This window comes from Microbulbifer rhizosphaerae (assembly GCF_014191725.1).
GTDB lineage: Bacteria > Pseudomonadota > Gammaproteobacteria > Pseudomonadales > Cellvibrionaceae > Microbulbifer > Microbulbifer rhizosphaerae.
The window spans coordinates 115,343-173,013 of the sequence record NZ_JACHWZ010000009.1 but is presented as its reverse complement, the minus strand read 5'-3'; the positions used below and the strand labels follow the sequence as shown (position 1 = coordinate 173,013).

Here is a 57,671-nt window from a genome sequence, read left to right as displayed (position 1 = left end):
CGTGACCTTTATCGTCGGCGGTATCTGGGAAGTGCTCTTCGCCGCTGTGCGCGGCCACGAGGTGAACGAGGGCTTCTTCGTTACCTCCATCCTGTTCGCGCTGGCCTGTCCCCCGGACCTGCCGCTATGGATGGTGGCCATGGGCATCAGCTTCGGCGTGGTGATCGGCAAGGAAGTGTTTGGCGGTACCGGCAAGAACTTCCTCAACCCCGCGCTGACCGGCCGAGCCTTCCTCTTCTTTGCCTACCCGGCGTCCATGTCCGGCGATGCGGTGTGGACCGCGGTTGACGGCTACACCGGCGCTACCGCGCTGTCTTCGATGGCCAGTGAGGGCATTCAAGGTGGCCTGGTGGGTACCGGCGGTTTGGCCGGGGGCCAGTTGACCTGGCTGGACGCCTTCTTCGGCAGTATGCAGGGCTCCATCGGCGAGACCTCGACCCTGGCGATCCTGATCGCCGGCGCCGTCCTGTTGTTCATGAAGATCGCCAGCTGGCGCATCATCGCCGGCACCATGCTGGGTATGATGGCCACCGCGACCCTGTTCAACTTTATCGGCTCCGACACCAACCCGATGTTCAACGTACCCTGGTACTGGCACCTGGTGGTGGGCGGTTTCGCCTTCGGCCTGGTCTTTATGACCACCGACCCGGTATCCGCCGCCATGACGGACGCCGGCCGCTGGTGGTACGGCATCCTGATCGGGGTGATGTGCGTACTGATCCGCGTAGTGAATCCGGCCTTCCCGGAGGGCATGATGCTGGCGATCCTGTTCGCCAACCTGTTCGCGCCGCTGTTTGACCACTTTGTGGTGCAGTCCCATATCAAACGGAGGTTGGCACGTGGCTAATAAAGATTCTGTTAAAGGCACCCTGACGGTTGCCCTGGTGATGTGCCTGGTGTGTTCGGTGGTGGTTTCCACCGCTGCGGTACTGTTGAAGCCGGCCCAGCAGGCCAATGCGGCGCTGGATATGAAGCGCAACGTGCTGATGGCCGGTGGCCTGCTCCAGGACCCCCACGCCAGCGCGGCGGAAGTCGAAAAAACTTTCGAAAACGTGACTATCAAGTACGTGGACCTGAGAACCGGCAAGTTCACCGATGACGCGCCCGAGGGCGGTAGCGGCCGCGCCGCGTCCAAGATTCCGGCGGCCAGCGAAAAACTGCCGCCCGAGGAGGACAGGGCCAAGATCATCCGCCGGGAAAACATCAAGGAGGTGTACCTGGTGGAGCGGGACGGCGAACTGCAGAGGATCATTCTGCCGGTGCGCGGCTACGGTCTCTGGGGAACTCTCTTCGGCTTTCTCGCCCTGGAGAGCGACCTCAAGACGGTCGCCGGCCTGGGTTTCTATGAACACAAGGAAACCCCCGGGTTGGGCGGCGAGGTGGACAATCCCAACTGGAAAGCCCAGTGGGCCGGCAAGGTCGTCTACGACGACGAGGGCAGGGTGGATCTCGACGTGATCAAAGGCAGCGTCAATCCCAACAGCCCCCAAGCTGAGCACCAGGTGGACGGCCTGTCCGGCGCCACCCTGACAAGCAACGGTGTGGAGAACCTGGTCAACTTCTGGTTGGGCAGCGAGGGCTTCGGTCCCTTCCTGAAAAATCTCAAGGCGGGGGAGGCATAAGCAATGAAAAAGACAGAAATACTGTTCGAGCCGATTTTCAACAACAACCCCATTGCGCTGCAGATCCTCGGCATCTGCTCCGCGCTGGCGGTGACCAGCTCGCTGCAGGTCACCCTGGTCATGTGTATCGCACTCACCAGCGTAGTGGCCTTTTCCAACATGGCGGTGTCCATGATCCGCAGCCAGATCCCGAACAGCATCCGCATCATTGTGCAGATGACCGTGATCGCATCGCTGGTAATCCTGGTGGACCAGGTGATCAAGGCGGTGGCCTACGACATCTCCAAGCAGTTGTCGGTATTCGTCGGCCTGATCATCACCAACTGTATCGTGATGGGCCGCGCGGAAGCCTTCGCGATGAAGAACCCCCCGCTGCCCAGCTTCCTCGACGGCATCGGCAACGGCCTGGGCTACAGCGTCATCCTGATCGGCCTCGCCATCGTCCGCGAGTTGTTCGGGTCGGGCAAGCTGCTCGGCGTGAGTATCATGCAGTCGGTGAACGAGGGTGGCTGGTATGTGCCCAACGGCCTGCTGCTGCTGCCGCCCAGCGCCTTCTTCCTGATCGGCCTGTTTATCTGGGCGCTGCGCACCTGGAAACCCAAGCAGGTGGAAGAGGATGAGTTCAAGATCGCGCCCAACTCTCAACCCGCACAGCCGCAACCTCTACAGCCGCAAGCACAGGAGGCCTGATTCGTGGAACATTTTATTTCGCTGATTATTCGCGCCGTTTTCGTTGAAAACATGGCGCTGGCCTTCTTCCTCGGTATGTGTACTTTCCTGGCGGTGTCCAAGAAAATCGAGGCGGCCGTGGGCCTGGGCGTGGCGGTGATTGTGGTGCTGACCCTGACGGTGCCGGTCAACAACCTGATCTATACCTATCTGCTCAAGGACGGTGCGCTGGCCTGGGCCGGTTTCCCGGATGTGGACCTGAGTTTCCTCGGCCTGCTGTCCTATATTGGCGTGATCGCCGCGCTGGTGCAGATCCTGGAAATGTTCCTGGATAAATACGTTCCCGCGCTCTACAACGCCCTCGGGGTGTTCCTGCCGCTGATCACTGTGAACTGCGCCATCATGGGGGCATCCCTGTTCATGGTGGAGCGGGAATACAACTTCGGCGAGAGTGTGGCCTACGGCTTCGGCGCCGGCCTCGGCTGGGCGCTGGCGATTGCTGCACTGGCCGGTATCCGCGAGCGGATGAAATACAGTGACGTGCCCGACGGCCTCAAGGGCCTGGGCATCACCTTCGTCACTGTGGGGCTGATGTCGCTGGGCTTTATGTCTTTCGGCGGCATTGATATCTAAGCGGGGGAGCGCAATAGAATGAATATTGAAATTATCCTCGGCGTAACCATGTTTACCGTCATCGTGCTGGCACTGGTGGCGGTGATCCTCGCCGCCCGCTCGCGCCTGGTGAACACCGGCAACGTCAACATCCTGGTCAACGGTGAGAAAACCCTCACCGTGCCCGCCGGCGGTAAGCTGCTGCAGACGCTGGCGGCCAACAACCTGTTCCTGGCCTCCGCCTGCGGCGGTGGCGGCAGCTGCGCCCAGTGCGTGTGTAAAGTAACTTCCGGCGGCGGCGATATGCTGCCTACGGAAGCCGCGCATTTCACCCCGCGGGACGCGAAGGAGGGCAAGCGCCTCTCCTGCCAGGTGGCGGTCAAACAGGACATGGAAATCGAGGTGCCCGAAGAGGTGTTCGGTGTGAAGCAGTGGGAATGCACTGTGGAATCCAACCCAAATGTGGCCACCTTCATCAAAGAGTTGACCCTGAAGCTGCCGGAAGGCGAGAACGTCGATTTCCGCGCGGGTGGTTACGTGCAGCTGGAAGCGCCACCCCATCACGTGAAATTCTCCGATTTTGATATCGAGAAAGAGTACCGTGGCGACTGGGAGCACTTCGGTTTCTTCAACCTGGAATCCAAGGTCACCGAGCCGGTGGTGCGGGCCTACTCCATGGCCAACTACCCGGAAGAAAAGGGTGTGGTGAAGTTCAACATCCGCATCGCGACCCCGCCGCCGCGTACCGAAGGTGTGCCGCCGGGACAGATGTCCTCCTACGTGTTCGGCCTCAAGCCCGGTGACAAAATCCGTGTATACGGCCCCTTCGGCGAGTTCTTCGCCAAGGAAACCGACGCGGAAATGGTATTTATCGGAGGCGGCGCCGGCATGGCACCGATGCGCTCGCATATTTTCGACCAGCTCAAGCGCCTCAACAGCAAGCGCAAAATCAGCTTCTGGTACGGTGCCCGCTCCCTGCGCGAGATGTTCTACGAGGACGACTACAACGGCCTGCAGGCGGAATTCGACAACTTCCAGTGGCATGTGGCCCTGTCCGACCCGCAGCCGGAAGACAACTGGAGCGGCTTTACCGGCTTTATCCACAACGTGGTCTACGAGAACTATCTCAGGGATCACCCGGCGCCGGAGGACTGCGAGTACTACATGTGCGGGCCGCCCATGATGAACGCCGCAGTGATCAATATGCTCAAGGAACTGGGCGTCGAGGACGACAATATCCTGCTCGATGACTTCGGAGGATAATTAAATTGCTGGCGCAATTTAATTGTAACAATGCAAAAACAGGGTCTCTTTTAACGGCCCTGTTTTTGCTTTGTATATCCGCTTTTTTTTCCGGCTGCAGTCCGGCGCAGAAGAGCTGGCAGCTCTCTGGCCGCACCATGGGCACCAGCTACCACGTCACAGTGGTGGACGTACCTCCACGCGTGAACAGGGCACAATTGCAAGCACTTATTGACGGCGCGCTAAGCGCCGTCAACCAGGAGATGTCCACCTATATCGAGGATTCGGAACTGATGCGCTTCAACCGCGGGCCGGTGGGCGAGGCGGTGCCGGTCAGCGAACACCTGGCACAGGTGGTGGAGCTGTCCCTGGATATCCACCGCCGCAGCGGGGGCGCCTTCGAGGTAACCGTCGGGCCGCTGGTGAACCTCTGGGGCTTCGGGCCGCAGCCGGAACCCGAGCAGGTGCCGGGCAGGGCGGCGATCGAAGAACTGCTGCAGCGCGTGGGTTCCGACGCGCTGAAAGTCGAGCACGCGCCGAATCGCATCACTCGCAGCCGCGAAGTGGAAATCGACCTATCGGCAATCGCCAAGGGCCACGGCGTGGACAGGGTGGCGCAACTGCTGGAAGAGCAGGGTATTCGCAATTACCTGGTGGAGATTGGTGGCGAGCTGCGCACCTTGGGCAAAAATCCCAAAGGCGCGGACTGGCGCATCGGTATCGAAAGACCGGACCCCGCCGGCCGCTCGGTGCAACAGCCGATAGCGGTCAGCGGCAAATCCGTGGCCACCAGTGGAGACTACCGCAACTACTACGAGCGCGATGGCAAACGCTACGCGCACAGCATAGATCCGCGCACCGGTTATCCGCTGGAGCACCGGCTGGCGTCGGTCACTGTGGTCGCCGATACCTGCGCCGAGGCCGACGGTCTGGCCACCGCGCTGAACGTGCTTGGCACCGAAGCCGCGCTGGAGATGGCGGAGCGGGAGAAGCTCGCGGTCTTCCTGCTGGTTAAAACCGATAGCGGTTTCGAAGAGCGCTACAGCAGTACTTTCACCCCGTATTTGGATTAAAGAGCCTGAAGAGGTCTGAGCAGTGACAGTTTTCATTTTTGCATTTATTGCCATGGCACTGATCGTCACCGGTATGGCCCTGGGTGCCATCGTTCAGAACAAGCCCCTGAAAGGTTCCTGCGGCGGGCTCAACGCCCTGGGCCTGAAAGAGGGCTGCGAGATCTGCGGCGGCGACGACGAGGCCTGCAAAAAGGAACAGGAGCGCCAGCAGCGCCTGCTCGAGGCCCCGGACCTGGCCTACGACGCCACAAAGCACTAGAGATTTAGTTTCCCAAATTTCTTTGTAGGAGCGGCCGTTGGCCGCGATCTGATTTCAATACGGGCATTGTATTCCGATCGCGGCCAACGGCCGCTCCTACAGGGGACATCAATTGAATAACAACAGAATTTGCAGATGGCACAGCAGAAATTTGACCTGGTAGTAATCGGCTCCGGCCCCGCCGGCGAAGCGGCGGCCATGAGTGCGGCGAAGAAGGGCATGCGCGTTGCGGTTGTCGAGAAGCGCCCGCTGGTGGGTGGCAACTGCACCCACAAGGGAACTATTCCTTCAAAGGCCCTGCGCCACTCGGTCAAACAGCTGATGCGCTATAACACCCAGAGTGTGTTTCGCGCCCTGGGCGAGCCGCGCCGATTGACTTTTCCCGAGGTGATGAAGAGCGTCAACAAAGTCATTTCCATGCAGGTGGAAATGCATACCAGTTTCTACGCTCGCAACAAGGTCGATCTGGTCATCGGCGATGCGAAGTTTATCGACCCGCACAAGCTGCGCGTACAACTGCCGGATGGCGCCGTGGAAATTCTCACCTCGGACAAATTCGTGATCTCCACCGGCTCACGCCCCTACCGCCCGGAGGATGTGGATTTCGATCACCCGAGGGTCTACGACAGCGACACCATCCTGGATATGCAGCACACCCCCCAGGCCATCATTATTTACGGCGCCGGGGTGATCGGCTGTGAATACGCTTCGATTTTTGCCGGCCTGGGTATCAAGGTGGACCTGATCAACACCCGCAGCCACCTGCTGGAATTCCTCGACGACGAAATTTCCGATGCGCTCAGCTACCACCTGCGCTATATGGGCGTCACCGTGCGTCACCGGGAGGAGTACGCAAAAGTGGTCCCCAGTGACAGCGGTGTGATTATGGAAATGCAGTCCGGCAAACGTATTCACGCCGACGCATTGCTCTGGTGCAACGGCCGCTCCGGCAATACGGAAACCCTGGGCCTGGACAGTATCGGCCTCAAGGCCAATCACCGCGGCCAATTGAGTGTGGACGACCACTATTGCACCGAGGTGGAAAACATCTACGCAGTGGGCGATGTGATCGGCTGGCCCAGCCTGGCCAGTGCCTCCTACGACCAGGGCCGCGCCGTCGCCGCCGCCATCGCCGGCCGCGGCCACCGGGTGGTCGAGGATGCGCCCACCGGCATCTACACCCTGCCGGAAATTTCCTCCGTGGGTAAAACCGAATCCGAACTCACCGCCGCAAAGGTGCCCTACGAAGTAGGCCGCGCCCTGTTCAAGCACACCGCGCGGGCGCAGATCTCCGGAGAGCGGGTGGGGATGCTGAAGATCCTCTTCCATATCGACACTCATGAAATTCTCGGCATCCACTGCTTCGGCGCCGAGGCCGCGGAGATTATCCATATCGGCCAGGCAATCATGAAACAGCCCGCGCCGAACAACACCATCGACTTCTTCGTCAACACCACCTTCAATTACCCGACCATGGCCGAGGCCTACCGCAGTGCCGCGCTGGACGGGCTCAACCGGGTAATGCGCCTGTGAGCGAACCGTCTCCCAGTGAATTTCGCGAACTGGTGCGGGGCTTTTTCGAGCAGATCCCCTTCAACCGCCAGATCGGCCTGGAAATGCACGAGTTGGACCTGGAGCAGCTCACCATTTCCGCATGCTTCGAGCTGCGCCCGGAACTGATCGGCAACATCTGGAAAAATATCCTGCACGGCGGCGTGATCGCCACCGCGCTGGATACCGTGGGCGGCCTCACTGCCCTGGTGGCCGCCTACCGGCACCTGGGGGATATCGACTGGCAGGAAAAGATCCAGCGCCTCTCCAAGATCGGCACCGTGGATATGCGGGTGGATTACCTGAAGCCGGGCAGAGGGGAAAGCTTTACCTGCCACGGCTCCATACTGCGCACCGGGAACAAGTTGGTGGTGTCGAGGATGGAGCTGCACAACGATGGCGGGGAGTTGATCGCGACTGGTACTGCGACTTATCTCTACTGACTGATCTGAGCGCGTAGCTTGGGTTCACCCTAATCAATGCTGGTCCGGGTAAGCCGCTAATCGGCTAAACAGCATCTCTTGTATTTTTCGCCACTACCGCAGGGGCAGGGCTCGTTACGGCCGGTTTTCCGGTTTCGTACCGGGGTGACGGGCGTATTGGAAAAGAGATCAGATTGCAGCGGGATATCATCGTCCTCCCAGCGCTCATCCTCCCAGCCTTCCTCTTCCCAGCCTTCCTTTGCCCAAACCTCTGCCTCCAGTTCCTCCTGGCGTTCCTCTCGTGCTGTCAGCTCTTCTGCCACAAGGCCCAGGGTCTGTCCGGCCACGGCGGGCAGAATCGGCAGCCGCACAACCGCTTCCCCTGCGTCTGTCACCCGCGCCAGCAGGGCGAAATCCTGCCAATGGGGGCCGCGCTTGTTGAGGTTGCTTTGGGCCCAGATGGCCATTAGAACGAAGCGGTCGCGCCATTTGGGCCTGTGGGGTTGGAGTATTTCTTCCAGTATCTGGTGCTCGGGCTGCGGGTCTTCTGCAAGGAGAAATTCTTCCGCGCGCTCGATTGTGGCGGTGTCGTTTTCGAACCAGAGCAGCAGATGGGCGTGCTTTTCAAACCAGGTGGCGCAGCGCTTGAACGCCTTGTCGGGATTCCAGCCCTGCAACTGTGGTTCGGTTTTGAGCAGCCAGCCTTCGATATCCAGCGGTTGCGGCTGCCACAGGTCACCGCCCAAGGCTTCCAGCCAATCCAGCAGTTCCGGCTCCGGCATTTCGCCGCTCTGTACATTGAGTGCCAGGAAGTGCGGCAGCAACTGTTGCAGGAATTCGCGGCCCACCGGCAGGCAGGGCGGCAATTGGCTCTGGATCTCCCTGACGCCGGCGTCCGCCTCGCGTTTTTTCAGCCGCGGCGACTGCCAGCAGTCAAGAACACCGGTTTGTTCCTTGAGGATGGCGCCGGACAACTGGTGGCGACCGGCTTTCTCCCGGCACATGATCACCGCGGTGGCTCCGGCGCCGTCGGGCACGCTGGCCCAAATGCGGACGCTGCCGTGGGAAGCAGTTGCCGCCGGCAGATTGTGTTTGCGCTGCTGGCGCACCACCGCATCCAGTCGTTTCGCCTGCTCCGGCGGCAGCCAGTTGCGCAGCATCACCAGGCGGTTGAGCTGCCGCGCCTCGATGGGTTCCTGCAGTTGCCGCAGCTGCTCCAGCAGCCGATCGCGCACCAGCGCCCTGGGGTGCAACAGGCAGAGCAGCAGGCCCTCGCGCAGATCACCGTTGTCCATGTGGAGCAGGCCCGCGCAAAGGGTATCCAACTTGTCCGCCGGCAGGTACTGGAGCTGCGTCTTGAGAATGCGGAAGATGTCTGCCAGCTGCATGTCCGGTTGGTCGAAAGCTTTCCGCAGCGCCTGTTCCGGTGCCGTGTCGGGCCCGGGAATATTCTCTGGTTCACCGGCATAGACCTTCTCGTGCCAGGCCGCGGCTTTTTCGATCAGTGCCTCGGGCACGGGAAAGCTCTGGGTGGCGAGGCCGTCCAGCAGCGCGTGGCAGACCACGGGCTGGTCACCCGCTTCCAGGGCCTCGCCGAGTAGCTCCTGCAGAAGCTGCCAGAATTCAGCCGCTTCTTCGTCGCCCCTGCGGAGTTCAATACGCAACTGGTGCAGGGCCCGATCGACCAGGTTGGCGAAGGCATCTAGCTGTGGGGAATCCTCGGCATCCGGGGATCCGGCCCAATCCATCAGCAGCGTGAGCAATATGGGGTAGGGCGGCAGCATCTCTTCCAGTTCCTGGACGATGTCCAGGTCAAATTCCTGCTGGAGGATTTCCTCCGCGGCGTCGAGAAAATACTGGGCAGGATGGGAGGCTTTGGGCACGACTACTCCTGGCGCTGATTGATTGACGGTGAAAGCGGGTAATTCTTGTACAGCTGGCGGGCAGATACAAGCCGGCGAGGGGCCGGCGTTGCGTTCTCTGGCGGGGAGAGAGGCTGACTCAGTGAAACACCAGAATTTCCCCCTTGGTGTTGGCGGCGATCAGCCGCTCGCGATGCCAGATGGGGGACGAGAGGAACGCGCCCAGGCGCTTGATGTGCTAGAGGGAGGACGCGGGAGCCTTTCATAGGGCCGGGGCCGGGGCCGGGGCCGGGGCCGGGGCCGGGGGTTTTAGCCGCGGTGTTTCTTCACCGTATGCAGCACAATGTCCCACTCGAAATACACATAGAAATCTGCGTATTCCCAGCGGGAGATCGCCGGGTCGCCCACCGGGCCCTGGATGCCGAGGGGTTCACCCAGGCGAGTGGTGACAGCGTCTTTCTTGAGGCCGCGCAGTTCGGCGATTTCTCCCAACTGGTCCTGTTGGCCAACGGGTACTTCCACGGTTTCCGCCCGGGCGCCCATCGTTGCGGCCAGCAGGGCAACGATGGCTAGGTGGTGGAGGGCGGAGCGGGTGCGGAGTTTGCTGAACATCTGTCCTTCTCCGGTTGTGCGTTATTTTGAAGATTCGCCAATTAAAGCAGATATTCTGCCTAAACACTTGGATTTCTTCACGTTTTTCCGCTTAAATCAATTCCATGATCAAGCCTGTCCCCCTCTATATCGGCCTGCGCTACGTGGCCGCCCGTCGCCGGCAGCAGTTTATCTCCTTTATCAACGGCTTCTCCCTGCTGGGCATGGCGCTGGGGGTTATGGCGCTGATTGTGGTGACTTCGGTGATGAACGGTTTCGACCGGGAGCTGAAGACCCGAATCCTCAGCGTGGTGCCCCACGGCTTTGTAGAGAAGGCCGATGGCCTGGAGAACTGGCGCGACGTCGCGCAGCAGCTCGAACAGAAACCCCATGTAGTGGCGGTGAGCCCCTTTGTGCGCGGCTTCGCGCTGCTGGGCGCCGGCGGGGGCAGCCACGGCGTGGAGTTCCAGGGGGTGGACCCGCAGGCGCTGCGCAGTGTTTCCGCCGTGGGCGAGCATATGATCATGGGCAGCCTGGACGCTTTGCAGCCGCGCAGCTACAACATCGTCGTCGGACGCATCCTCGCCCGCCAGTTGAACGTGATCCCCGGCGACAGCCTGGTGCTCACCCTGCCGGAGGTGGTGGTTACCCCCGCCGGCCTCTTTCCCCGCACCAAACGCTTTACCGTGGCCGGCGTCTTTTCCGTGGGCGCCCAGGTGGACCAGAGCATGGCGCTGATGCATATCGACGACGCCGCACGGCTGCTGCGAATGCGCGGAAAGGTCCAGGGGCTGCAACTGCGCTTCGACGATATGGACAACGCCCTGGGTCGGGTGTCCACCTATGCGCAAAGCCTCGGCGAGGGCTACAGTGGCGAGGACTGGAGCCACTCCCAGGGCAGCCTGTTCCAGGCGGTGAAGATGGAAAAGACGGTGGTAACCCTGATGCTGATGATTATCGTCGCCGTGGCCGCCTTCAATATCGTCTCCGCGCTGGTGCTGATGGTGGCCGACAAGCGCTCGGACATCGCGGTGCTGCGCACCCTGGGCCTGACCTCGCGGCAGATCATGTCGGTATTCGTGGTGCAGGGCAGTGCCATCGGCATTATCGGCGCCTTTATCGGCGCTTTGCTGGGCATACTGATCGCTTTCAACCTGACGGACATGGTCAGCTGGATGGAGAACCTGCTGGGAGCGAAGATCTTCGACCCGCGGGTGTTTTTCGTCAGCTTCCTGCCCTCCGAATTCCGCACCGCCGACGCAGTCGTGGTGTTGACAGCCGCGGTGCTGATGAGCCTGCTGGCCACGCTGTTCCCCGCCTGGCGCGCGGCGCAGATAGAGCCGGCGGAGGCGTTGCGGTATGAGTAGGGTGCGCCGTGTGCACCACCGGGATGCCGCTAAATATCGTGGCCAATGGTGCGCGCGGCGCACCCTACGCGGGTATGACGAACAAAACAGTTCCGTAGGATGGGCAAAGCGAAGCGTGCCCATCACGATCGAGCTGATGGGCACGTCGCTTCGCTCCTTTGCCCATCCTACGCAGAAAAGAATTAATTGATGAACAGCCAAGTGGAAATAACTGAAGAGCAGGTCGCGTCACCGAATTCCGGTACCGACGTGGTGCTCGCCTGCCGCACCCTGCGCAAGAGCTACCGCCAAGGCAATAAAGAACTGCAAGTCCTGCGCGGCGTGGAACTGGAGGTGAAAGCCGGCGAGAAACTGGCCATAGTGGGCGCCTCCGGCTCCGGCAAATCCACATTGCTCAACCTGCTCGGCGGCCTGGATACACCCAGCGCCGGCGAGGTCTGGGTGGCGGGGCAGAACCTGGCCAGCCTGGACGCCAACCAGCGCGGCTGGTTGCGCAACCGCAGTCTGGGCTTCGTGTACCAGTTCCATCATCTGCTGGGCGAGTTTTCCGCGCTGGAGAATGTGGCCATGCCGCTGCTGATCGGCAAGCAGTCGGTGGCCAGCGCCCGCGAGGCGGCGACCGCCATGCTGCAGGCAGTGGGCCTGGGTGAGCGGTTGACCCACAAGCCCTCGCAGCTGTCCGGCGGCGAGCGCCAGCGGGTGGCCATTGCCCGGGCACTGGTGACGCATCCCGCCTGCGTGCTGATGGACGAGCCCACCGGCAACCTGGACAGGGCCACCGCCAAAGAGATTCACAAGCTGATGGACAGGCTCAACAACGAGATGGGGATCAGCTTCGTGATCGTTACTCACGACCCGGACCTGGCCGCGGCGCTGGATCGCACACTGCACCTGATTGACGGCGCACTGGAGAGCGACTGGCACCGGGGCGATCATGTTTAGACCTCTGCCCGCGTTTATCGGCCTGCGCTACGCCGGCGCCCAGCGCCGCGGCGAGGATTCCGCCGGGCTGGTATCGTTTATCTCCGGGCTGTCCATGGTGGGGCTGATTCTCGGTGTGGCGCTGATGATCGTGGTGATGTCAGTGATGAACGGTTTCGACCGCGAGCTGCGCGAGCGCATCCTGGGCATCATGCCCCACGCGACCATCTACAACGCCGACCCCGATATCGACTGGCCGGCCCTGCGCGACCAACTGGCGGCGGACCCGGAAGTGTTGGCGGCGGCGGAGGTCTGGCAGGTCAACGCCCTGGCGCGCAGCGGGCCCGAAGTAACGCCGCTGCTGGTGCAGGGCATCAATCCCGAGACCATTGTCGAAGTTTCCAATATCGGCGGCTTTCTCGATCCCGAGGCTTTTGCCGAACTTACTGACGCCGCCGAACCCGGAGTGATCCTGGGGCAGGGCATCGCCGACAAACTGGGCGTGCAAAAGGGGGAACATATCTCCCTGATCGTCCCCGACAGCGGCGCGGATGGCGGCCGCCGCGCGGCGCGCCTGGCGGGCTTCCGGGTGGCCGACATCTTCCACTCCGGCACCGCGCTGGACCAGTCCCTGGCACTGCTGGACTGGACACAGGCCCAATCGCTGGCGGGGGGAACCGGCGGCGCCGGGATACAGCTGCGCTTCGGGAAGATGCTTGAGGCCAACTGGATCATGCGGCGGCTGCTGGGTGAACTGCCGGCGCAGAATTTCTACGGCAGCGACTGGAGCAGCACCCACGGCAATCTCTACCAGGCGATACAGATGTCGCGCAACCTGGTGGGGCTGCTGGTGCTGCTGATCATCGCCATCGCCGCTTTCAACGTGGTTTCCACCCTGGTGATGGTGGTGATCGACAAGCACAGCGATATCGCCATATTGCGCACCATGGGCGCCAGCACCCGCGAGATACTGCTGACGTTCGTCAGCCAGGGAGCGCTGGTGGGACTCGTCGGTGCGCTGGTGGGGGGAGCTCTCGGAGTTGTGGGTTCGCTGGTGGTGACCGACCTGGTGAAAGGGCTGGAATCCCTGTTTGGCATCCAGTTCCTGAAATCCGATGTCTACCCGGTGGACTACCTGCCTTCGCAATTGCAGTGGCCGGATGTGGCACTGGTAGTGGGGGCGGGCTTCCTGCTCAGCCTGCTGGCGACTCTCTACCCCGCATTGCAGGCCAGCCGTGTGCAGCCGGCGGCGGCGTTGCGCAATGAGCAGTGACTAGTTATCAGTTAGGGTTCCGCGCGGGTGCAATTGGTCACTGATCATTGATCACTGATCACTGACCGCTTCGCTAGCCGTATTTTCCACCGCTTTATCACATGCCACCGCCACAGTGCCTGCATCGTAAAGTAGGACACGGCGGCGAAGAAAATGCCGCTGAGCAGCGAGCCGAAAAACAGCGGCAGCCAGATTTTTCCCACCTCACTGGTCAGCCATTCCCAGGAAAGTTCTATCCTGAAATCCAGCGGCGGGGTGCCGAGTATCCAGGCGCCCAGTTTGTAGGTGCTGTAGAACATGGCCGGCATGGTGATCGGATTGCTGATCCACACCAGGATCACCGACAGCGGCAGGTTGCAGCGAAACCACAGCGCCAGCAGCGCGGCGATAATCATCTGCCCGGGCACCGGCAGGAAGCTGGTAAAGACACCGACGGCAAACGCCACTGAAACCGAGTGGCGGTTGAGATGGAAGAGGTTGGGGTCGTGGAGCAGAGCACCCAGAAATCTCAGGCCGCTCTTGGCGCGAACCTGTTCGGGAGTTGGCAGCCAACGCCTGATAATACTCTTCGGCATAACTCAGTCTACTCGGGTATCGGCAGCCGGCCCAGCGGTTCAATTGTTGCCAATGATCGGGGTGGGTTTGCGTCCCGGCCAGCCGATCCATTTGCACTATCCCAGACAAGAATAGGGTGCAGAGCGGGCACAGGCGTACCGGCGCGGGCGCTATTATGCCCGCATAGTCGCGTCAAGACTACTGTTGGGGGATAGGTCAGCTCCATCATAAAATTGTCAACAATAGCCTTGCGATTAACCGGTTGACGACCACTTTTTCCTGAATTATGGTGCGATCACTTTAGGGATTGTCGACAATCCTGTTTCGAAGCTGAAGGAGTGACCCAAGGGTGCAAGGGGAGACGTTACAGCCGCTGGAGCCGAGCCTGAGCCTGCCGGAACGCCTGTTTGTGACTCTGAGAGGCGAGATCGTCGAGGGCAGAATTCCCGCCGGCAGTAAAATCAGCGAGCCGGAGCTGGCGCGGCGCTTCAATGCCAGCCGGGGCAGCCTGCGCGAAGCACTGATGCGCCTGGAGTCCCTGGGACTGCTGGAGCGCCGGGTGAATGTGGGGGCGCGGGTGGTGGATCTCACCGAGCGCGGCCTGCTGGATCTCTACGAAGTGCGCGAGGCCCTTGAGGGCATGGCCTGCCGCCTGGCCGCGCAACACCGCAGCGACGAAGACATCACCGAACTTTGGCAGATGCTCGGGCGCCACGAGCAGCAGGAGGAACTGCAGGCGGGCAGGGCCTACTTCCAGCCGGAGGGGGATTTCGATTTCCACTTCCGCATCGTGCAGGCCTCCAATAACGACCTGCTGATCGACACCCTGTGCAACCGTCTCTACTACCGCGTGCGCATGTACCGCTACCAGTTGGGCATGCCCAGCCCCCGGGCGCAGCGGGCCTTCCGCGAGCACAGCCATATTATCGAGGCCATCGAGATGGGTGACGGCGAACTGGCCGAGTTATTGATGCGCCGGCATATCCGCGCCTCCCGCCAGAACATCGAGAAAAAACTGAGGTGAGTCCATGAGCCAGAACCCTTCCGCCGGCGCGCGCTTTCGCCGCGCCCTCGTCGAAAACAATCCCTTGCAGGTTGTGGGCACCGTCAATGCCTATAGCGCAGTCATGGCCGAACGCATCGGCCACAAGGCCATCTACCTCTCCGGCGCCGGCGTGGCCAACGCCTCTTACGGGCTGCCGGACCTGGGAATTACCAGCCTGGACAATGTGCTGGAAGACGTGCGCCGCATCACCGGCGCCAGCGAACTGCCGTTGCTGGTGGACGTCGACACCGGCTGGGGCGGCGCCTTCAATATTGCCCGCACCGTAAAGGAAATGATCCGCGCCGGCGCCGCCGCCGTGCATATCGAGGACCAGGTGGCGCAGAAACGCTGCGGCCACCGCCCCAACAAAGAGATAGTTTCCAAAGGGGAAATGGTCGACCGCATCAAGGCCGCGGTGGACGCGCGCACCGACGATGATTTCTTCATCATGGCGCGCACCGACGCCTTCGCCCAGGAGGGACTCGAAGCCGCCATCGACCGCGCCCGCGCCTGTATCGAAGCCGGTGCCGACGGCATCTTCGCCGAGGCGGTAACCGAACTGGAGCACTACCGCGCCTTCAAGGACGCATTGAACGTACCCATCCTGGCCAATATCACCGAGTTCGGCAAAACCAAGCTATATAACGCCACAGAGCTGGGCGAGGCGGGTGCCGATATCGTTCTGTATCCACTGTCCGCTTTCCGCGCCATGAACCGCGCCGCGGAAAACGTCTATACCAGCATCCTGCAAAACGGGGACCAGTTGGCGGTAGTGGACAGCATGCAGACCCGCGAAGAGTTGTACGACTACCTGAACTACCATCAGTTCGAGCAGAAGCTGGACGAGCTTTTCCACAAATAATTGGTAATGACCTTGTAGGAGCGGCCGTTGGCCGCGATCGGACTCGACAGCCGGAAAGATCGTTCGCGGCCAAGGGCCGCTCCTACAAAGCACCGAACAAACTCAAGAGAAAAAGGGGAAACTGAGATGGCAGAGAAAAAAACCGGAGGCGCCGGCCTGCGAGGCCAGGTAGCCGGCAAAACTGCGCTGTCCACCGTTGGCAAGTCCGGCTCCGGCCTGACCTACCGAGGCTACGACGTCAAGGATCTGGCGGAACACTGTGAGTTTGAAGAAGTCGCCTACCTGATCCTCTATGGCGAGCTGCCCACCGGCGCACAGCTGGCGGATTACAAAGGTTTGCTCAAATCCCAGCGCGGCCTGCCCCAGGCGTTGAAGGATGTGCTGGAACGCATCCCCGCCGACGCCCACCCGATGGACGTGATGCGCACCGGCTGCTCCATGCTGGGCAACCTGGAAGGCGAGGAGAATTTCGACCAGCAGCTGGAAAAAGCCAACCGCCTGCTGGCCGCTTTCCCCTCGATCATCTGCTACTGGTACCGCTTCACCCACGACGACGTGCGCATCGAAACCGAAACCGACGACGACTCCATCGGCGCCCATTTCCTGCATATGCTGCGCGGCGAAAAACCCAACGCGTTGCACGAGCGGGTAATGAACGTATCGCTGATCCTGTATGCAGAGCACGAGTTCAACGCCTCCACCTTTACCGCGCGCGTCTGCGCCTCCACCCTGTCCGACCTGTTCAGCTGCATCACCGGCGCCATCGGCTCCCTGCGCGGCCCGCTGCACGGCGGCGCCAACGAAGCGGCCATGGAACTGATCGAAAAGTTCTCGTCACCTGATGAGGCGGAAAAAGAACTGCTGGGTATGCTGGAGCGCAAGGAAAAAATCATGGGCTTCGGCCACGCGGTCTACACCGAATCCGATCCGCGCAACGCCATTATCAAAGCCTGGTCGGAAAAACTGGCCGAAGATGTAGGCGATACGGTGCTGTACCCCGTCTCCGTGCGCTGCGAGGAAGTGATGTGGCGCGAGAAGAAACTGTTCTGCAACGCCGACTTCTTCCACGCCTCCGCCTATCACTTCATGGGCATCCCCACCAAGCTGTTCACGCCGATTTTTGTAATGAGCCGCGTAACCGGTTGGTGCGCCCACGTATTCGAGCAACGCGCCGACAACCGCATTATCCGCCCCAGCGCCGAATACACCGGCCCGGAACTGCGCAAGGTAACCCCCATCGCCGACCGCGGCTAAACCGCCGGGACCGCGGAGCTCCAGCTCCGCTTGCGGGCCGCAGGCTCGCTGTAGATCGGAGCTCCGTAGCCTTTCGCCTGCAAGCAAGCTCCTACAAAAGCAAAAGCTCGTGCCGGAACCCGACCGCAGAACCGATCAGACAGATTTACCAAATGATAAACACCAAATACCGCAAGCCCCTACCCGGCACGAAACTCGATTACTTCGACACCCGCGCCGCCATAGACGCCATCCAACCCGGCGCCTACACCAAGCTGCCCTACACCTCCCGCATCCTTGCGGAAAACCTGGTACGCCGCTGCGACCCGGCAACCCTGACCGATTCCCTAAAACAAATCATCGAACGCAAACGCGACCTGGACTTCCCCTGGTTCCCGGCCAGAGTCGTCTGCCACGATATCCTCGGCCAGACCGCCCTGGTGGATCTCGCCGGCCTGCGCGACGCCATTGCGGAAAAGGGCGGCGATCCGTCACAAGTGAATCCGGTAGTACCAACCCAACTGATCGTCGACCACTCCCTGGCGGTCGAACACGGCGGCTTTGAAAAAGACGCCTTCGAGAAAAACCGCGCGATCGAAGAGCGCCGCAACGAAGACCGCTTCCACTTTATCAACTGGACCAAAACCGCGTTCAAGAACGTCGACGTGATCCCACCGGGCAATGGCATCATGCACCAGATCAACCTGGAGAAAATGTCCCCGGTTGTCCAAGTTCGTGAAGGCGTCGCCTTCCCGGACACCTGCGTCGGCACCGACAGCCACACCCCGATGGTGGACGCGTTGGGTGTCATTTCAGTAGGCGTCGGCGGCCTCGAAGCCGAGAGCGTAATGCTCGGCCGTGCCTCTTACATGCGCCTGCCCGATATCGTCGGCGTCGAACTGACCGGCAAACTGAACCCGGGCATCACCGGCACCGACCTGGTACTGGCCCTGACCGAATTCCTGCGCCGCGAACGCGTGGTCGGGGCCTACCTGGAATTCTTCGGCGAAGGCGCATCTAACCTGACCCTCGGCGACCGCGCCAGCATCTCCAATATGACCCCGGAGTACGGCGCCACCGCGGCCATGTTCGCGATCGATGAGCAGACCATCGACTACCTGAAGCTGACCGGCCGCGACGACGAGCAGGTGGCCCTGGTGGAGAAATTTGCAAAGGAAACCGGCCTCTGGGCGGACACACTCAAAGAAGCCGAATACGAGCGGGTACTGAAGTTCGACCTGTCCTCCGTAAGCCGCAACCTGGCCGGCCCCTCCAACCCCCACGCGCTGCTGCCGGCCTCCGAACTGGCCAGCCGCGGCATCGCCCGGGAGTGGAAAAAGGAATGGAAGGAAGAAGAGGGCCTGATGCCCGACGGTGCCGTAATCATCGCCGCGATCACCAGCTGCACCAACACCAGCAACCCGCGCAATATGATCGCCGCCGGCCTGATCGCCCGCAATGCCAACAAACTGGGCCTGACCCGCAAACCCTGGGTGAAATCCTCTTTGGCACCGGGCTCCAAGACCGTAAAAATGTACCTGGAAGAGGCCGAGCTGCTGCCGGAACTGGAGCAGCTGGGTTTCGGCGTGGTGGCCTTTGCCTGCACCACCTGCAACGGCATGAGCGGCGCGCTCGACCCGAAAATCCAGCAGGAAGTGATCGAGCGCGATCTCTATGCAACCGCGGTGCTGTCCGGCAACCGCAACTTCGACGGCCGCATCCACCCCTACGCCAAGCAGGCCTTCCTGGCCTCGCCGCCCTTGGTGGTCGCCTACGCGATCGCCGGCACCATCCGCTTCGATATCGAAAAGGACGTGTTGGGCCATGATAAAAACGGCAACCCGATTACGCTGAAAGATATCTGGCCGAGCGACGAAGAGATCGATGCGATCGTGAAGCAGAGCGTCAAACCGCAACAGTTCCGCGACGTCTATATCCCGATGTTCGACCTGGAGAAAGGTGAGAGCGAGAAGGTCAGTCCCCTCTACGACTGGCGCCCGATAAGCACCTATATCCGCCGCCCCCCCTATTGGTATGAAGAGGGGGAAGGTGCTTTAGCGGGAGAGCGCGCGCTGAAAGGCATGCGCCCGCTGGCAGTGCTCGGTGACAACATCACCACCGACCACCTGTCGCCGTCCAATGCGATCCTGGCCAGCAGCGCCGCCGGCGAATACCTGGCGAAAATGGGCCTGCCGGAAGAGGACTTCAACTCCTACGCGACTCACAGAGGCGACCACCTGACCGCCCAGCGCGCCACCTTCGCCAACCCGAAACTGCTGAACGAAATGGTGCGCGAGGAAAACGGTGAGGTGAAGCAGGGCTCACTGGCACGCATCGAGCCGGAAGGGCAGGTGACCCGCATGTGGGAAGCCATCGAAACCTATATGGACCGCAAACAGCCGCTGATCATCGTCGCCGGCGCCGACTACGGCCAGGGCTCCTCCCGCGACTGGGCCGCCAAGGGCGTGCGCCTGGCCGGTGTGGAAGCCATCGTCGCCGAAGGCTTCGAGCGCATCCACCGCACCAACCTGATCGGCATGGGCGTATTGCCGCTGGAATTCCAGCCCGGCACCACCCGCAAGACTTTGGGCATCGACGGCACCGAGACCTTCGACGTGATCGGCGAGCGCACTCCGCGCGCAACCTTGACGTTGATCATCCATCGTAAGAACGGCGAGAGCATCGATGTGCCGGTCACCTGCCGCCTGGACACCCGGGAGGAAGTCTCCATCTACGAAGCCGGCGGCGTCCTGCAACGCTTCGCCAAGGACTTCCTCGAAGCGGAGGCCATACCGTAGGATGGGCACAAATCGGCAGGATTGCCGATTTGGACGCCGAAGGCGCCCGCGAAGCGGGCGAGCGCCATGGATGGTGCGAGTCAACGGAGCGCAGCGACATGCCCATCAGCAGAACCCGCTGATGGGCACGTAACGCTTTGCCCATTCTACGCAGCCGATACCAATGATCGCTGTAGGAGCCTGCTTGCAGGCGAACAGAATCAGAGCTCGATTCAATAGTACCGTAGGGTGGATAAGCGCCAAGCGCATCCACCAGAAACACTCTCCCAAAGCCGGATAAATACGCCCCCTCTCCCCTCCGGGGAGAGGGCCGGGGAGAGGGGGACCCAATCGAAGCCCACCTCTTCCTCCCCTCTCCCGCTTGCGGGGGAGGGGCCGGGGGAGGGGGCCCAAATCGAAGCCAATCAACCAAACGATTCCCCCATGACCCACAAACCCCAAATCAAAATCCCCGCCACCTACATGCGCGGCGGCACCAGCAAAGGCGTCTTCTTTCGCCTACAAGACCTGCCCGAAGCAGCACAGACTCCCGGCCAAGCCCGCGACAACCTGCTGCTGCGAGTAATCGGCAGCCCCGACCCCTACGGCAAACAAACCGACGGCATGGGCGGCGCCACCTCCAGCACTAGCAAAACGGTCATCCTATCCAAAAGCGAACAGCCCGACCACGACGTCGACTACCTCTTCGGCCAGGTCTCCATCGACAAGCCCTTCGTAGACTGGTCCGGCAATTGCGGCAACCTCACCGCCGCCGTCGGCGCCTTCGCCATCAACAGCGGCTTCGTCGATCCTGACCGCATCCCGCAAAACGGCATCTGCACCGTGCGCATCTGGCAGGCCAATATCAAAAAGACCATCGTCGCCCACGTACCCATCACCAACGGCGAAGTACAGGAAACCGGCGATTTCGAACTGGACGGCGTCACCTTCCCGGCGGCAGAAGTCCAGATCGAGTTTATGAACCCGGCAGACGGCGACGGCGCGATGTTCCCCACCGGCACCCTGGTGGACGAATTGGAAGTGCCCGGCGTAGGCATCCTGAAAGCCACCATGATCAACGCCGGCATCCCGTCCATCTTCGTCAATGCCGCCGACATCGGTTACACCGGCACCGAACTGCAGGAAGCCATCAACAGCGACGACAAGGCCCTGGCCATGTTCGAAACCATCCGTGCCCACGGCGCGGTGAAAATGGGTTTGATCGAAAAGGTGAAAGAGGCTGCAGCCCGCCAGCATACCCCCAAGGTCGCCTTTGTGGCGCCGCCCAAGGGCTATGTGGCATCCAGCGGTAAGGAAGTCGCCGCAGACGATATAGACCTGCTGGTGCGCGCCCTGTCCATGGGCAAACTGCACCACGCCATGATGGGCACCGCCGCCGTCGCCATCGGCACCGCCGCCGCCATTCCCGGCACCCTGGTCAATCTGGCCGCCGGGGGAGGGGAGCGCAACGCCGTCACCTTCGGCCATCCGTCCGGCACATTACGCGTGGGTGCGGAAGCGGAAATCGTGAACAGTCAGTGGACCGCCACCAAGGCCATTATGAGCCGCAGCGCGCGAATTCTGATGGAGGGGTGGGTGCGGGTCCCAGGCGACTCTTTCTAAGGAGAGAAGGGCGGGATTTCCCGCCCCACGGGTGCGCCGGCCGCATTTGCCAATTGCCGCGCGAAGCCGTGCGGCAAAGGGAAACGTTCGGAGGGAATGGGTTAGTCAGCTGATTGCTGGCTCTGGTCGATGTACTCGTTGATTTTGTATTGCAAGTAGATACTGTTGAACAGGAAAGTCATGACCGGGCCCAGGCGATAGGCAGAACCGGTGCTCTGGCTCATGAGATCCTGCAGGCGATTTCTGACTTTGAACAGGCTCGCGAGGTAAGTCACTATATAGCCGATGTACACCATCAGATAAAAAGCGCCCATCTCAGGGATGATAAACCCTGCCAAGAAGGTCAGCGCACAAAATATTGCCATCAGGTAGAACCAGGCGGGAGCGATCGGATTGTCGTGGATGCGGTTGACCACTTGGGCGCGGGTGCAAATCCAGTAAACAGGGTAAATTCCCAAGGTAACAATTGAGAGAATAAATACCCACCAGGCGCTGAAGCGCTGGAAGTCGCCGGAAATGAGATCATCAGTTGCGGCAGTCAGTTCGGAAGTTGGTGCACTATACGGATTGGATTCCATCGGAAGGTTCCTTTGATCTTGTTTTTCTTGCGCCGTGCCGACCCTTCTACTCATAGGGGGTTGGCGTAAGCTTCCACCAAAGCGTATCACAGCCCGATACCTTGGTCATTCGGCTTGTAGAACCGTGGAAACAAAGTTCTGCCACTGCTGCAACACGATATCCCGTCCCTGTGAAAGCTGGTCCGAGCCCTTGAATACTCGTCATGCCGGACTTGATCCGGCATCCAGTACCGTTGAACCCGCCGAAATCAACCGGCTTCGCAAATTACCGCGGCGCCCCTTGATATCTCATTATCAGAATATCCCGCCCCTGTTTCACGTAGGTCTGGAAGCGGTCAACGGTGGAAAACTGGGCCCGAGTCCTTGAATACTCGTCATGCCGGACTTGATCCGGCATCCAGTACCGCTGAACCCGCCGAAATCAACCGGCTTTGCAAATTACCGCAGCGCCCCTTGATATCTCATTATCAGAATATCCCGCCCCTGTTTCACATAGGTCTGGAAGCGGTCAACGATCGCAGAAGGCTGCCCAGCTTCATCAACCACCACAAACCCCAAAGATTCGTAGAATGGCACCAAATGCCTATACGGAAAGGTAAAAGTACTCCTGTCAAACGCTCCCGCCATACCCCTCAACAACAGCCGTGCCACACCCCGACCACGGAACTCCTCCGCCACAGCCACCCCCGCCAGCAGCTCGCAATCCGCCAGCTTCCTCAGGCAGCCACAGGCAACAATCTGCCCCTGATCGCCCCGAACGACCATACACGGCTCATTCCGCCGCGCTTTGCCGCGGAATTTGTGCATGCGGTAGAATTTGTTGGCCAACGGCATCTCCGCCTCGGAAAGCCACTGCGCCGAGAATGAGTGCCCCGAAAAATCCTGATCTTCAGTCATCTATGCCGCGCCAAACCTGCCCAACCTGCCAACGCCCGCTGAAGGTCTGTTACTGCAGCGCATTGGTCGAGATCGCCAATCGAATTGAGGTGCTGATCATACAGCACCCCCTGGAACAGAAGCACCCGTTCAACACCGGGCGCATGGCGCACCTGTGTCTGAAGAATAGTGAGCTGGTGGTGGTGGAAAGCCTGTCAGACACAGAGCTGGCACAGTTGCTCAAACCCAAGTCGGCCTTGCTCTACCCCTCCTTGAGCTGGCTGCCGGCGGCGGAGCAGGTGGAGGCCGGCACTCCGCAAGCCGACGAGCTGGAGCAGCTGGTGGTGATTGACGCTACCTGGCGGAAATCCAAGAAAATGCTCCACCTCCACCCGGCGCTGCAGCAGTTGCCTCGGATCAGCTTGGCAGGAGAGGGGGGTTCCAACTACCAGATTCGGCATTCCTCGCTTGCGAACAGCCTGTCGACGTTGGAAAGCATTGTGATAACTATGCAGCAACTGGAGCCGGAGCGGGATTTTAAAGTCATGCTGCGGCCATTTGAAAAGATGATTGCGCTGCAAAAAGCCAATTTTGAGCCAGAAAAAATCCGAGGATAATTGGGGACTCTATAGGGGGGAAGCCTGCGGCTCAGCTCGGCTCGAAATCGTGGGCGAAATCATCATGATTCAAGGGGCACCTCATGGCGCAGTGGAAATGGGCCTGATCGACAAGGTGGAAGACGCAGCCAGCCGCCAGTATACCCCCAAGATCGCCTTCGTCGCGCCGCCCAAGGGCTATACGGCATCCAGCGGTAAGGAATCGCGGCTGGTGATATCGACCTGCTGGTGCGCGCCCTGTCCATGGGCAAACTGCACCACGCTATGATGGGCACCGCCGCCGCCATCCTCGGCACCCTGGTGAATCTGGCCGCCGGGGGAGGAGAGCGCAACGCCGTAACCTTCGGCCACCCGCCCGGCACCCTGCGTGTCGGCGCGGAGGCGGAAATCGTCAACGGCCAGTGGACCGCCGCCAAGGCCATTATGAGCCGCAGCGCGCGGATTCTGATGGAGGGGTGGGTGCGGGTGCCCGGCGATTCCTTCTAGTTGATCATCCTATTGGGTGCTCGATTAACGACGGATATTCTTTAAACCAGTTTCAGTTGGACTAAAAAAGCGAGCCTCTAGTGAGGCTCGCTTTTTTATACCTGTCATTTCTTTGCTCAATATTTGAGCAGTGTGCGATGTGTGATCAGGAGCTTAATCGGCATTAGGTGTCAACTTCATCGAAAAGATGCGAAGTCATTGACTTAAAAGGAGATTCAAATACTATTGAGTGAAGCGATACCCAGAGCTATGGAGAAACTGTTCTGTTTTCAATAGGACATGTGGTATTTGCAAAGTTTTGTCCCGAGGTGTGTCGATCGAAAGGTCGACCATCCATTTAATGGGTGCAACTAATATTGAGGAGTTTTACTCCTAGCCTTCGGGCTTGCCTGGAAACGGGCGTTACTCTATGTCACTAGATCAGGCACCTCGGGACATCTTATTCAGGGTTTGAGTATGACTATCGCCGATAGCATTTGGTGGACTCGCAAAGCGAGAATACAAACAGAAAAAAGACTGATATCGAATGCACGGCACGCACAATTACTACTGCTATGGTATTCATTCGTATCAGTCAGTGCATCAGTATACTATCTAAAATTCAACTCTCAAAGTGAGTACGCAAGCGTTGCCTGGGTGATATTTTCCGTTTTAGTGCTATGCGTTTCTGGTTTTATAAACGGTCTCAGCTATAAAGAGCGTGCTGCAGTTGTCAAAGATAGCTACGAGTCTCTAAACAGTCTTTATCGTAAGGCTAAAAAAGAAAATTCCGATCCGAATGAGATAAACAAAGAATACGAACAGATCTTAAATCTTTGTGAGAATCATGCGGATATTGATTATCAGAAAGCACTGTGTGATACATATCTAAGTCACAACTGCCCTCGCGATCCGAAAAAAGGGCTAGACCGCTGGCCTACCAAATATGTTTGGTTTGTTGTGCTCAAGCAACTTTTTATTAGATCGCTTTCTATATTGACACTCTATGCGCTGCCTTTATTAATATTCTTGGTGATGGAGGTGTCTGGTGTCAATCAGGGATAGATTTGAATATTTTTTCTCAGAGGATTACCTTCATCATATCTATCAAGATGTCATAGTCCTGTCGAACGCAAGCGGTATTGATAATTTAACCCAAAAACAATTCTGGCCGAGACTTAATGATGAGGTGTCGGTCATTTCTCGAAAGGTTCTCGCAGGGAGTTACCGATTCAGTAAATATAAGCTAAGACTTATCAGTAAGGGGCGAGGAAAAGTTCCGAGAGAGATATCCATTCCAACTATACGAGATAGAATTGCGCTTCGAGCGCTTTGTGACTTTTTGGTTGAGCGCCATGATGGGGTGATCAAGTTTGAGCTTCCTCAGAATATGGTAAAAGCTGCCAAAGAGGAGATTCAATCCGGAAAATACACTGGTTTTATAAAGCTGGATGTCTCTAATTTTTATCCGTCGATATCACATCAGGAGCTATTAAGGCGCCTTCGGAAAAGAGTGCGCCATCCGGAAATCATAGAGTTTGTACAAAGTGCTGTAGCTACTCCTACAGTGTCCCGGTCTCGAGCTACAGATGTAAAGGGAACATCTGGGGTCCCGCAAGGGTTGTCGATATCAAATATTCTCGCGGCAATATACTTAATTAATGTAGATAGATGCTTTTCCAACTTTGCGGACATTGCTTACCATCGATATATCGATGATATATTTATTCTATGTGATTACAAGGATGTTTATAGCATTGCTAGAGAAATCGTTCGTAGATTTCGCCGGATAGGCCTAACGATTCATGACCCAGTGAAAGCCCCTGAGAAGTCTACGATGGGTAAGGTTGGCGAAAAGTTTGACTATCTTGGATACCAGTTTAAGGGGAGGCAGATTTCGCCGCGAGAGGCGTCTATAGAAAAACTTAAAGAATCACTAGTCTCAATTTTTACGGGCTATAAACATTCTAAAGTGAAGAGCCAAGAGTTTCTTTTATGGCGATTAAATTTGCGGATTACAGGTTGTATATTTCAGAAAAAAGCAAAGGGGTGGATGTTCTTTTTCTCCGAAATAAATGACGAAACGATATTGCACAACCTGGATCGATACGTTAGCAAGTTGTTGGAAAGGTTTGGTGTGACTGTTTCTCCGAAGCGTTTTGTGCGAGCTTTCTACGAAATCAGGCACTCGAAATATCAAACTAACTATATTCCTAATTTCGACACTTACTCTATTCCGCAGATGGCGGAAGTGCTGGAGTTATACTTCGCTAAAAGTACGGCCGGTCTCGCTGAGGAAGAGGTGGTGTACGAATTTAGAAAGCGTATCGACCGGCAAGTTAGAGATCTTTTAACCGATGTTCAAGATTTTGGATATTAAAGGGAGCGGATAGGGGAATAGCGACATGCTACACTGTTGAACCACAACAGTCACTAGAGTTGTAGATAAATAATAAGTCAGATAGAACATAGGGACACGCTCAATAATGGATCAGGTTCAGAGGGCTTGGTACGGATTGAAGGCCGAAAATGCTCTTTTAAGGAAGTGCGAACAGGAATATGAAGACTTTTTCTGTTCTATAATGGAGCTCCTTCATTCTGACAACTTTCAGCTAGTGAAAGCAGCTGGCCGAGATGGGGATGGTAAAGCTGATGGGTACCTGGCGCCTGAAAAGTGTGTTTTCCAATCGTATGCCCCTAGCTCTGGTTTTAGAAAAAAACCTCTCCTGCAGAAGATAAAGGGCGATTTTCTCGGTGCTGTCGAAAAATGGCGGGAAAGGCTCGCTAAATGGGTCTTTGTGCATAACGACCAAGAAGGCCTCCCAAAATACGCCCTAGATTTATTGGAAGAGCTAAAAGGAGAGCATCCAAGAATTGACCTAAGTGCTTGGGGGCCTGGAATTGTTAAAGAGCAAATTCTTAAACTTCCCACCGTAAAGCTGGTAGATCTATTTGGGCTTGCTCCTTCTCAGGAGGACGTCGAATCTCTAACTCATGAGCCAATAAAAACCTTATTGAGGGCAATGAGCAGTAATAGTGAAGGCATCATGCCTGAAATCAGGCCTGTTTCGGCAGAGAAGCTTCAATACAACCAGCTTTCTCCAGATGTGGAAGCTCTGCTATCTGCTGGTAGACGTAAAGAAAACTTGGTCAATGACTTGTTGTTACGTTGGCCAGATCCAGAATATGGTGAGGAGTTGGCTAATTCTTTCCGAGCCAAGTATCTCTCTCTAAGAAACATTGGAGCTAGCCCTGATGATATTTTTGTTGAGCTAAAATCCTTCGCTGGCGGAGACAGCGGCGAAGTTTCTACACAAGTGTCATCACTGGCGGTACTTAGTTACTTTTTCGAACGCTGTGATATTTACGAGAATGCTCCAGAGGTCTGGCAAGCATGATTTTGCCTACCAAACATTTGTCGCCAAGTAGAGCGATCATAACCGTTTCTTTGGAGGTTTTTGAGTTGATCCATAACCGATCTACTGTAAGCTCTGTGTGGAATGACCTACAGAAAAATCATGAAGTATGCATGCGGCAGGGCGAAGTTCCTTACGACTGGTTTATTTTGTCATTGGACTTTCTTTTTCTGATTGGCGCTATAGAAGAAAATAACGGAAAGCTGACAAGGATTGCTAAATAATGATTAAAAAAATCTATAGTGACCATCCTAGATTTAAGTCTGTCAAATTCCATTCTGGACTTAATCTAATCCTTGCGGAAAAGGATAGCAAGTCCACTGATGGACAAACGCGGAACGGAGCCGGTAAAAGCAGCTTGGTTGAGATTATTAGTACGCTATATGGTGGCGATTTAAAAAAGACCAGTTTGATGAAGGCAAAAGATTTGTCACCATACCGCTTTGGTATGGATATCGAGCTTAATGGAAACCCTGTTGCCATTGAGCGATCAGGTGATTACCCCACAAAAATTTTTGTTAAAAAAATGCCAGAGAACTTTCTGCCTATTTCTGAGTTGGATGGAGAATTTTTCTGTAGCAACGAAGACTGGGTAAAGAGGCTAGGTCACTATTGCTTTGGTCTTTCCGATTCGGTTGCCAAAATTAAAAATGGCCCCACATTTCGCTCATTGTTTTCATACTTTGTGCGTTCATCTAAAGGTTTCGACTCACCAGATAAGTGGTTTTCACAGCAATCTACCTGCTCTGTTCAAGTATCCTTGTCATACCTGCTAAAACTCGATTGGAAAATTGCTAGAGAGTTTGAGGGAGTTCGCCAGAAAGATAAGCTAATAAAAGCGCTAAAAGAAGCATCTAATGAGGGTGCTCTCGGTGATATTTTGGGGTCAGCTTCTGACTTAAGAACTGAAATCTTGCTGAAGAAGTCTCGGGTAGAAAAACTAAAGTCAGCACTCGAAAATTTTAGGGTTCTCCCAGAGTACCAAGAAAAAGAAAAGCGAGCCTCTGATATTACCAGGCAGTTGGCAGGGATCTCCGCTGATGACACTACAGATAAAGAGTGGTTGTCACAATTAGAAAGAGCCTTGGAAGATGAGAGTGAAGTTGACACCGCTCGGGTAGGTAGGTTGTTCAATGAGGCAATGATATATGTGCCGGAGATGGTCGCCCGACGTTTCGACGAGGTTGCAGCGTTTCATGAGTCAGTTGTTCGTAATCGGAGAGAGCACCTTCAGCAAGAAATGTCTGATATTTCGGAGCGGATTAGTCGACGTTATGCCGAAAAGGAAGCGTTAGATAAGGAGCGCTCAGAAATATTGTCGCTTCTCCAGGCTCATGGTGCTCTTGATCAATATATGAAATTCCAGATAGAGCTTGCCAAACACGAAGCTGAGCTCGTTCAGCTGGATAAAAAATTAGAGGCAACTGAAGATCTCGATCAAAAAAGATCGGAGCTAAAGATAGGCAGGCACAATCTTCAGCAGAAAATGCGAATTGACTACTCAGAGCGAGATGAAGCTATAAGTGAAGCCATCATTGCATTCGCTGAAATATCCTCAAATCTCTACGATGAGCCCGGAAAGTTTATTATTGATCCAACTAATAATGGTCCTAAGTTCGAGTTCGATATTCCAGGAAAGAAAAGTACTGGAAAATCAAGAATGCAGATTTTCTGCTTCGACATGATGCTGATGAAGCTTTGGGCTAACGAACCTAATCGGCCGAAAACTCTTGTTCATGATAGTATTATCTTCGATGGCGTTGACGAGCGGCAAATCGCTAAGGCTCTTCTACTAGGTGCAGAAATGGCTGAAAAGCACGACATTCAGTATATTGTTACAATGAACTCCGACGATATGCCGGATATGTCGAACTATCCGACCTTCAAACTAGATAACTATCGTGTCGATCTAAAAATAACCGATACAGATACAGGAGGGCTTTTCGGTTTCCGTTTTGATTGAGAATATATTTTAATGTCTCTTCTACTAGATCATAGTGAGTTCAATTTTCTTTCTTCTTGCTGCCTGACTCGCAAAGGTAAAGATGATGAAGCGCTCAGGATAAATGGGGTAAGCTCAACTTTATGACCTTGATTTGGCTGGATAGATACTATGCCAAAATGTTGATCTGGTCCAGTTTGTTTTTTTGGCGCGCCAACTACTGTGTACGCTTCTATGTAAATACTATTTTGAGACGGTTAATAATCGAAATCGGTTGTATGTCGTATGAGTGAGAGTAAGAACTTCGACGTTGCTTTTCATGGGAAAATGCCTGCGCCTAATGGTGAAATACTTGATTGTTTGGCGACAATTAGCTTTCCTCGATGGGACTCTACAAAATTGTCGGTTGAATTGCTGTGGCTGGGTGGGGCGGTTGAGCAGAGAAATGCTGGTGTTGCACTCAGAGGGTTAAAGGAAAATTTTTTAAAGCTAACCTGTGTTTCCTCGGAAGACGTGGACGTTGAATTACTGGGGATTGTAGGTATAGGAGATTCGCGGTGTAGTAATTCAGCACAAGTGTCCTCTATTAGTCTCTTCGCTGTACAGTTCGGTATTGCGGAGTGCAAATTCGAAAAAGAGCGAGAAATTACTGTAATTGTTCGTCTGCAACCAAGTGGGATTTTGGGTGGTCCTTCAATTCGTACTGTAAGTTTTGATGGCGCAGTTGAGATCAAGAAAACTGAGCCTTTAACAATTGGCCTAGATTTTGAGGGGGGAATGCTCGAGGCCATGGAGACCTTTGAGTACTATGAAACAACGGAGAATGGAAACGAGGTAACCCATCAGGTTAGACGATCTTCGATAACTGGAAATATAAAGATCGCTAGTGGCGACAGTCTATATGATGTAAATGAAAGGCTTAAGAAATATTTAGACGAGGTGTGCGATGCGCTGTCCCTGAGCTACAGGCAGAAAGTTGATTACTACGAAATTGAATATATCGGAGCTGATCAAGAAGGCCAATCTTTTAGCTCTAGATTTTTTAGGAGGAAGTTACAAGCCGTTGAAGCTAAGGCGTCAACAGATGAGTTGATTCATTCTAGAGGGCTCGCTGACCGCGGTCTGCAGCACTTAGTGAATGAGATAGGTCGCTCATCAAGATCTGAAGATGTTCGTCGAGCAATTAGGTTCCTTGCTGCGTCATTTTCATCAAATGTTGAAACCGCGTTTTTTATGACGTTCTCGGCCATGGAGACAATCGTCTCATGCTGTCTAAATGGTAACGGCGAATATGTAGTGGAAAAGTCTAAGTGGAAAAAGGTTGAATCTTTACTTCGTACGGCCATCAAGGGGCTAGATATGGATATACCTCGAGAGCAGCTTATGGCCAAGCTGCCTGAGTTGAAGCGATCAGCGCTGAATAGTCGGATACTTAGAGCTTGCGAAATCTATAATCCAAAAACAAGTGATTTATGGCCAGACCTTACTTTTGAAGAGGGTATGAGGCGTGCTGCAAGTATTCGCAATGGGTTGTTTCACGCAGCAAGCTCAGGTAAAGGTGGGGTAATTTTTGAAGATCTCGTTCGAGTACGGACGTTTACTGAGAGGTTGATCTTGAAGCTTCTTAGTTGGCCTGACGATGATGTTTGGCGTTGGTATGACCAGGATCTCAAATGGCTGAATGGGAAATAAGGATATTAGGATATTGGATATTATTGGATATTAGGGGTCATGGATATGGATATGGATATGGATATTAGGGGTCGAAGGATATTAGGGGTCAGAGTAAAATTTTGTCGTCAAATGGCACCGTTGATTTAGGTGGCGAAATTTTACTCTGCCCCTAATACTCACCCCTAATATCCTGACCCCTAATATCCTGACCCCTAATATGCTCTGACCCCCAATATGCAAAACTCTAGATATATACGAATGTCGAGAAAAAAGTGAGACGCAAGTGGCGTTTCAAAGCGTCCCGTGCGCCGCGTTACATGGCGTGGTGCCGGTATTGCCCTTGAGTTGAACCGACCGTAGGCATCCGGGCTCCGATGTAGCTTTCACATTTCAGCGACTTTTTAGTCACATTGGCGTTGCTAACCTCCCAGCGTTTCACCAAATAAATACGGCAGATTGTTGGAGGGATAGCAATATGAGCAGGCAATTGAGACAGGTATCGCGGTTGACTCTATCGGCGCTCCTGATTGGATTTCCACTTTTTACCCACGCAGCAGAGGCGCCCGGTGCGCTGACTATCATAGTCAAAGATCAGAATACTGACCGGCCACTCTCAACCGTGCAGATCATGATCACGGAACGGAAAACCAATGCCACGCGATCTGTAAAAACTGACGCACAAGGTCGCATCGTCGTTGAACAGCTCGGCCCCGGCCTCTACTCGGTGAGGGTAGCCAAAGGCGGGTTCAATGCATTGTATGAGCCAAGCGTGCGCGTGGTTACGCGCAAAAATATCAAGCTTGAATTCGAGCTTGGGGGGCAGGCAGTTGAGGAAGTGTCGGTTCTCGGACAGCAAGCTGAAGCATTATCAGTTAACAGCACCTATCTCGATAGAGAAGCGTTGCGAAGTGCTGTTGGCGGCGGTGCAGATCCGCTCCTCTCGCTGGACGGTTTACCTGGCCTGGCATCCGCCAGCGAATTCGCGAGCTTTAGCGTACGCGGCCGTGGCCCAAGAGATAATTTGCTATTCGTTGATGACTTTCCCTTTGATAAAGCGGTACACTTTGATGCGACACTGGGTGAAGAAGAAGATGTCGGTGGTGGCGGCCGTTTCTCGATTTTCGCACCGAACGTTATCAGTGGTGCAGAATTTTCACCGGGTGGGTGGAGTGCGGCTTATGGCGGCCGGGCGGCATCGCTACTCAAACTGGAAGTCGCCGATGGCAATCCAAGCCCTTCAGCAAGTCTGCGCCTCGACCTTGCGGGATATGAAGTTGGTTACGACGGCCCTACCGGTATCACTGAAGACTCTACTTTGCTTGTTTCTGCTCGACGACTGGATTTCGGCGCTTTGTTTGAAACTATCGAAGAACTCGACATTGGGGAGCCGGTCTTAAGAGACGTCATCGTAAAGTCGGTCATACCAGTCAGCCAGAACCACACGTTCGAAATTCTACTGATAGATACACACGAAGACTATACCCGCGGCGTGACTCACGTTTTTGCGTCACCCAATTTCGAAGATGCTGCACTTCAAGATTCTGAACAAGATAGTGATTTGTACGGTCTGACATTGCGGTCATTGATCGGTGAAGAAGCTGTCTTGACCAATAAGGTTTACTACCGCACAAGCGACAAGATTAGTTCAGAGGGTGAATCATTTCCTGATCTGGTACCTGCGGGATCGCCCGCGTCCAGCTTTCCGGTGCGGGAAGACATTATTACCATCGGTGAAGATGAGACAGAGATCGGCTGGCGAAGCGACTTCGAGACAGTGAATCAATGGGGCGTGTTCAGTTCCGGTATTCGAGTAACGCAAATTGAACTGGACTACAACACCGTCTTGGATGGCGATTGGACCCGGTTTGTCTACGACGACGATGATTTTAGACCAGACCCAGATCAGCGTTTTATTGTGCTGACGCCCGAGAACATCAACTCTTCACTGATTCAGAAAGAAACGAGCTATGCAAGTTATGTAGAACAGCTTTTTGAGCAAGGCGATTGGGATTTTCGCACAGGCGTGCGGTTCGAGCGGGACGGTTTTGCCGACGAAAGCTTCGCGTCGCCCAGGTTCAGCGTCAATTGGCGGCCGAGTAAAACGGTTAGATATTTTGCGACTGCAGGACTCTTTCACCAGTCGCCACGGTTTTTAGACCTTGCCGCTAACGAGTCGAATGACCTTGAGAACGAGGAGATCACGCACGGTAGTGTCGGTTTTGAATATTTCCCGAACAACAGCTGGTCGGTGTTGACGGAAGCCTATTATCAAAACCTCGACAACCTGGTGGTAGACCTTGACCGAGCAAGCGGAACCTTTGCAAACATTGGTGACGGCACATCATACGGCGTCGATGTCGTGGCCAACGGTATGATTCGCGAGGGTATTTACGCTACCGCAACTTACTCTTATAACGATGCCGAAGTCGACCGGAAAGACGGTCGCGGTGACGTTGCCGCCGAATTCAGCCGCGAGCATGTCGCTACCCTCGGCCTGACCTGGGAAATCAGCAACCGCTGGAAGGTTGCCGGGCGCTACAAATATCTGTCCGGCAGGCCAGACGACGTCTTTATTATTCACTCAGACGTATTGGGAGCCGGACAACCTCTACGCTACTCGAAAGAGATCACTGAGCGCAATGTCGGTCGCAATAGCGGTTCCGGCTCGTTGAACGTTCGTGTTGACTACCGGCGCGCATTTGGCCCCATCGATGTAACAGCCTTTCTCGATGTCATCAACGTAACGGCAGCGTCGTCGAGCGACGACACCGAGTTTGACTACCGCCGAGGCGTTGAAGTGGAAGATGATAGCGAAGCCGAGCCGCTTATTGGCCTGCGGCTGGACTATGCCTGGTAAATCGTGCCTGGTAAGGGGGAGCAGCAGATGGTACACGTGCTTGGTGCCGTGCCGATTAGAGTGTTGATTGTCGAAGACAACCGCGACATTTGCGAGAACATTGCCGCGTATCTTGAAAAGCATAGCTATGTAATGGATTTTGCCTATGACGGTATAAGCGCGATGCACCTGGCGTTGACGAATCGGTTCGACGTTATTGTTCTAGACCTCATGCTTCCAAGGATGGATGGCCTGAGTTTCTGCCAAAAGCTGCGATCTGATGCCGAAGTAGAAACGCCCGTGCTTATGCTGACGGCGAGAGACACGCTTGACGATAAACTTAAGGGGTTTAAGGCGGGAGCCGATGACTACTTGGTCAAGCCATTCGCATTACAAGAGCTCCATGCGCGACTGCAGGCGCTGTACAAACGTAGGCACGGAAAAACCGACAACCTGTTAACTGTAGGTGATCTGACGATGAATCGGTCCACGCTGCAAGTGCATCGCGCGGGGCGGCGCATCGATCTCACCCCTGCTGGCATGAGACTACTTCAACGATTGATGGAGACGGCGCCGTCTGTTGTGGCTCGCGATGATCTCGAAACTTTGTTGTGGGCTGACGAGCGCCCCGATGGTGATGCGCTTCGCTCACATATGTACAAGCTGCGGCAGGCTATCGATCGGCCGTTTGATAGCCCGTTAATTCATACGGTGCATCGCATCGGGTACCGAATTTCAGAGGATGCTCAGTAATGTACCGGTACAGTTTACGCAAGCGTGTCGCCATTGCATTTGCAATGTGTGTTGCTGTACTTAGCGTGGCCTGGGGATTCGCTTTCTTCGCTGCGATCAGGTTGAGCGAAGACCGTGTGCTGGCGAGTCAGCTACAGCGTGCCGCCGAAAGCTATCCCTCTCTGACGACGAACCTTCGCGGATACGATGAGGTTGGTAGCTTGCCGGAATCACTCAGGGAATGGGCGCAGACAAAACCCGATGAAGGGTTGTACGAATTCGAAGCGGAAGAGTTGCATGTCGCCGTGCTATCTACCAACAATGAAAAGCTACCTACCAACAATGAACGGCGAAACGCATTTGTGGTTTTCGACGTTGCCGGGATTGAGGCTGCGTCGTCAGAGGATTGGTGGTTGCTGCTCGTTATCACCGGAGTCGTGGGTACGCTCGGTGCTCTTGGTTTCGGGCTGGGAGTTCTTGTGATGCGTAGAGCGGTCGCCCCTGTCGCGCAACTCGCTAAAGTGGTCGCGGACATCGACCCGGAAAAACTATCGGCCGAAGATCATAAACGCATAGAGTCTAGCCGGTTCGGCGATGATGAGGTTGGCGTGCTCGCCAGGACCATGGAGAAGACGCTTGAGCGTATCAGCGCATTTGTTGAGAGGGAGCGATACTTTACCGGTTCAGCCAGTCATGAGTTGCGGACGCCGATCACTGTGATAATAGGCGCGCTTGAGCTGCTGGAACAAAGCGATCTGTCAACGACGGATGCGAAGGTGGTAGATCGAGTGAGGCGTGCGACCTTCGAAATGAAAGCCACGATTGAAATGTTCCTGTGCCTCGCTCGCGAAACCGACGATGGTTTGTATGACGAGCAGTTTTCAGTGATGCCGCTGGTAAGCCAGGCGATAGATCAGCAGCGCCACCTGTTGAACGGCAAGTGCGTCGATGTTGAAATCGACTTAATCGATGTCGAAATCGATGATCTAGAAAAACCCATTGCCTGCGGACATTCACAGGCTTTTTCTATCGCGGTCAATAATCTGGTGCGAAATGCATTCGAGCATACGCTTGACGGGCAGGGACCGATCACGATTCACATCAAAGAGCACGTGCTATTCGTCACCAATCAGGTGAGTAGTGAAGCTGATGAACGGCACACACCGACCGAGGCGTCGTCGCCTAACGGGTATGGTCTGGGTCTGGGTATCGTTCAACGGCTGTGTGAACGCAATGGCTGGTCGTTTTCATTGCACGCTGATGAGGCGCGTGTGGCCGCCCGTCTTTCGTGGTGATGACGGCAGGCCGCCAGAGCCCTCCCGTGCAGCTCTGGCGGTTGCTGATATCTGTGCATTTATCCAGTAGAATGGCGCCGATCACCAACACAAGCCCCAATCCAAGCCTCAACCCAGTACAGTCTCTTGCCTCAAGGATTCCTCCTCAGCCGCCACAGCTTTGACCAGCGCGGCAGCACCCGCATCCACTACTGGCTGGCCACGCCCGAGGGCCCGGTCAAGCTGGTCATTGGAGGGGAGCGCCCGGTCTTTATGGTGAAGGTGGCGGACCGCACCCAGGTGACCGAGGCGCTGGCCGGCGTGCCCTACGATTGGCAGCAGCTGGGGTTCCAGACCTTTGGCCGCGAGGAAGCGGCCATGCTGTATTTTCCTACTATCGACGCCCACCGCCGGGCCCAGACCCTGTTGCAAAACCGCGGCATCGACGTGCTGGAAGGGGATTTTCGTCTCCACGACCGTTACCTGATGGAGCGCTTTGCCCGGGGTGGTCTCTACTTTGAAGGTCTGGCCCAGGCCAAAGACGGCTATACGGAATATCGCCAGGTGCGCCTCAAGGGCGCCGAGGTGCGGCCGGATTTCAAGGTGGTTTCCCTGGACGTGGAGTGCTCCGGCCAGGGCGAGCTGTATTCCATCGGTCTCTACGGCGATGGCGTGGAGGAGGTGCTAATGGTGGGCCCAATGCCGGAAGAGGCGGAGGGCCAACCGCAGAGTGCCGGCACCGCCATCCACTGGGTGGATGACGAGCGGGCCCTGCTCGGGGCCCTAGAGGCTAGGATCAAATACCTGGACCCGGACATCATCATCGGCTGGTCCGTGGTGGACTTTGATTTTCGGCTGCTGTTGAAAAGGGCCGGGCGCCACGGCCTGCGCCTGAAGCTGGGGCGTGGTGGCGCAGATGCCCGCTGGCGGGATGGCCGGGAAGGCGGCCAGGGCTTTGTGACGCTGCCGGGCCGCGTGGTACTGGACGGCATCGACGGACTGAAAAGCGCCACCTACAATTTCGAAAGCTTCAGCCTGGAGTTCGTGGCACAAACCCTGCTGGGCAGGGGCAAGGACACCGAAGACGTGGACAACCGCCTGGCCGTGATTGAACACGACTTTCGCCACAACAAACCCAAGCTGGCCGCCTACAACCTGGAGGACTGCCGCCTGGTTTGGGACATTTTTCAGCACACCCGGCTGCTGGATTACCTGCGCCTGCGGGCCCAGCTCACCGGCCTCGAGCTGGATCGCAGTGGCGGCTCCGTGGCGGCCTTCACCAACCTCTACCTGCCCAGGCTACACCGCAGCCGCTATGTGGCGCCCAACCTGCCGGCCGACGGCGGCCTGGCCAGTCCGGGCGGCTATGTGATGGATTCCCGGCCAGGCCTTTACGACAACGTGCTGGTTCTGGATTTCAAGAGCCTTTACCCCAGTATTATCCGCACCTTCAAGATCGATCCTATGGGGTTGATTGAGGGGCTGGTCGAGGGCCTGGCGGATGACGATGCCATCCCCGGTTTTCGCGGCGCGCGCTTTTCCCGTGACAGGCACTTCCTGCCGGACATCATTACCAACCTCTGGGCGCAGCGGGACATCGCCAAGCGGGAGCAGGATGCCGCCCGCTCCCAGGCCATCAAGATCATCATGAACTCCTTCTACGGCGTGCTGGGTTCAGGGGGCTGCCGTTTCTACGACACGCGCCTGGCCAGCTCCATCACCCTGCGCGGTCACGAGATCATGCAGCAGACTGCCCGCTGGATCGAGGAAATAGGTGAAGAGAAACTGGGCCATCGGGTAATCTACGGCGATACCGATTCCATCTTTGTCTGGCTGAGCGGCCGACCCAGCCTCGAAGAGGCGGATGCGATCGGGAAGGGTCTGGCCAGCGAGATCAACGGGCGCTGGCGTCACAAGCTCAAAGAAGAGCTGGCGTTGGAGTGCGAGTTGGAGCTGGAATTTGAAACCCACTACCGGCGCTTTTTGATGCCCACCATTCGCGGCTCGGAGGCCGGTTCCAAGAAACGCTATGCGGGTCTGGTGGTGAAAGGGAGCGAGGAAAAAGGGAGCGAGGAAAAGTTGGTATTCAAGGGCCTGGAAACCGTGCGCAGCGACTGGACCGCCCTGGCCAAGCAGTTCCAGACCCAACTCTACGGGATGGTGTTTCAGGGGCAAGATCCGTCCGACTATATCCGCGAGACGGTGGAGAAAACCTGGGCGGGAGATATGGACGAGCTGCTGGTATACCGCAAGCGGCTCAGGCGCAAGCTGGAGCAATACGTAAAAAACGTGCCCCCCCAAGTACGCGCGGCGCGACTGGCCGATGAACGCCGCCGCCAGCAGGGGCTGGCGCCACGCTACCAGAACAAGGGCTGGATTCGTTACGTGATCACCCCCAATGGCCCGGAGCCCATTGATCACCGCCAGTCGCCGATGGATTACCAGCACTATATCGACAGGCAGCTCAAGCCGGTGGCCGATGCCATATTGCCCTTCATAGAACTGGATTTCGACAGTCTGGTGGATGGCCAGCTGGGCCTGTTCGGCGTGACCGATTGAGCATCGGGATCACATCCCGTGCAACAGGTCCGCTATTGAAGTCCGGCTCGTCATCAGTACTTCAGACAGCGCAGTATTCGGCCGACTGGCCGCTTTCAGAGGACTTCAACTCCTATGCCACCCACAGGGGCGATCACCTCACCGCCCAACGCGCCACCTTCGCCAACCCGAAACTTCTGAACGAAATGGTCCGCGACGAGAACGGCGAAGCAAAGCAGGGCCCTCTGGCCCGGGAGCTCTCAAATGAGATCTGTAGCTTTATGCGCCAAATCAGATTGAGCGGAGCTTAGCCTTTGATTTGATACAAAAATTAAATACTATCGAATCCGGCTGGGCAGTGATTGTCTTCAAGGGAGTAAAATATGTGCAATTGGACGTAAATGACGAAGTTGCCGAGTGTTTAGGCTTTAGCGAGAAGGAATTGCTAAAGAATTGCTAGAGGTTCTGGTGATCGCTTTGTACAAGTTGGAAAAAACTAATGGCGTTCAAAGAGGAAAAATCACTGGCACCTCGGAAATTGAATTCCACGGCATCCAAGTAAGGGCAGTTCATTAACTGCGATGTGCTGCACTAAGCGTTGTCATATAAAGCAAAGAAAGTGAAGTTTCATGGATAATCCCGCAAAGTTACGCATGGCTTCTGCCCGCTGTCTGGTTTGCAATGAACCTATCTCGAATTCCTGCCATTCGCCGAAAAAGAACCCAGAGTTTTCGATTTGTCAAGAGCCACAGTGCCGGCAGTTTATGGAGCAGTGTCGATCACTGCCGGAACGCCTGTTCAATATGAAACTGGCGTTTCATCGGCAGCTGATCCGCGACCGGAAACTTGCGCAAGCTGAAAGGGAGAGAAAAATTCAGGCGCGAATTCTGCAAGAAGAAAACGAAAATGATACCTTATTCCAGGCTGCCTTGAGGAAGACGTCTGGCCTATCAGAACAAAATACCTATTTGATGGTCGTCCCCACAGGGCGCGTCGGAAGTGTGCCGGCGATGCCCGATCGCATTCAAAACTATCGTGAGCATTTGCAGAAAGTGGTTGAACAGGCGGAGGTTTCCGATGATAAACCAGAAATGGTTCTGGATCAGAACTTTTCCGCCGCAGAGACAGACAGAGCGCATCAAGAAATGTTTCTACACCGACCTCAGCTCAAGCCCATCAGTGATAACTTGTGTTACCTGTGCAAAGGGGCATGTTGCTCATCTGGGCAGGACCACGCATACCTGTCTCCGATGGTTCTGCGTCGCTTTATGGAGGCTAACCCAGACCTGAGTGGGGAAGAAATTGTGTCAATGTACGTATCCAGGGTTGCGCCAGAGGTTATAGAAAATTCCTGTATTAACCATACGGAAAATGGATGCAGCCTTCCAAGATATCTACGCTCGGATATTTGTAATGCATATTTTTGCGATCCGATTCTGAATTACCACCGGGAATGTGAGAAGGAAGAGACAACAAAAACAGTTTTTGCCATTCAGCGGGAGTATATTTCTGCGGGAACTATGGATCCGGATGCCGACAATGATGTGATTGTCGCGGCTATAGTAAACAGCGAAGGTGTTGAGCCTTTCGGGTAGGGTCGCTTTTATGCATATATTTTTGTCATGCCCGGCTTTACCCCTGTGTCAGGCATTCGTAGTGCGCAGCGGCTTTGGGGCGTTGTTTCATGGCTTGGGAAGGTGCTGTGAGGCGATATCAGGTTAGGCCTATTTACGTGGAGACATTTCCCGCCCCGTGGGATCGGTTTCAAGGACAGACCCATGAAGCGCGCTGATTGTAATCGGCGTTGGCTCGAAATCTTTCGTTGTTTCCACAAGCGTCCACCCGATAGACTCTAGATTGGGCTCCATGATGGCCGGGTCATCAAGGAGATAGCAGAAATCGAACAGGAGTTCTGCCTGCATACCGCGAACAAGATCGACGATATCTTCGCGGGAGACCCCTGCCGCCAGTATTCGGTCCACAGCATGTCCAACACCTGCATATGGAGCATTGGGGTCCTGCTTTGCAGCATCGATATTCGCGTCTATCCTGCTGTCGTCATCTTCAGATATCACTCGCTCCCAGGCTTGGCGCAGGAACAGGAAGCGATAGAGCTGATTGACACCCATTTCGGCTTGTGATTTGGCCCAGGATTCAGGGTCGGGCGCCCCCAATTGGCGGAACAGGTCGGTTAGTGATTGCTGATTCATTGGCTGAGACACAGGTTCCTCCTGAATTTATAGCGGTGTGTGTGACAATATTGTCATGCTATTACCTACGTGCGACATCTGGTGCTTCACAGAGCGGTGAGCAAGAAATTCCGATCGATATATTTTCTAGCCCGCGAACAACCGAAAGATAGAATTTTACTGACCCTTGTCCCGCTCAGCTTCATAGCCGTTACTCACGAAATAGCCGTTTAGCGAATGAAATATGTATTCCGCCCAAGCTTCGATTCCCTCCCGCTCCAGTATCGGGACACCTTTGCCGCCGTCATCAGCCATCACATCCAGCATCCTCCAGTAGAAAGTGGATAAGGCTTCTACTTCGCGGCTGTCTTTTATACCGCGATTTTCGAGGATAGATCTCGCTTTCCCATCCCTCATTTTGTCGGCGTAGTGAAGGAGAATGGTCTCTTCTTCCGGATACTTGTACCCAATTATAGAGAGTACTTTGCCTCCCTGATTACTGATATTCAATCCTATAATGGCTCTCGGGAAAAATTGAGAATGCCTTCTCCAAATTTTTCAACCGCATTTTCTTTTAGTGGGTTTAAAAGAAGTCGAACCTCAATAAGATCATTTCCAATGTCTGCCACTTCATCTTCGTCATCGGATGTGTTGCACACTTTTGACATGCGCGCTTCCATTTCCATAAGCGCTTCGAGCACTATCTTTAACTCGGATTCCGCTAGTTCAAGTTTAAATTGACTCATACGGCTTTGCCTTCTTTCTTAAATACTCGTGTAGCCCTAAGTGCCATTTCTTCCAGCAACCCTTTGTACTTTTCTATTGGCATATTTTCAGCTTAGGGGGAGGAGGTATACTACAAGCTTCTTCTATTATTGCCGGGCTGATCCTTTAGTCGGACCGATGTTACTCACAGCCTGACCGACGCGCAATACGCACTTATGAACATTTGAATTTGATCACCGTGTGGCTTAGGCGGGCGGCGCCGGCTTGACCGCCTTCGCGGCGTTTCGGGCCGAGTGTTAGAATACCCGCCAACCTCGGTCATCAGTGGAGAACAAGCGATATGAACACGGCCCCCGCATCCTATCCAATCGGCACCCCCGGCACTCCCTGGGGCGACGCGGAGCGCGCCGAGTGGTTGTCGCGACAGACCCGTCAACGCAGCTACGAGTCGGACGTATTGAGTGTGATCGAGCGCCTGCGCCCGCGCTTCGACGTGGAAGAGTACGGCCGTCTGGGCTATGGCCCCGACAGCTATCCGCTGTTCGCGATCCGCAGCCGCGACTGGCGCGACGACCTGCCCGTGGTGCTGGTGACGGGCGGCGTGCACGGCTACGAAACCAGCGGTGTACACGGCGCGCTGCAGTTCGTCGAACAGCATGGGTTGGATTACGCAGGCCGCGTCAACCTGCTGGTCGCGCCCTGTGTCAGCCCCTGGGCCTACGAGCGTATCCATCGCTGGAACCCGCACGCAGTCGACCCGAACCGCTCGTTCCGCGAGGGCAGTCCGGCCGAGGAGTCGGCGGCGCTGATGCGACTGGTGGCGCCCGTCCGCGATCGTGCGCTGTTGCATATCGACCTGCACGAGACCACCGATACCGACGAAACCGAGTTCCGCCCCGCGCTGGCCGCCCGCGACGGCAAACCGTTCGCGCCGGGCGGGATACCCGACGGCTTCTATCTGGTCGACGACAGCGAGAACCCGCAGTCCGGGTTCCAGCAGGCGGTGATCGCGGCGGTGGAGCAGGTCACCCATATCGCCCCGGCCGATGGCAACGGCGAGATCATTGGCTCGCCGGTGGTCGCGCCGGGCGTCATTGAGTACCCGCTCAAGGAGCTCGCTCTTTGCGCGAGCATCACCAGCGCCCCCTACAAAACCACCACCGAGGTCTACCCCGACAGCCCCCGCGCGACTCCCGAGCAATGCAATACCGCGCAGACTGTCGCGGTGTGTGCGGCGATCGACTACGCGTTGGCGCACCGATAAGAGGTGCAAGAATCGGCGGCTGCGCGGCCTAGCGCGGCCCGGCCCGGCCGGCGGATCGCCTCCATCGACGATCAAAAGTCGCCGATACCCTGGGCGAGTACGGCTTCAGTGCCCTGGCCCTGCATGACGGCCTCGAGCAGCGCGATCGCGACCGGACCCTGGTGACATCCTCGGTGCCCTGACCTGGGAAGATGGCATCGCCGGCGATCAGGTGGGCTCGATCAAGGTGAAGGAGTGCAGTACCGATGTCGCCGTGAGCCGCGATTTGGCCAGGATCGCGCTGCAGAAACTGCGCGCGGGTAAGCTCAACATTTTTAGAGTGGCGCGAAACGATTGAAGTGTGATTCTCTCCAAGGGGGGGTGGTTTATGAAATTGGACGTGAATGATGAAGTTGCCGAGTGTTTAGGTCTTGACGAGAAAGAGTTGCTAGAGGTCTTGGCGATAGCTCTATACAAGCTGGAAAAAATCAACGGTGTTCAGGGAGGAAAAATTACTGGTACCTCAGAAATTGAGTTCCACGGTATCTTGGGTAAGTACGGTCAGTTCATCAACTACGATGAGGGCGAATTGGAAACGGACTTGAAGAATTTATAGAGTTGCTAAGTCGCGGTCGGGGATGTTGATCCGCTGTTTCACGTACCATGCCGCCTTAATTGGTTCAATCGTACTATTTGGCGATTTTCTGCTGTGGGTAGGCTATTGACTATTACTTGAAACGACGGTTAATTAAGATTTAAATGACATTCTCATTGGCCGGCGCAGTAAACAAGGAGTGTGCGAATGATTTCACCGTCTGGATTTTTAAATGCATCGAAGCGTTTTGAACAATTGCGGTCAATTGCTCGAGAGGTAACTTCCGAGAATCTTTCGGAAATATATCATGATTATGCGAGTATTCGATTGGCGGGAATCGATTCGGAGGCATTGAGATGTTCGGAGACATGGCTTGACCATGAGTGTTCTCGGCCGCGAGCCGAATGGAGTTGGAGCGAAGCGGCCAAAATTTATCGCCAACGCCACCCAAAGCGCTTCGAACTATCAATTTGGTATGACGATAAGCTCTGCGGGCTGTCTTATGGTCGTCCGTCTTATGCCAGTACCAGAATGAGGATCGAGCTTATCGAAGGTGCTCCGCGAGCGGGAAATCCATTGGGCCCAAGGCGAGTAGTACCTATTACAATAATGAATGCCACCGCGTATGCTGGAATATTGGGCGCTAAAGAACTAAGGATCATGAGGCCCGCTAGAGCGCTAATTGGATATTATGAGAGCCTCGATTTTACTTATGTAGAGTCGACAGGAGCGGAGCACTTTCCAGACTACCTTTTTAAGGTGTTGAGGTGAATTATGAAAGATGATGATCGTAAAATGTCTGAGGAAGAAAAACTTCTCAGAGAGAAGGCCAAGAAAGCGTTAAAGAAAAATGTTACTCCCCCGTATTCACCAGATGATGAAGGCGGTGTTTCCGCAGGACCGCTGTCGAAAGATAAAATGAAAAAACAGGCTGAAGATGATGAGCAGTGAAACAAATGACACTCAGGCGATCAGAAGCGCCAAGCAAGCGCTGATCCTCAACAAGGTAAAACCACAGGCTACCGCTCAACGAACTAAAAGCGATAACAATAAAGCCCGTTCTGAAGTGAAGAAACCGTAATCGTTTTTGGCAGAAAATCGGTTGTCAAGCCTTTTTCCTTGTGAATGAATGGGCTCACCCATATCGCCCCGGCCGATGGCAACGGCGAGATCATCGGCTCGCCGGTGGTCGCGCCGGGCGTCTATAAGACCACCACCGAGGTCTACCCCGACAGCCCCCGCGCGACTCCCGAGCAATGCAATACCGCGCAGACTGTCGCGGTGTGTGCGGCGATCGACTACGCGTTGGCGCACCGATAAGAGGGACAGGAATCGGCGGCTGCGCGGCCCATCGCCTCCGCCGACGATCAAAAGTCGCCTCGATCCACGACTGTGCCGGCATTCGTCAGCACTCCGGCCGCCTGCTCAGGCGCGCGCCGATCACCCCAAAGGCTAAACAGAGGCTGGGTCCGTTCACTGGCGGGCTCGGCGGAGAATGCGGTCACCAGATCCAGGGAGGCGCTGGAGCCACTGCTGAGTGTGGTGCGCGTGGATGGCCGTCCGGTGGATGTGGAGGATTTCATGCGGCTGCGCCGGGCGGGGCTGTGGACATCGTCGCCAGAAGATACTGGTGTGGCCCGGTGTCCGGGTCGCGCAGTTGCGCGTGGCGCTGATCGTGGAAGTACTGCTGGTTAAATCGCTAACGATTTTTAACGATCAACCGGATTTCATTGTTACCCGGGAACAGTTGCTCGACAAATGCTACCGCTCGATTCAGGTCCGCCCAGCGGTGTGGCTCATTTCGGGTAGTGATTAACTGGGAAGCTTTTTCAGCACCGCGAGCGCTCAACACAAATTCAATCTGGTAATAGCGTTTACCTTCGTGCCTCACACGGACCAGCTTCAGGCTGGAAACCTTGGCTCCACCCTCTATCAAAAGCGTCGTTTCGCGAGTTGTCAGCGCCTGCATCGTAGAGCTATCAATCGATCATGTGAACACCCTCTGTATTGTGAATATTCTCAATGCATGATAGCTATCACCGTTTTATCAAAATAGCGTATTTTGATTGATCAATATCGTATATTTTGATAAATGTCTCTTCGTAAAAGAGTATGAATTTATAGAATAATAAGCTTTTTTCAGGGTCGCCGTTTGGGAGCATCTGTGGATGTAAGTGAGAACTATGTGTTGCTTTGGGGATCGAACGCTCGTGGCTTTCTCCCGCAGAAGGCAACAGGCCAAGCCTGGGCGAAGCTTCAGCGGTAGTTATTTGCTGACGAAGCAGTCAGCCTGCAAGGAGGTGGGATATGGTCGAAATAGACGAGCTGTTAGCAACTATGCGCGGAGTTATCGAAAACGCCAGACGGCTATCCATGGGGCTGTGCGACTTCATCACCGCCGAGTCGCTGTCCATTGCCGATGTGATGTCGGATTGGTTTGATCAGTGCCCGTCAAAAGATAGGCCAATTAGCGAACAGGCCATTGCGCGGTTTGTCGAACAACGCCAAACTGCTACGCGCATCAAGGCATCCCGACTTTTTTCAGGGATAGAACTAGCGATACTGGACGATTGGCAGGCGCTGGAAATCAAAGCATTAACATTCTCTCTGAATGCGCTATTGAAAGCCCCCTTGCGTATTCCGGCGAACGTGAACACCCATTCCGGAGCTTTGTGAATATCCGGACCTCCCAAGGAAGCGAGGGGCCGTTTGATGGGTGTCCAAAAGCACTCTCATCCACCCTACGGGCTCAGGGAATTCCATATTTTTCTGCCAGCCGGTCAATATCTGACTCGGATCTGGAAGCCTTGGGGCATTTCATCCTGAACCACAGACTTGACTCACTACTCATGTCACTGGGGTCCGATTTTTTGACTTCCCAACAGCGATCCCCCTGTTGAACAAAGGTACCAGTGGTGGTCGTGTACTCGGTATCTCTGGACTTGAATTTGCGAACTTTATTGCGCTCTCGAGCCAGTTTCTTCTCCAGCTTCGGGTCGAAAACCGTGGACCGGCTTTTGGCCCCAGAATCAGCGGGTATATCCATAGACCTGGTGCCCGCCGTCGAAGGGGTCTCGGGTTTGGGCGTCGACTTGCTCTGTATCTCCGCATCGGGCCGGGAGGGAGCAGGAGGTCGTCCCGCCTCAGCCTTATTGGACTTTTCCGCACTGCGGCGTTCAGGCTTCCGGGGCTTCGCCGGGGTGGTAGGATGGTCGGTGTTTGGTGCTTGTGAGGCTTCAGTATTCTTACTGCTTAACAAAATAATTTTGAGTGGATATTTATTGCTTGCCGCCGTCCCTGGAAGCAGTGGAACCAGTGATACTGGAATGGTGATCAGCGCTGCGTGCACGCCAAGCGCAATAGTCAAAGAAATCGCCAGACGCCAGGTATCCGATGTCTCGCTGCCGGTGCGCAAAGGAATTGTTGTGCTGAAGTCCATCGGTATCACAGTGCTTTCCGCAGTGGAGCTGGTCAAAGTCCTGTATCGAAGGACAACTGATGATCGGGCGGGGTTGCAGATATGACCCGCGAGGGTTTAAAAAGTTCTTCGCCTCATCAGGTATAATCCTCTCGCTCTCAGTATTGATGAAAGAACAGGAATCTGAGTTAAGAAGGTCATTCGTGCCAACTGTCGTTTTAGTTCCAAACAGGATGGAACACTACACTGGCAAATCGAGTACGTTACCAGTGCGATACACTATCGAAAGTCCACCAGGAAGCTCCCGGCAAACCATGAACAGGTGTTACGCGAATATGAGCGAAGAATTTAAATTTAAAGACAGGGCATTTCTGGTTGGTTCAGCGCTATTTGCAGGAGTTTTTCTAATCCTCAGAGGGTTAGAAATATTGACGCCTGAAAATTCAGCAAAGAATGCGCCTAACTGGATCTTCTTTGCTGCAGGTATCGCGTTTACTGTTGCCGGCATTACGGTAATGGTAAGGAACGCCGGTAGATGGAACGCCTTATCGGCAACTGTTATTTCGTTGGTACTAGGTTCCATTTTTGGCTGGGTTTCTTTGTTTGCTGATGATTCCGGAGCTAGTGGAAGTGTTGCTTTTCTTTCTTTTCTGTCCGGAATCCCGTTTCACAGGATTCTTTTCGGTATCGGGGCAGTCGTTTGCGGCCTGGTTTCTTACTTTGCATTCAGGTCATTTCTCAGAGGCAGCGGCTAACGAAACCTGCATAGGTTCCGGGACTTTGCCCTGTTGCTGGGCATCCTGCCTTTGCGCAGAGTGTGCCCTCATTGTCATCGAAGGGCTTGATTGAATCAATACCAGCGGGCATTGCGGCCCGCCGGCATTCCGCTCTCAGCCAGCCGGCTCAGAGGCTAACGGTGGCTCCCAGCGTCCAGGTCAGCGGCGAGCCAGGCATGGTCCAGAGTTTGTGATAGGAACTCACGTAGTATTCCTCGTCGAGCAGGTTATCGACGTTCATGGTCAATTTCAGCTTGTCGGTGGCCTGGTAGGAGCCCAGCAGGTTGACCAGTGTGTAGGAAGGCAGGGTATAGCTTGGATCGATGGTTTCCCCCAGGCGGTCGTCCACATAGTTCACGCTGGTGCCGAAGGTGGAGGCTTTGCCACCGATGGTAAAGCTTTTCACCAGCATCAGGTTGGCGCTGTTTTCCGGGATGTTGATCAGCGGGCTTCCGGCGGGGATGTCCACGCCCCAGTCTGCGTTGGTGATGTCATTGGTGGTTTCGGCATCGACATAGGCGTAGTTGAACAGCATCCGCAAGGTGTCGGTCAGGTCACCGGTGATATCGATTTCAACCCCCTGGCTCTCCGCTTCACCAAGGGCGGCGGAAAATCCGGAGTGTGCGGGATCGGCGGTGAGAATATTGGATTTTTCCATTTTGAAGAGCGCGATGGTACTGCTCAGGGCGCCGTCGAGTGCAACCAGTTTTGTACCCACTTCGTAGGATTTGCTCTCCTCCGGTTCAAAGGCGGTGCCGAAGAAATCCGCTCCGCTGTTGGGGCGGAAGCCTTCCGAATAACTCGCATAGACGGACAGGGTGTCGCTGGCTTCATATACCAGGCCGGCGCGCGGACTGGTGGCCGTCTGGGACTGGCGGCTATTCACTCCCGACAGGCGGTTTTCAATGTCCTGGCTGAAGTCGTCATAGCGCAGGCCCAGCAGTACTTTCCAGTGTTCGCCCAGGTCGATCTGGTCCTGGAAGTAAAGGCCCCAGGCGCTCTGCTCTTCCAGCCTGTTGGCCAGCGGCGAGCCTTCCGGCGCAACCTGGCCATATACCGGGTTGAATACATCCACCGAGTAGGTCCTGTCACCGGAATCCCAGTCGACGCGCCAGCGGTCCTGCAGGGATTCGAGTTCATATTCGTAGGTGTCGCTGCCCACGATCGTGTGATGGGTGAGCGCACCGGTTTCAAAAGAGCCGGACAGTTCGATGCGGCCGGATGTATCGGTGGCATCGAAATCGCGACAGCGGCGCTGGCGCGAAAGGGGCTGGCCGTCGTTGTTGAGCAGCTGGCGCCCGCCGGAGAGCTCGGGATCTGTGGAGCAGCCCTCGAAGGAGGATGCCCGATAGTTGGCGCCGGCGAGGATAAACCAGTTGTCGTTCAGGTCGTGCTGCAGGACCAGCTGGTGGCCGGTGGCATCGATTTCAGTCGGGCCGTCCCCGGGTTCGCCGTAGAAGTTGGAAACCGGTACTTTGCTGGGATCTCCGTCGATGGCGACGATGCCGCGGTCGAAAGGCGCCTCCTGCTTCAGGTATTCCGCTTCGTAACTGAGAGAGGTGTTTTCGGCGAGCGCCACCAGGAACGACGGGGTCAGGACGGTCTTTTCGGATTCCACGGCGTCGCGGAAGCTTTCACCGTCCTGGCGGGCGCCGTTGATGCGGAAAGCCACCCGGTCGTTCAGGGTATCGGCGTAATCGCCCTCGAAGCGGTAAGTGCCGTAACGTCCGGCGGTCGCACGTAGGTAACCTTCACCCTCGCTCTCGAAACCCGGCTTCCTGGTAACGATATTGATGGTACCGCCGGGCTCGCCGCGGCCGAACAGAGCGGAGCCCGGGCCTTTCAGGACTTCGATGGTTTCGATATTGGAGGCATCCCGGTTGCCGCTGAAGCCGCGGCCGCCGCTGAAGCCGTTGACCAGGTAGCCGGAAGGGAGGTTTTCATCCCCGGCAAAGCCGCGAATCGCAAAGCTGTCCCACAGACCGCCAAAGCTGTTCTGGCGGGCGACGCCCCCGGCGATGTCCAGTGCGCCCTGCAGTTGGACTGCGCCCAGCTCAGCCAGTGTCTCCCCTGAGAGAACCTGGGTTTGCTGGGGCAGGGATTCCAGGGGAGTGTCGCCGCGATAGGCCTGTTTCTGGGCGGTGACGCTGATCTCCTCGACGGTCGATGGAGCCTCCTGGGCCAGTGATTGTTGGGCGAGGGTAAGCCCGAGTGCGGCGGATATCGCGTATGACAGCAGTGTCTTGCCGGGGTTAGGGGGAGTGGGCATGGTAATTTCTCGTGGCGGCGTTAATTCATCGGGTGCGTATTCTTAAACATAACGATTCTCATTTGCAAGTGTTGGCGGCGATTTATTGTGCGCCAAGCAAAACTGCTGACCGTCTCCGCCGTCACAGCGGCGCCAGCGCCTCCACCAGTTGGGGTTGGCTGGCGAGGGAAATGGTGGAGAGGGCGGGGACGGGATTGTTTCGCCATCGACGCCGTGCCCCTCGACGGCTCTTCACCCGCGTGGCCTGGTGGCGCCCTTCTTCGGCGACCAGCCCTCTTGGGTTTGGTGCCCGCTACCGGTTGGCGCCGCGCCGCCGACACTCAGGCGCATGCGCCAGCTGGAACCAGGGCGCGATTTTCCGGCTATGTTACGGCCGTTCAAGCACATGATTGGGTTACAGATGGACGTCTCTGGGACAAGCAAGACGGATGGCGATAAGGTCAGATAGCACGGCCGGCTGTTGATATATACCCGACATCTGTAGGGTGGTGAACCAATAGTTTTACATATAACGTCTATTAATCAGGCTTGTCAGTGCCGTAGATACGAACGACAGCCTTGAGGGGCAATGATGGTATTGGGTGCAAACGTTATGAATCCGGACAATCTGATTTTCGATGCCGATATGAATTCTTTAATCATATTCAACATCACTTTTGCGTCGTGAACATTCACAGAATAATTTGTTATTAACCAGGTCGCCCCAGTGAACTTGGAGTGTAACACCAAATAATTGGATAGGTATCAAGATGGAAACGGTGGCAAAACATGGACCGCCGGGTTAATAATAGCGCAGCACTTTGACGTGTCGCGACAGACGGTATCTACATATCCTGAGTACTTGGCTGCTTCAGCGCCGGGGTTTCCATATCCGGCTCTAAGACCTGCGACTAACCCGACGGTTCCCATGCCCGAGGCTCAAGGGAAGTCCTGCCGTACTGTTCTTCCTCTGGGGCTTTCTTGTGCATCAGTGATTGCAGCAGGTCAATCGAGGATAAGACCGAGTTGCCGCGCCTTCAGGACGGCCTGCGTTCGGTTATCACAGCCAAACAGTTTCAGCAGACCCGAAAATCTGCTGGATACTGGCATGGTGATCCATAGTGGATACAACGACCAGCGGCAGTGCAGGGCGGCTGCCTTGATTTCTTTCAGGCCGTTCAGCCCGTTGGTGCCCGGGATATGGGGAGCCTTCACCGGCGGTTGCTCCACGAGATGGTGCGGGGGGTCCGTCCTGGGGGGTTCGTCGGCATGCACGATTTGCACTGGAAGAAAGTGCTCGAGGTGTTGAAGGATACCAACGGCTTGCGGCAGGCGGCGCTGTGAGCCGAGAGACAGGTGTTATGCGCCCCAGATGTTACTCTAACCCCAGTGTTTGGCATCACATGACAGTTGCTTTGTAATTTTTCTCCCTTGTGGTGTCAATTACACTCAGGTACTCAGCTGCGGTATTATCTCCATCAATAGCCGACAGCTTAATTAAGCTCATTGCAAAATCTCGTATGCTATGCGCTTTAGATGGGCCGTCATCATAAAAATCCATCCAGATGGTTGATTTGCCCAGCTTGTTCGGCTCCCAATCAAATTTAAAATCAGGGTCAAGTCCTTTTCTGAAAGATTCCAGGATTTCTCCTTTTTCATAAACTCGAACCGCATTAAGCGGTTGGGAGTCAGCCAGAGTAAATAAAGAGTAAAGTCTTCCTCTATTGGGGGATGGGTCGAAAACAATCGACTTTGATTTGTCGAAAAATCTTTGTGTAAACTGTGCGAGCCCACCACCAAGAGAGTGCCCAGTAAAAATTACTGAATAAAATTCAAATTCTTCATTTTCGGCTTGATCTAAGATGTCCCTAGAAAAATCAAGAGCCGCATCAAATTGCGTTCTCCCAAAAATTAATGGAGCAAAGGCAAGATTCCCTTTAAAAAAATCTTTCCAAACCGAATCAGTCCCTCTGAAAGCAATAACTATTTCATGGTTTTCGGTCAACCATGCATCTGCGTAGAATCCGATATCATCTTCTTCATTCTGTACGCAGTTACTTTTGTCTGATGAGCATAGAATATTTTTCCAGCCTAAATTTTCAAGCTTGGGGAGTGGTTCTTCGTGGCTTTCTCTTTTGTAAACAACGGAAGATGCAATTGCATGTTTCCATGAGTATTTTGCAAATGTTTTTTCTCGTGAAAGGTACTTGGATACATTTTCGTCATTTGGTGATCCGTACCAGAAACTTTGAAGGATCCTGGTGTCTAAACAGCCATAAGATAAATCTGTTGTGCAATGTGAAGAGTTCGAATCAGCTGCATTTACAAGCGTAAAATAAAACAGCAAAAAAACTGTGAGTAGTGGGCGTTTCATATAGAAATATCCTTCTAGGTAACCCTTTTTGCACAAGGTGCAACATCCCAGAAATGGCCAAAATAACAGGGAAAGTTCTTATACTTTGCACGATAAAACACCGGAAAGAAATTAAAAAAATCCCGTTTTTCTTTAAACCAGTATTCCCCGTAGTTAGGGTCAAAGAAACAGGCGTCACCTTGCGACTTCCATGTTGGCTGTCCCAGCCACACCGCCACGGAGTGTCCAAACATTCGACCGCCAAATGCGACTCTGGCATAGCAGCTTTTATACTTGGCAAGAGCATTAACAATTTCGTTTTCGATCATTGGGCGAAAACTGCGGCCAATGACACCTTCATATATCTGATTATTACCTGGTGACGTCGACCGAATTATCCGTCCATAGCCATAGTCTATTCGAACAGTCCTCTCGAAATTACCACTCGTCCTCAGGTCGTCAATGCCATTATTTCTCAGCCAAAGGGAGATTTGTTCATCCTGCGAAGATGCCCTTTGCGTCCTCCACATGCGATTATCATTGGCAATCTGTCGGAGTTTTTTGATGTTTAGAGGCGCAACCCCACCTGAGCCCAGTTCGTTGACCAGACTATCGTCATGCGCGTGGTCCCGTATCCAGTGTGCGACGAGACCCGCGCAGATCCCCATACTGCGGTAGTGAATCCAGGTTGACATATGTGCTTGAGAAAAGCTCCATTGCCGATATCCATGGTGCGATTCTGCCAGGCGTTTAACATTCATTTAGGATCTCCGCTTATATTTCTATGCGCTGTCTATCGCCATGGATTTAGTTTGGCTGTAGGTTAAGCTATTGTTCTCAAGCCAGTCTCTAATTGCCTGATTCTGGTCAACACCAGCGTATGACCAAACCGAAAAATCCTCACGAATCTTCCTGACCTTTCTACCAAGAAAAGTCGTAAGCAGGGTAGAGATAAAGACTTTCCAGTTTCTTAGCCAACCCGCTTGGAAGGGTGGCCCCTTTCTTTTCTTTGCGTCGCGAATGTAGTGTGCCGCCATTGCCGCACAAATTTCGTGTCCACAATCCGTTGTAGGCAAGATCCGCCATGAACGCTGTGTAAAGCTCCATGTAGTTTTATTTGTTTTTCTTGCGGTATTCAGGTAAGGATATTAAGTGATGAAGAGAGGCGTGGGCAACCCGGTAAATGTAGGGCAGACACAGGAAAGTAGTGTGTTTCACATTTTTTGCTTTTCTGGAGCCGGCAACCGCTATCCTGTACGGCGCTGATTGTCAAGGCATCGACTCAATGCAATGTTCATATAGGCGCCATTTAAAGTCTCCATTTATCCTTTCTACTGAATCCAGCCTTCCTCGAAGCCTCCTGTCGGCGCAGGAACATCAAGCCAGACTTGATCCGGTACCGGCTAGGTCGGCGCTGAAGGCATAGCGCTGGACGCTGGGAGTAATCGGGCTTTGTTGGTCGATAGCGGAAACGACGCTTTGATAGCAATCGATTTGGAGACCGGCGACCGCGCGGTATTGTCCGGGGAGGACCCGGATAATACAGGCGCTCTAATTGGGGCGGGTCCGAGTTTTGGTTCTATCCAATCCGTTGTGGTGGATAGCGTCAATCATCGCGCTTTAATACCGGACTTTTCCAACAGTATGGTAATTGCCGTGGATTTGGCATCCGGTGATCGCAGTGTGATCTTGGGTATCCCCCCAGAGAGCGGTTCTCTGCTCGGCGAGGGACCCGCAGTGGATTCACCGACATTGGCGAGCCTGGACCCGGAGAAGGATGTCCTGTTTGTGCTCAATGCCGGGGACGCCGCCATGGCTATAGATCTGCAAAGCGGCGAGCGCGTGGTATTTTCAGACGGGCCGTTGCTAAACGCCGGAAGTTTTATCGATTAAGCAAGAGGCGCGAATCTGGGGGCCTTATTGTGGATAAATGAAAGCCCCCGGAGTATGACAATTGGAGTCTCCGGCCCCTCACAGGAGGCGGAGCCGGCAGGGACGTGGATGTTATTCAGTGCCTAACCCGGTAGTTCCCTCTGCCGGGCCCGACTGCCAAGTACTCTCTGTGTTCCAATTTGTCGAGACGAAGCGCCCCAAAAGCTGGATAATGCCGCGCCTTAGCTTTATGGCCCGCGATATCCCAGCCCGGTAGTACCCCAATGGAAATCAACGTCAACTTCCTCGACAACCTCAGACTCGAAGCCAAGTTCGATGACTTCACTGTCATCACCGACCAGCCCATCCGCTACAAAGGCGATGGCTCGGCGCCCAGCCCTTTCGACTACTTCCTGGCTTCATCGGCGCTCTGCGCGGCCTATTTCGTTCGCGTTTACTGCCTTTCGCGCAATATTCCGACCCACAATATCCGCCTGTCGCAGAACAATATTGTCGATCCGGAGAACCGCTATAACCAGGTCTTCAAGATCCAGGTGGAGCTGCCGGAGGACATCTCCGAGAAGGATCGGCAGGGCATTCTGCGCTCGATCGACCGCTGCACGGTCAAGAAGGTGATCCAGACCGGGCCGGAGTTCCAGATCGAGACGGTGGAGAACCTGGATGAGGATGCCCAGGCGCTGCTGATGGCGAAGCCGGACAGCGAGCACCGGACCTGTATCGAGGGTAAGGACCTGCCGCTGGAGCAGACCATCGCCAATATGACGGGCATCCTGGCGGACCTCGGTATGAAGATCGAGATCGCCTCCTGGCGCAATATCGTGCCTCATGTGTGGTCGCTGCATGTCCGCGATGCGGCGTCGCCCATGTGCTTTACCAACGGCAAGGGGGCCACCAAGGAGAGCGCTCTGTGTTCGGCGCTGGGCGAGTTTATCGAGCGCTTGAACTGCAATTTCTTCTACAACGACCAGTACTTCGGCGGGGAGATCGCCAACAGCGCCTTTGTCCATTACCCGGATGAGGAATGGTTTGTGCCGGGGCCGGACGACGAACTGCCGGAGGGCATTCTGGATGACTACACGCTGCCCATCTACAACCCGGACGGTGAGCTGTGCGGTTCGAACCTGGTCGACACCAACTCCGGCAGGGCGGACCGCGGTATCTGCGCCTTGCCCTTTGTGCGCCAGTCGGACGGGGAACTGGTGTATTTCCCCTCCAACCTGATCGAGAACCTGTTCCTGAGTAACGGCATGAGCGCGGGCAACACGCTGGCCGAGGCGCAGGTGCAGTGCCTGTCGGAAATCTTCGAGCGGGCGGTGAAAAAGCAGATTATCGAGCAGGAGATTGCGCTGCCCGATGTGCCCCGCGCCGTGCTGGAAAAATACCCGGATATTCTCGAAGGCATCGAGGCGCTGGAGAAGCAGGGTTTCCCGATACTGGTGAAGGATGCCTCCCTGGGCGGCCAGTTCCCGGTGATGTGCGTGACGCTGATGAACCCGAGGACCGGCGGTGTCTTCGCGTCCTTCGGCGCCCACCCGAGCTTCCAGGTGGCGCTGGAGCGCAGCCTCACGGAACTGATGCAGGGCCGCAGCTTTGAGGGCCTGAACGATGTGCCGCCGCCCACCTTCAACAGCCTGGCGGTGACCGAGCCCCACAACTTTGTCGAGCACTTTATCGATTCGACGGGGGTGGTTTCCTGGCGCTTCTTCAGTGCCGAGGCGGATTTCGAATTCGTCGAGTGGGACTTTACCCCCGATGTCAGGTCCGGTGATCACGCGGACACCAATGAGACCGAGGCCAGCCGCCTGTTCAATGTCCTCCGTGACATGGGCAAGGAGGTGTACATGGCCGTGTACGAGGACCTGGGTGCAACCGCCTGCCGGATTCTGGTGCCGGGTTACTCCGAGGTGTACCCGGTGGAGGACCTGATCTGGGACAACACCAATAAGGCGCTGGACTACCGCGAAGACATCCTCAATCTCCACGCCCTGAGCGATGACGAACTGGCTGATCTGGCGGAGCGCCTGGAGGAGAGCCAGATCGACAACTACGAGACGATCACCACCCTGATCGGCATCGAGTTTGACGAGAACACCGTCTGGGGGCAGCTGACGGTGCTGGAGCTGAAGCTGCTGATCCACCTGGCGCTGCAGCGGCACGAGGAGGCGCTGGAGCTGGTGGAGACTTTCCTGCAGTACAACGACAACACGGTGGAGCGCGGGCTCTTCTATCGCGCGGTGCAGGCGGTGCTGGAAATTGCGCTGGATGACGGGCTCGAATTGGATGATTACATCGTGAACCTGCGGCGTATGTTTGGTGAGGGGCCCATGGATGCGGTGGTCGGCTCGGTTAATGGCACTGTGCGCTTCCATGGCCTGACTCCCACCAATATGCAGCTGGAAGGGCTGGATAAACACCTGCGTCTGATCGAGAGCTATAAGAAGCTGCATGCGGTGCGTGCCGCCAAGGCGGGGCTTGGTTGAGGGGTGTGCTGCACACGGGCCCGCTTCGCGAGTGTGCGGGCCGGCGCATCCTGGTAGATATCCTGTTCTAAATCGGACTTTTCTGGAGTCGGCATGCCAGCGTAAGCCGGCATCCAGTTCGGGGGCACCTGGGTTCCGGCATGCGCCGGAACGACGAGAGTGCTGGGGGTTCCGAAGGCCGCTCGCGACAGCTCAGGCGCAATTATCTATTCTTATAGTGTTTAAATTGCGCTGTAGGAGCGGCCCATGGCCGCGACAAAGGGGCGAGCGCCATGGATGGCGCGAGTCATAGCCGAGCCGGGGCTCGGCGCTCCCGGCGATCGCGGCCAACGGCCGCTCCTACACAAACGTCGGAAGGAATCGAAAATGAGCGCTACTGTGGAGCAGAATATCCGTCCGGATTACGACCGGGAGATTCGGGACATCGCCGACTATGTGCTGAACTACCAGATCGATTCGGAAGAAGCCTGGGATACGGCGCGCAACTGTCTGATGGATACCCTCGGCTGCGGCCTTTTGGCGCTGCGTTTTCCCGAGTGCACCAAACACCTGGGGCCGATCGTCGAGGGCACTGTGGTACCCAACGGCGCGCGGGTGCCCGGCACCCGGTTTCGCCTGGACCCGGTGAAAGCGGCCTGGGATATCGGCTGTATCGTGCGCTGGCTGGATTACAACGATACCTGGCTGGCGGCAGAGTGGGGCCATCCGTCGGACAACCTGGGGGCGATTCTCGCGGTGGCGGATTATCTGTCGCAGAAACGCATCTCGATGGGCACAGAGCCGTTGGTAATGCGCGATGTTCTGGAGGCCATGATCAAGGCGCACGAGATCCAGGGAGTGCTGGCGCTGGAAAACAGTTTCAACCGCGTGGGTCTGGATCATGTGTTGCTGGTGCGGGTGGCTTCCACAGCGGTGGCCGCGAAGCTGAAAGGCGGGAACCGCAAACAGGTTATGGCTGCGCTGTCCCACGCCTGGGCGGATGGCGGCGCGCTGCGCACCTACCGCCACGCTCCCAACGCGGGCTCCCGCAAGTCTTGGGCCGCGGGTGATGCCACTTCCCGCGCCGTGCGCCTGGCGGATATCGCCATGCGCGGTGAAATGGGCATTCCCGGTGTGCTGACCGCAAAGCAGTGGGGTTTCTACGATGTGTGTTTCAGCGTTACCAACGCGGATCACAAACTGAAAGCCGCGGAAGATCGCCGGTTCAAATTCCAGCGGGGCTCTTCACCTGACTACGGCAGCT

The 57,671-nt window shown here is 55.8% G+C and carries 56 protein-coding genes (2 of these 56 running past the window's edge); 41 read left to right on the top strand and 15 right to left on the bottom strand.

Annotated features, from left to right (window positions below; translation table 11 throughout):
* The 9 genes from FHS09_RS11150 to FHS09_RS11110 form a co-directional block, all read left to right on the top strand.
* Positions 1-847, top strand: partial view of an NADH:ubiquinone reductase (Na(+)-transporting) subunit B gene (locus tag FHS09_RS11150; protein WP_183459815.1) — the 3' portion only. The gene continues 374 nt to the left of window position 1, outside the view; the window shows 847 of its 1,221 coding nt (coding positions 375-1,221); its start codon lies beyond the left edge, outside the window; the stop codon is at positions 845-847.
* Entirely contained in the window at positions 840-1,622 is a 783-nt protein-coding gene (locus FHS09_RS11145; RefSeq protein ID WP_183459813.1) for a Na(+)-translocating NADH-quinone reductase subunit C, read from the top strand. The genes FHS09_RS11150 and FHS09_RS11145 overlap by 8 nt, the downstream gene beginning before the upstream one ends.
* A 3-nt stretch (positions 1,623-1,625) precedes the next feature.
* Positions 1,626-2,312, top strand: a complete 687-nt coding sequence (locus FHS09_RS11140) for an NADH:ubiquinone reductase (Na(+)-transporting) subunit D (protein WP_183459811.1) — start codon at positions 1,626-1,628, stop codon at positions 2,310-2,312.
* 3 nt (positions 2,313-2,315) lie between these two features.
* Positions 2,316-2,924 carry an NADH:ubiquinone reductase (Na(+)-transporting) subunit E gene (nqrE, locus tag FHS09_RS11135; protein ID WP_183459809.1) on the top strand — a complete coding sequence of 203 codons (609 nt, stop codon included), beginning with the start codon at positions 2,316-2,318 and terminating at the stop codon, positions 2,922-2,924.
* 18 nt (positions 2,925-2,942) lie between these two features.
* A complete protein-coding gene (gene nqrF, locus FHS09_RS11130; protein ID WP_183459807.1) occupies positions 2,943-4,166 on the top strand; it encodes an NADH:ubiquinone reductase (Na(+)-transporting) subunit F in 1,224 nt (407 codons plus the stop codon).
* Between the two features lie 65 nt (positions 4,167-4,231).
* The gene (locus tag FHS09_RS11125) at positions 4,232-5,218 is read left to right on the top strand and encodes an FAD:protein FMN transferase (protein WP_246394867.1); all 987 of its coding nucleotides are present in this window, start codon (positions 4,232-4,234) and stop codon (positions 5,216-5,218) included.
* Between the two features lie 22 nt (positions 5,219-5,240).
* Positions 5,241-5,477 carry a (Na+)-NQR maturation NqrM gene (nqrM, locus tag FHS09_RS11120; protein ID WP_183459803.1) on the top strand — a complete coding sequence of 79 codons (237 nt, stop codon included), beginning with the start codon at positions 5,241-5,243 and terminating at the stop codon, positions 5,475-5,477.
* A 135-nt stretch (positions 5,478-5,612) separates the two neighbouring features.
* Positions 5,613-7,010 (top strand): Si-specific NAD(P)(+) transhydrogenase, encoded by a 1,398-nt coding sequence (gene sthA / locus FHS09_RS11115; RefSeq protein ID WP_183459801.1) that lies wholly within the window; start codon positions 5,613-5,615, stop codon positions 7,008-7,010.
* Entirely contained in the window at positions 7,007-7,471 is a 465-nt protein-coding gene (locus FHS09_RS11110; protein WP_183459799.1) for a thioesterase family protein, read from the top strand. The genes sthA and FHS09_RS11110 overlap by 4 nt, the downstream gene beginning before the upstream one ends.
* A 56-nt stretch (positions 7,472-7,527) precedes the next feature.
* On the opposite strand, the gene FHS09_RS23255 is transcribed toward FHS09_RS11110, so the two are convergent.
* Together FHS09_RS23255 and FHS09_RS11100 are read right to left on the bottom strand one after the other, a co-directional pair.
* Complete coding sequence (locus FHS09_RS23255) at positions 7,528-9,333, bottom strand: SEC-C metal-binding domain-containing protein (protein WP_221191943.1); 1,806 nt, start codon at positions 9,331-9,333, stop codon at positions 7,528-7,530.
* Positions 9,334-9,621: 288 nt separating this feature from the next.
* Entirely contained in the window at positions 9,622-9,924 is a 303-nt protein-coding gene (locus FHS09_RS11100) for a hypothetical protein (protein WP_183459797.1), read from the bottom strand.
* Between the two features lie 104 nt (positions 9,925-10,028).
* Between FHS09_RS11100 and FHS09_RS11095 the strand changes: the two genes are divergently transcribed.
* The 3 genes from FHS09_RS11095 (at position 10,029) to FHS09_RS11085 (ending at position 13,464) form a co-directional block, all read left to right on the top strand.
* Entirely contained in the window at positions 10,029-11,270 is a 1,242-nt protein-coding gene (locus tag FHS09_RS11095) for a lipoprotein-releasing ABC transporter permease subunit (RefSeq protein ID WP_183459795.1), read from the top strand.
* A 189-nt stretch (positions 11,271-11,459) separates the two neighbouring features.
* Positions 11,460-12,212 (top strand): lipoprotein-releasing ABC transporter ATP-binding protein LolD, encoded by a 753-nt coding sequence (lolD, locus tag FHS09_RS11090; protein ID WP_183459793.1) that lies wholly within the window; start codon positions 11,460-11,462, stop codon positions 12,210-12,212.
* Positions 12,205-13,464: a lipoprotein-releasing ABC transporter permease subunit gene (locus tag FHS09_RS11085; RefSeq protein ID WP_183459791.1), complete on the top strand. Its 1,260-nt coding sequence runs from the start codon at positions 12,205-12,207 to the stop codon at positions 13,462-13,464. The genes lolD and FHS09_RS11085 overlap by 8 nt, the downstream gene beginning before the upstream one ends.
* A gap of 44 nt (positions 13,465-13,508) precedes the next feature.
* On the opposite strand, the gene FHS09_RS11080 is transcribed toward FHS09_RS11085, so the two are convergent.
* Positions 13,509-14,039, bottom strand: a complete 531-nt coding sequence (locus tag FHS09_RS11080; RefSeq protein ID WP_183459789.1) for a DUF2062 domain-containing protein — start codon at positions 14,037-14,039, stop codon at positions 13,509-13,511.
* Between the two features lie 329 nt (positions 14,040-14,368).
* On the opposite strand from FHS09_RS11080, the gene FHS09_RS11075 reads away from it, so the two are divergent.
* The 5 genes from FHS09_RS11075 to prpF all read left to right on the top strand — a co-directional run bounded on the left by FHS09_RS11075 (position 14,369) and on the right by prpF (position 21,559).
* Positions 14,369-15,043, top strand: coding sequence for an FCD domain-containing protein (locus FHS09_RS11075; RefSeq protein ID WP_183459787.1), 675 nt, complete (start codon positions 14,369-14,371; stop codon positions 15,041-15,043).
* A 4-nt stretch (positions 15,044-15,047) separates the two neighbouring features.
* Positions 15,048-15,926, top strand: a complete 879-nt coding sequence (prpB, locus tag FHS09_RS11070) for a methylisocitrate lyase (protein ID WP_183459785.1) — start codon at positions 15,048-15,050, stop codon at positions 15,924-15,926.
* Positions 15,927-16,052: 126 nt separating this feature from the next.
* Positions 16,053-17,180: a bifunctional 2-methylcitrate synthase/citrate synthase gene (prpC, locus tag FHS09_RS11065; protein ID WP_183459784.1), complete on the top strand. Its 1,128-nt coding sequence runs from the start codon at positions 16,053-16,055 to the stop codon at positions 17,178-17,180.
* Positions 17,181-17,332: 152 nt separating this feature from the next.
* A complete protein-coding gene (gene acnD, locus FHS09_RS11060; protein ID WP_221191942.1) occupies positions 17,333-19,957 on the top strand; it encodes a Fe/S-dependent 2-methylisocitrate dehydratase AcnD in 2,625 nt (874 codons plus the stop codon).
* A gap of 423 nt (positions 19,958-20,380) precedes the next feature.
* Complete coding sequence (prpF, locus tag FHS09_RS11055; RefSeq protein ID WP_183459782.1) at positions 20,381-21,559, top strand: 2-methylaconitate cis-trans isomerase PrpF; 1,179 nt, start codon at positions 20,381-20,383, stop codon at positions 21,557-21,559.
* 101 nt (positions 21,560-21,660) lie between these two features.
* On the opposite strand, the gene FHS09_RS11050 is transcribed toward prpF, so the two are convergent.
* Together FHS09_RS11050 and FHS09_RS11045 are read right to left on the bottom strand one after the other, a co-directional pair.
* Complete coding sequence (locus FHS09_RS11050; protein WP_183459780.1) at positions 21,661-22,137, bottom strand: DUF4234 domain-containing protein; 477 nt, start codon at positions 22,135-22,137, stop codon at positions 21,661-21,663.
* A 438-nt stretch (positions 22,138-22,575) separates the two neighbouring features.
* Positions 22,576-23,034 (bottom strand): GNAT family N-acetyltransferase, encoded by a 459-nt coding sequence (locus tag FHS09_RS11045; RefSeq protein ID WP_183459779.1) that lies wholly within the window; start codon positions 23,032-23,034, stop codon positions 22,576-22,578.
* Between FHS09_RS11045 and FHS09_RS11040 the strand changes: the two genes are divergently transcribed.
* From FHS09_RS11040 to FHS09_RS10985, 14 genes are all read left to right on the top strand, one after another.
* Positions 23,001-23,630, top strand: a complete 630-nt coding sequence (locus FHS09_RS11040) for a tRNA-uridine aminocarboxypropyltransferase (RefSeq protein WP_246394865.1) — start codon at positions 23,001-23,003, stop codon at positions 23,628-23,630. The genes FHS09_RS11045 and FHS09_RS11040 overlap by 34 nt on opposite strands.
* 64 nt (positions 23,631-23,694) lie before the next feature.
* On the top strand, positions 23,695-23,898 hold the full coding sequence (locus FHS09_RS23135) for a PrpF domain-containing protein (protein WP_281383126.1): 204 nt from the start codon (positions 23,695-23,697) through the stop codon (positions 23,896-23,898).
* A complete protein-coding gene (locus FHS09_RS23130) occupies positions 23,874-24,116 on the top strand; it encodes a PrpF domain-containing protein (protein ID WP_281383125.1) in 243 nt (80 codons plus the stop codon). Before FHS09_RS23135 ends, FHS09_RS23130 begins: the two co-directional genes overlap by 25 nt.
* Before the next feature lie 456 nt (positions 24,117-24,572).
* A complete protein-coding gene (locus FHS09_RS11030) occupies positions 24,573-25,160 on the top strand; it encodes an SLATT domain-containing protein (protein WP_183459777.1) in 588 nt (195 codons plus the stop codon).
* Positions 25,144-26,475, top strand: a complete 1,332-nt coding sequence (locus FHS09_RS11025; RefSeq protein WP_183459775.1) for a reverse transcriptase domain-containing protein — start codon at positions 25,144-25,146, stop codon at positions 26,473-26,475. Before FHS09_RS11030 ends, FHS09_RS11025 begins: the two co-directional genes overlap by 17 nt.
* A gap of 106 nt (positions 26,476-26,581) precedes the next feature.
* Positions 26,582-27,493, top strand: a complete 912-nt coding sequence (locus tag FHS09_RS11020) for an ABC-three component system protein (RefSeq protein WP_183459772.1) — start codon at positions 26,582-26,584, stop codon at positions 27,491-27,493.
* Positions 27,490-27,735: an ABC-three component system middle component 6 gene (locus tag FHS09_RS23390; RefSeq protein ID WP_425487769.1), complete on the top strand. Its 246-nt coding sequence runs from the start codon at positions 27,490-27,492 to the stop codon at positions 27,733-27,735. The genes FHS09_RS11020 and FHS09_RS23390 overlap by 4 nt, the downstream gene beginning before the upstream one ends.
* A complete protein-coding gene (locus FHS09_RS11015; RefSeq protein ID WP_183459770.1) occupies positions 27,735-29,474 on the top strand; it encodes an ABC-three component system protein in 1,740 nt (579 codons plus the stop codon). Before FHS09_RS23390 ends, FHS09_RS11015 begins: the two co-directional genes overlap by 1 nt.
* A gap of 264 nt (positions 29,475-29,738) precedes the next feature.
* The gene (locus tag FHS09_RS11010; RefSeq protein ID WP_183459768.1) at positions 29,739-31,145 is read left to right on the top strand and encodes a hypothetical protein; all 1,407 of its coding nucleotides are present in this window, start codon (positions 29,739-29,741) and stop codon (positions 31,143-31,145) included.
* A gap of 457 nt (positions 31,146-31,602) precedes the next feature.
* Positions 31,603-33,984 carry a TonB-dependent receptor gene (locus FHS09_RS11005; RefSeq protein WP_183459766.1) on the top strand — a complete coding sequence of 794 codons (2,382 nt, stop codon included), beginning with the start codon at positions 31,603-31,605 and terminating at the stop codon, positions 33,982-33,984.
* 27 nt (positions 33,985-34,011) lie between these two features.
* Positions 34,012-34,716, top strand: a complete 705-nt coding sequence (locus tag FHS09_RS11000; protein ID WP_221191941.1) for a response regulator transcription factor — start codon at positions 34,012-34,014, stop codon at positions 34,714-34,716.
* Positions 34,716-35,990, top strand: a complete 1,275-nt coding sequence (locus FHS09_RS10995; RefSeq protein ID WP_183459764.1) for a sensor histidine kinase — start codon at positions 34,716-34,718, stop codon at positions 35,988-35,990. The genes FHS09_RS11000 and FHS09_RS10995 overlap by 1 nt, the downstream gene beginning before the upstream one ends.
* A gap of 126 nt (positions 35,991-36,116) precedes the next feature.
* Positions 36,117-38,528, top strand: a complete 2,412-nt coding sequence (locus FHS09_RS10990; RefSeq protein WP_183459761.1) for a DNA polymerase II — start codon at positions 36,117-36,119, stop codon at positions 38,526-38,528.
* Between the two features lie 608 nt (positions 38,529-39,136).
* The gene (locus tag FHS09_RS10985) at positions 39,137-40,102 is read left to right on the top strand and encodes a hypothetical protein (protein WP_183459759.1); all 966 of its coding nucleotides are present in this window, start codon (positions 39,137-39,139) and stop codon (positions 40,100-40,102) included.
* Positions 40,103-40,231: 129 nt separating this feature from the next.
* Here the strand turns inward: FHS09_RS10985 and FHS09_RS10980 are convergent, their stop codons facing one another.
* From FHS09_RS10980 to FHS09_RS10970, 3 genes are all read right to left on the bottom strand, one after another.
* Positions 40,232-40,729: a hypothetical protein gene (locus FHS09_RS10980; protein WP_183459757.1), complete on the bottom strand. Its 498-nt coding sequence runs from the start codon at positions 40,727-40,729 to the stop codon at positions 40,232-40,234.
* A 144-nt stretch (positions 40,730-40,873) separates the two neighbouring features.
* Positions 40,874-41,206, bottom strand: coding sequence for a hypothetical protein (locus FHS09_RS10975; RefSeq protein WP_183459755.1), 333 nt, complete (start codon positions 41,204-41,206; stop codon positions 40,874-40,876).
* 2 nt (positions 41,207-41,208) lie between these two features.
* The gene (locus tag FHS09_RS10970; protein WP_183459753.1) at positions 41,209-41,442 is read right to left on the bottom strand and encodes a hypothetical protein; all 234 of its coding nucleotides are present in this window, start codon (positions 41,440-41,442) and stop codon (positions 41,209-41,211) included.
* A 320-nt stretch (positions 41,443-41,762) separates the two neighbouring features.
* On the opposite strand from FHS09_RS10970, the gene FHS09_RS10965 reads away from it, so the two are divergent.
* The 5 genes from FHS09_RS10965 (at position 41,763) to FHS09_RS10945 (ending at position 44,580) form a co-directional block, all read left to right on the top strand.
* Entirely contained in the window at positions 41,763-42,686 is a 924-nt protein-coding gene (locus FHS09_RS10965; RefSeq protein ID WP_183459751.1) for a M14 family metallopeptidase, read from the top strand.
* A gap of 211 nt (positions 42,687-42,897) precedes the next feature.
* Positions 42,898-43,023 (top strand): RNA-binding protein, encoded by a 126-nt coding sequence (locus FHS09_RS23385; protein ID WP_425487768.1) that lies wholly within the window; start codon positions 42,898-42,900, stop codon positions 43,021-43,023.
* Positions 43,024-43,053: 30 nt separating this feature from the next.
* Positions 43,054-43,281, top strand: a complete 228-nt coding sequence (locus FHS09_RS10955; protein ID WP_183459749.1) for a UPF0175 family protein — start codon at positions 43,054-43,056, stop codon at positions 43,279-43,281.
* A gap of 753 nt (positions 43,282-44,034) precedes the next feature.
* Positions 44,035-44,211: a hypothetical protein gene (locus tag FHS09_RS10950; protein WP_183459747.1), complete on the top strand. Its 177-nt coding sequence runs from the start codon at positions 44,035-44,037 to the stop codon at positions 44,209-44,211.
* Between the two features lie 174 nt (positions 44,212-44,385).
* A complete protein-coding gene (locus tag FHS09_RS10945; RefSeq protein ID WP_221191940.1) occupies positions 44,386-44,580 on the top strand; it encodes a hypothetical protein in 195 nt (64 codons plus the stop codon).
* 47 nt (positions 44,581-44,627) lie between these two features.
* Here FHS09_RS10945 and FHS09_RS10940 read toward each other — a convergent pair whose 3' ends face one another.
* Both FHS09_RS10940 and FHS09_RS10935 read right to left on the bottom strand, forming a co-directional pair.
* Positions 44,628-44,843 carry a hypothetical protein gene (locus FHS09_RS10940; RefSeq protein ID WP_183459745.1) on the bottom strand — a complete coding sequence of 72 codons (216 nt, stop codon included), beginning with the start codon at positions 44,841-44,843 and terminating at the stop codon, positions 44,628-44,630.
* Between the two features lie 116 nt (positions 44,844-44,959).
* Complete coding sequence (locus FHS09_RS10935; protein WP_183459743.1) at positions 44,960-45,229, bottom strand: hypothetical protein; 270 nt, start codon at positions 45,227-45,229, stop codon at positions 44,960-44,962.
* A gap of 338 nt (positions 45,230-45,567) precedes the next feature.
* Here FHS09_RS10935 and FHS09_RS10930 point away from each other — a divergent pair, with 338 nt between their 5' ends.
* Positions 45,568-45,936: a hypothetical protein gene (locus FHS09_RS10930; protein ID WP_183459740.1), complete on the top strand. Its 369-nt coding sequence runs from the start codon at positions 45,568-45,570 to the stop codon at positions 45,934-45,936.
* 73 nt (positions 45,937-46,009) lie between these two features.
* Here FHS09_RS10930 and FHS09_RS10925 read toward each other — a convergent pair whose 3' ends face one another.
* Positions 46,010-46,708, bottom strand: a complete 699-nt coding sequence (locus FHS09_RS10925) for a hypothetical protein (RefSeq protein WP_183459738.1) — start codon at positions 46,706-46,708, stop codon at positions 46,010-46,012.
* 305 nt (positions 46,709-47,013) lie between these two features.
* Here FHS09_RS10925 and FHS09_RS10920 point away from each other — a divergent pair, with 305 nt between their 5' ends.
* A complete protein-coding gene (locus FHS09_RS10920) occupies positions 47,014-47,433 on the top strand; it encodes a hypothetical protein (protein ID WP_183459736.1) in 420 nt (139 codons plus the stop codon).
* A gap of 148 nt (positions 47,434-47,581) precedes the next feature.
* On the opposite strand, the gene FHS09_RS10915 is transcribed toward FHS09_RS10920, so the two are convergent.
* The 4 genes from FHS09_RS10915 to FHS09_RS10900 all read right to left on the bottom strand — a co-directional run bounded on the left by FHS09_RS10915 (position 47,582) and on the right by FHS09_RS10900 (position 52,816).
* Entirely contained in the window at positions 47,582-49,723 is a 2,142-nt protein-coding gene (locus FHS09_RS10915) for a TonB-dependent siderophore receptor (protein WP_183459734.1), read from the bottom strand.
* 984 nt (positions 49,724-50,707) lie between these two features.
* Positions 50,708-50,917: a helix-turn-helix domain-containing protein gene (locus FHS09_RS10910; RefSeq protein WP_183459732.1), complete on the bottom strand. Its 210-nt coding sequence runs from the start codon at positions 50,915-50,917 to the stop codon at positions 50,708-50,710.
* 184 nt (positions 50,918-51,101) lie between these two features.
* Positions 51,102-52,076 (bottom strand): Tle-like phospholipase domain-containing protein, encoded by a 975-nt coding sequence (locus FHS09_RS10905; protein WP_183459730.1) that lies wholly within the window; start codon positions 52,074-52,076, stop codon positions 51,102-51,104.
* Positions 52,077-52,090: 14 nt separating this feature from the next.
* Positions 52,091-52,816 (bottom strand): YopT-type cysteine protease domain-containing protein, encoded by a 726-nt coding sequence (locus tag FHS09_RS10900; protein WP_183459728.1) that lies wholly within the window; start codon positions 52,814-52,816, stop codon positions 52,091-52,093.
* Positions 52,817-53,711: 895 nt separating this feature from the next.
* Here FHS09_RS10900 and FHS09_RS10895 point away from each other — a divergent pair.
* From FHS09_RS10895 to FHS09_RS10885, 3 genes are all read left to right on the top strand, one after another.
* Positions 53,712-53,948 (top strand): hypothetical protein, encoded by a 237-nt coding sequence (locus FHS09_RS10895; RefSeq protein ID WP_183459726.1) that lies wholly within the window; start codon positions 53,712-53,714, stop codon positions 53,946-53,948.
* 263 nt (positions 53,949-54,211) lie between these two features.
* Entirely contained in the window at positions 54,212-56,428 is a 2,217-nt protein-coding gene (locus tag FHS09_RS10890; RefSeq protein WP_183459724.1) for an OsmC domain/YcaO domain-containing protein, read from the top strand.
* 366 nt (positions 56,429-56,794) lie between these two features.
* A protein-coding gene (locus tag FHS09_RS10885) for a bifunctional 2-methylcitrate dehydratase/aconitate hydratase (RefSeq protein ID WP_183459722.1) crosses the window boundary here: on the top strand, positions 56,795-57,671 show its 5' portion. The gene runs 620 nt beyond the window's last position; the window shows 877 of its 1,497 coding nt (coding positions 1-877); the start codon lies at positions 56,795-56,797; the stop codon falls past the right edge of the window.

Excerpts from the sequence above, each read along its gene's own strand:
- FHS09_RS11140 (WP_183459811.1), top strand. The coding sequence starts at position 1,626 with ATGAAAAAGACAGAAATACTGTTCGAGCCGATTTTCAACAACAACCCC.
- nqrF (WP_183459807.1), top strand. The coding sequence starts at position 2,943 with ATGAATATTGAAATTATCCTCGGCGTAACCATGTTTACCGTCATCGTG.
- sthA (WP_183459801.1), top strand. The coding sequence starts at position 5,613 with ATGGCACAGCAGAAATTTGACCTGGTAGTAATCGGCTCCGGCCCCGCC.
- FHS09_RS11100 (WP_183459797.1), bottom strand. The coding sequence starts at position 9,924 with ATGTTCAGCAAACTCCGCACCCGCTCCGCCCTCCACCACCTAGCCATC.
- FHS09_RS11095 (WP_183459795.1), top strand. The coding sequence starts at position 10,029 with ATGATCAAGCCTGTCCCCCTCTATATCGGCCTGCGCTACGTGGCCGCC.
- lolD (WP_183459793.1), top strand. The coding sequence starts at position 11,460 with ATGAACAGCCAAGTGGAAATAACTGAAGAGCAGGTCGCGTCACCGAAT.
- FHS09_RS11085 (WP_183459791.1), top strand. The coding sequence starts at position 12,205 with ATGTTTAGACCTCTGCCCGCGTTTATCGGCCTGCGCTACGCCGGCGCC.
- FHS09_RS11080 (WP_183459789.1), bottom strand. The coding sequence starts at position 14,039 with ATGCCGAAGAGTATTATCAGGCGTTGGCTGCCAACTCCCGAACAGGTT.
- prpB (WP_183459785.1), top strand. The coding sequence starts at position 15,048 with ATGAGCCAGAACCCTTCCGCCGGCGCGCGCTTTCGCCGCGCCCTCGTC.
- prpC (WP_183459784.1), top strand. The coding sequence starts at position 16,053 with ATGGCAGAGAAAAAAACCGGAGGCGCCGGCCTGCGAGGCCAGGTAGCC.
- acnD (WP_221191942.1), top strand. The coding sequence starts at position 17,333 with ATGATAAACACCAAATACCGCAAGCCCCTACCCGGCACGAAACTCGAT.
- prpF (WP_183459782.1), top strand. The coding sequence starts at position 20,381 with ATGACCCACAAACCCCAAATCAAAATCCCCGCCACCTACATGCGCGGC.
- FHS09_RS11050 (WP_183459780.1), bottom strand. The coding sequence starts at position 22,137 with ATGGAATCCAATCCGTATAGTGCACCAACTTCCGAACTGACTGCCGCA.
- FHS09_RS11040 (WP_246394865.1), top strand. The coding sequence starts at position 23,001 with ATGAGTGCCCCGAAAAATCCTGATCTTCAGTCATCTATGCCGCGCCAA.
- FHS09_RS11045 (WP_183459779.1), bottom strand. The coding sequence starts at position 23,034 with ATGACTGAAGATCAGGATTTTTCGGGGCACTCATTCTCGGCGCAGTGG.
- FHS09_RS23135 (WP_281383126.1), top strand. The coding sequence starts at position 23,695 with ATGATTCAAGGGGCACCTCATGGCGCAGTGGAAATGGGCCTGATCGAC.
- FHS09_RS23130 (WP_281383125.1), top strand. The coding sequence starts at position 23,874 with ATGGGCAAACTGCACCACGCTATGATGGGCACCGCCGCCGCCATCCTC.
- FHS09_RS11030 (WP_183459777.1), top strand. The coding sequence starts at position 24,573 with ATGACTATCGCCGATAGCATTTGGTGGACTCGCAAAGCGAGAATACAA.
- FHS09_RS11020 (WP_183459772.1), top strand. The coding sequence starts at position 26,582 with ATGGATCAGGTTCAGAGGGCTTGGTACGGATTGAAGGCCGAAAATGCT.
- FHS09_RS23390 (WP_425487769.1), top strand. The coding sequence starts at position 27,490 with ATGATTTTGCCTACCAAACATTTGTCGCCAAGTAGAGCGATCATAACC.
- FHS09_RS11015 (WP_183459770.1), top strand. The coding sequence starts at position 27,735 with ATGATTAAAAAAATCTATAGTGACCATCCTAGATTTAAGTCTGTCAAA.
- FHS09_RS11010 (WP_183459768.1), top strand. The coding sequence starts at position 29,739 with ATGAGTGAGAGTAAGAACTTCGACGTTGCTTTTCATGGGAAAATGCCT.
- FHS09_RS11005 (WP_183459766.1), top strand. The coding sequence starts at position 31,603 with ATGAGCAGGCAATTGAGACAGGTATCGCGGTTGACTCTATCGGCGCTC.
- FHS09_RS11000 (WP_221191941.1), top strand. The coding sequence starts at position 34,012 with ATGGTACACGTGCTTGGTGCCGTGCCGATTAGAGTGTTGATTGTCGAA.
- FHS09_RS10995 (WP_183459764.1), top strand. The coding sequence starts at position 34,716 with ATGTACCGGTACAGTTTACGCAAGCGTGTCGCCATTGCATTTGCAATG.
- FHS09_RS10985 (WP_183459759.1), top strand. The coding sequence starts at position 39,137 with ATGGATAATCCCGCAAAGTTACGCATGGCTTCTGCCCGCTGTCTGGTT.
- FHS09_RS10970 (WP_183459753.1), bottom strand. The coding sequence starts at position 41,442 with ATGAGTCAATTTAAACTTGAACTAGCGGAATCCGAGTTAAAGATAGTG.
- FHS09_RS10965 (WP_183459751.1), top strand. The coding sequence starts at position 41,763 with ATGAACACGGCCCCCGCATCCTATCCAATCGGCACCCCCGGCACTCCC.
- FHS09_RS10955 (WP_183459749.1), top strand. The coding sequence starts at position 43,054 with ATGAAATTGGACGTGAATGATGAAGTTGCCGAGTGTTTAGGTCTTGAC.
- FHS09_RS10950 (WP_183459747.1), top strand. The coding sequence starts at position 44,035 with ATGAAAGATGATGATCGTAAAATGTCTGAGGAAGAAAAACTTCTCAGA.
- FHS09_RS10945 (WP_221191940.1), top strand. The coding sequence starts at position 44,386 with ATGAATGGGCTCACCCATATCGCCCCGGCCGATGGCAACGGCGAGATC.
- FHS09_RS10940 (WP_183459745.1), bottom strand. The coding sequence starts at position 44,843 with ATGAAATCCTCCACATCCACCGGACGGCCATCCACGCGCACCACACTC.
- FHS09_RS10935 (WP_183459743.1), bottom strand. The coding sequence starts at position 45,229 with ATGCAGGCGCTGACAACTCGCGAAACGACGCTTTTGATAGAGGGTGGA.
- FHS09_RS10930 (WP_183459740.1), top strand. The coding sequence starts at position 45,568 with ATGGTCGAAATAGACGAGCTGTTAGCAACTATGCGCGGAGTTATCGAA.
- FHS09_RS10920 (WP_183459736.1), top strand. The coding sequence starts at position 47,014 with ATGAGCGAAGAATTTAAATTTAAAGACAGGGCATTTCTGGTTGGTTCA.
- FHS09_RS10915 (WP_183459734.1), bottom strand. The coding sequence starts at position 49,723 with ATGCCCACTCCCCCTAACCCCGGCAAGACACTGCTGTCATACGCGATA.
- FHS09_RS10905 (WP_183459730.1), bottom strand. The coding sequence starts at position 52,076 with ATGAAACGCCCACTACTCACAGTTTTTTTGCTGTTTTATTTTACGCTT.
- FHS09_RS10900 (WP_183459728.1), bottom strand. The coding sequence starts at position 52,816 with ATGAATGTTAAACGCCTGGCAGAATCGCACCATGGATATCGGCAATGG.
- FHS09_RS10890 (WP_183459724.1), top strand. The coding sequence starts at position 54,212 with ATGGAAATCAACGTCAACTTCCTCGACAACCTCAGACTCGAAGCCAAG.